A 55125-nucleotide genomic window follows, 5' to 3' on the forward strand; every position below is an offset into this window, starting at 1 on the left:
GCGATGCGCGCATCTTCGAACACCAGATCCTGCACCTGTCGCGCGAGCGCCCGGTGACCTTCGCCCCGATCTCGCAGGGCGAGCGGATCGAGCAGATCGCGTCGGAGTTGCTCGACCGGCTGCCGCAACGGTTTGCACTGGCCGGGCTCAGCATGGGCGGCATCGTGGCGATGGAGGTTATTCGTCGCGCGCCCACGCGGGTGACACGCCTGTGCCTGATGAGCACCGACGCTCATTCCGACACGCCCCAGATCGCCTCGGCGCGCGAGCCGCTGATCGTGGCCGCCCGGGCCGGCCGCCTGGGCGAGGCGCTGCAACAGGCGGTGCGTCCCGAGGCGTTGGCCCCGGGCGCGCGCCGGGTCGATGTGCTGGAACTGGTCCAGACCATGGGCGCGGATCTGGGCGCCGAAATCTTCGTGCGCCAGATGCGGGCCCTGCAGCGGCGACCGGATCAGCAGGTGACTCTGCGCAAGATCAAGGTGCCCGCGATGATCCTGTGCGGGCGGCACGACCGGCTGACCCCGGTTCAGCGGCACGAGTTCATGGCACAACTGATCCCCAACGCCCGGCTGGAGATCCTGGAGGATGCTGGACATCTGCCACCGGTCGAGCAACCCGAAGCGGTGACGCACCAGCTTCGCCAGTGGTTCGCGCAACCCCTGGTCCTGGACAACGCCTGAACCGGCAGGGTGGGCGGACTATCGCGCCGCCGCGTTCTTGTTGGCGGGCTTGCCGCGAGCCGGGCGGGCGGCGTCGGCGGCGTTCATGAAGTCGATCACCAGCGGGCGGATGTTGTCGCGCCAACTGCGTCCGGCGAAGATGCCGTAATGGCCGGCGCCGGGTTCGACATGGCTGGCCTTCTTCGCGTCGGGCAGACCGGTCAGCAGGTCCAGCGCGGCGACACACTGGCCGGGGGCGGATATGTCGTCATTCGCCCCCTCGACCGTCTTGACCGCCACGTCGGTGATCTTGCCGATATCGACCTTGTGGCCGTCGACGACGAATTCGTTTCGGGCGATCTCGCGGTTCTTGAACACGCGCTCGACCGTGGACAGGTAGAATTCGGCCGTCATGTCCATCACGGCGAGGTATTCGTCGTAGAAGCGGTTATGCGCGTCGTGATCCGAGGCGTCGCCGCGCATAACTCGCTGGATCTGGTCCGAGAAGGCCTTGGAGTGGCGCTCGCCGTTCATCGACATGAACGACGCCAGCTGCAGCAACCCCGGATAGACCATGCGGCCGACGCCCTTGTACTTGAAGCCGACCCTCTGGATCATCGTCTCTTCCAGCTGGCCCATGGTGACGCGGCGGCCGAAATCGGTGACCTCGGTGGGGGTGGCGTCGGGGTCGACCGGGCCGCCGATCAGGGTCAGCGAGGTCGGTTGCGCCTTGGGATCCTGCTCGGCCAGGTAGGCGGTTGCCGCCAGGGTCAGCGGGACCGGCTGGCAAACCGCGACGACATGGGTGTCGGGGCCAAGCTCGCGCATGAAATCGACCAGGTAGAGGGTATAGTCCTCGATATCGAACTTGCCCTCGGACACCGGGATGTCGCGGGCATTGTGCCAGTCGGTGATGTAGACCTCGCAATTGACCAGCAGGCTCTTGACCGTCGAACGCAGCAGTGTCGCGTAGTGGCCCGACATCGGCGCGACCAGAAGAACCTTGCGCGGCTGCGTCTTGCGGCCGGCCACTGCGAAATGCACCAGGTCGCCGAACGGCCGCTCGACGACGGTGCGGATATCGACCAGGTGGTCCTTGCCATCCTCGCAGGTGAAGGTGCGGATGCCCCAGTCCGGTTTGGTCACCATGCGCTGGAACGTGCGTTCGGTCACTTCGCCCCAGGCGGACATCCAGCTGAACGCAGGGTTGGGAACCATGCTGAAAATCGGATAGGATGCAAGTGAGTTGGCGGAGGCACCCAGCCATTGGTTCGTGTTGCGGAGAGATTCCATCAGGTCGTAGGTGATCATGTATCGCATGATACGTGCCTCCATAAATCCGTCCGAAGATCCGGACAATTCACCGCTTTGCTCTCCCCGGCACCGCGATTTATTCTGCACAGCAGCGAGAGTAGGAGGATTTCCTTAAAATGACAACTAGCGAAGTCGGCACACCGGAGCTGGACAGCGAGAACCTTGAAAAGCTAAGGAAAAACATGGAGAAGGTGGAAGTCCTCTCGAAACGGCTGATCGAGGTGATGGCGGGCAAGGCCGGTCACAACCCTTCGCTGGACGCTCCGAATCAAGAGCTTTTCGCAAAGGCAGCAACGGCCTATTGGGCCGATGTCATGCAGAACCCCGCCAAGCTGCTGGAACAGCAGGTGGCGTTCTGGGGCAAGTCGGTTATGAACTTCGCCGAGAGCCAGCAGGCGCTGGCCCGCAATTTGGCCGAAGAGGCCGATGACGGACCCAAGGACCGGCGCTTTGCCAACCCGATGTGGGAGTCCAACCCCTATTTCCATTTCATCAAGAAGCAGTATCAGACCAACGCCGCGACGATTGCGCAGGCGGTCGAGTCGGTCGACGATCTGGACCCGACCGAGAAACGGCGCCTGAACTACTTCGCGCAGCAGATCATCGACATGATGGCGCCCACCAATTTCCTGGCCACCAACCCGGATGCACTGCAGAAGGCGGTCGAGACCGAAGGGGAGTCGCTCATCAAGGGGCTTGAGAACCTGGTCAAGGATCTGGAGGCCAACAACGGCGAACTGGTGGTGCGCCTGGCCGACGAAAGCGCGTTCGAGCTGGGCGGCAACATCGCCACCACGCCGGGCGACGTGGTCTATCGCAACCGGATGATGGAGCTGATCCAGTACAAGCCATCCACCGAGACCGTCCACGAGACGCCCATCGTCCTGTTCCCGCCCTGGATCAACAAGTTCTACATCCTCGACCTCAAGGCGCAGAACAGCCTGATCAAGTGGGTGACCGAGCAGGGCTATACCCTGTTCGTGGTCAGCTGGGTCAATCCCGACCGCAGCTATGCCGAGACCGGTCTCGAGGATTACATCCAGGACGGCTATCTGACCGCGATCGACGAGGTGAAGAAGATCTGCGACGTCGAGCAGGTCAACGCGGTGGGCTATTGCATCGCGGGCACCACGCTGAGCCTGGTCCTGTCGCTGCTCAAGCAGCGCGGCGACAAGTCGGTCAAGTCGGCCACCTTCTTCACGGCCCTCACCGATTTCGAAGATCAGGGAGAGTTCACGCCGTTCCTGCAGGACGATTTCATCGACGGGATCGAGGCCGAGGTGGCCAAGCAGGGCGTTCTGCGCTCCTACATCATGGCGCGCACGTTCTCCTATCTGCGGTCCAACGACCTGATCTATACGCCCGCGATCCGCAGCTACATGATGGGCGAGACGCCGCCGGCCTTCGACCTGCTCTACTGGAACGGGGACGGCGCCAACCTGCCGGCGAAGATGGTGACGCAATACCTGCGCGGGCTGTGCCAGCGCAACGAGTTCACCACCGACGGGTTCGAGCTGATGGGGCACACGCTGCATGTGCGGGACGTGGATGTGCCGCTGATGTCGATCACCTGCGAGACGGATCACATCGCGGCCTGGAAGGATTGCTATCGAGGGGTGCAGCAGATGGGATCGCGCTCCAAGACCTTTGTGGTGTCCGAATCCGGGCATATCGCCGGCATCGTCAACCCGCCCAGCAAGAAGAAATACGGCCACTATACCAATAGCGACCTGTCGCTAGACGCGGCCGACTGGCTGGCCGGGGCGGATTACACCGAAGGTTCGTGGTGGCCGCGCTGGGAGTCCTGGCTGCGCAAGCGCTCGGGCAAGCAGGTTCCGGCCCGCGATACCGGCGATTCGGACCACTGCAGACTGGCCCCGGCGCCGGGTGAGTATGTGAAGGTCAAGGCAAGTGCCTGATTTTCCGCCGAAAAGAATTTTTTCTGCGACGCAGCACGAAAAATCTTGAAATGCTGCGACGCAGCATGCATATTGTCCGTGAGCCGGAAAGGCCGGGGTGGGCCCGGCGCAGGCAAAAAGGATTAGGACAATGGCAAAGACTCAAGACTTCAACGCCGTCATGAAAGACATCATGGGCGCATTCCCCGTTGACACCAGCGCAATGGAAGACGCGTTCAAGACCACTGCAAGCCTGAACGAGAAGCTGTCGGGCGTTGCTCTGGACGCCGCCGAGAAATCGGCCGAGATCTCGAACAAGTGGACCAAGGACACCCTGGCCAAGCTGACCGAGATGTCGAAAGCCAAGGCAGAGCCCGCCGACTACGCGAAGGCCTATACCGACTTCGCAAGCGCGTCGGCCGAAGTTGCCGCCGAGAACATGGCTGCCTTCGCCGAGGTCGCCAAGAAGGTGCAGATGGAAACCGTCGAGCTGCTGATGGCCGCTGGCAAGAACATCTCGGAAGATGCGACTGCCGCCGTCAAGAAGGCGACCAGCGACGTGACCGCTGCCACCAAGAAGGCCGCAGCCGCGAAGTAAGAAGACCAGCGAAACTGCACCCATTCCTCCCAAATGGTGCAATCGCGAAGGGCAGGTCGACAGGCCTGCCCTTTTTTCGTGGCAAGTGCTTTCCCTTCCCTTTTCTTCTGCGCTCGCATAGTCTGTGCTGCAACGCATCATCCTTGGGGAGGGAAGACGGTGGCGACAGAAGAAAAGCCATTGCTGATCAAGCGCTATGCCAGCCGGCGACTCTATAACACCGAGACCAGCGACTACGTCACGCTCGAGGATATCGCGGGCTTCATCCGCGACGGTCGCGAGGTGCAGATTGTCGATCTGAAATCCGGTGACGACCTGACCCGCCAGTATCTCCTCCAGATCATCGCCGAACACGAAAGCCGGGGCGAGAATGTCTTGCCGGTAAACGTGCTCAACGACCTGGTGCGCAGCTACATGCTGCCGGGCGGGGGGCTGATGCCGCAATTCCTGCAGAGTTCGTTCGACATGCTGCGCGAGAGCCAGTCGAAGATGGTCGAGAACATGAACGCGATGAACCCGATGTCCAAGATGCCCGGTTTCGAGGCAATGCAGGCGCAGCAAAAGGCGTTCCTGAAGGCGATGACCGGCGGGATGTCGGGCCAGTGGTCCGGGCCGGGCGAGGACGACAAGGCCGGCGACGAGAAATCGGGCGAGGATCTGGACGCCATCAAGAAACAGCTGTCGGAGTTGCAGGAGAAGCTCTCCAAGCTCAGCTGACGGCCTGATCCGTCAGTTCCCAAGCCCGGCAAGGCGCAGCCCGTCGAGCCAGCGTTCCTGATCCGCGTCATGGCGCACGGGCACGATCTGGCGCACCTGTTCCAATGTCAGCCCCGGCATCCGGTCCAGCAACCGGTCCAGCGAGGCCCGGGCCTCGTCCATCTGCCCCAGCATGCCCAGCGCCGCGGTCTCCTGCCGCATCAGCGATGCAAAGCCCGGGTTGTCGCGCAGCCCGGCCCGGGCATTCTCTGCGCAAATGGCGTATTCGCCAGCAATATAGGCGCCGATCCCGACGCCACCCCGCCAGAACGCCTTGAGCGGGTCACGCGGACTGAGGGCGATGGCCCGCTCATAGGCGGCAATCGCGGCCTCATACTGACCCGAGACGCCATGATAGGTGGCCAGGTTGCCGTGTCCGATCGCCAGGTTGGGGTTCAGGGCGATGGCGCGCGCCAGACTCGTCTCCCACTCGTCGAAATCCCGCGCAAAGCCTGCGGCCATCGCCAGAATGGCATGTGCATTGGCATTCTGATCGTCCAGGCCAACGGCCATTTCCGCAGCGGCTCGGGCCGAGAGCAGGGCATCGGTCGTGTCGGTCCGCCAGAGATGCAAGACTGCCAGCAGGTCACACAACGCCAGCGCGGCATTTGCATCGCTGTTTTCCGGCTCGGCCGAAAGCGCCTCGGTCAGAAGCGCGCGGGCCACGTCATTGTCGGTCCTGTTGTATTTCCCCAGGTGCCAGCGCGCCTGCAGCAATCGCTCCCAGGCGGTCAGGCTTTCCGGGCGCTGGGCCCGGGCGCGGCGGGTTTCGGCGACAAGTGTTTCCGGCGCGACCGCACCCACGATGGCCTGGGTGATCTCGTCCTGAACGGCAAAGATGTCGTCCATGACCCGGTCGAACCGCGACGCCCAGATATGGGCACCGGTGGCCCCGTCGATCAGCTGCGCCGTCACCCGCACCCGGTCGCCGGCCCGGCGCACGCTGCCCTCCAGCAGGTATCGCACGCCCAGTTCCGCGCAGAGCGCATCGACCCGCATCGGCTGGCCCTTGTAGGCAAAGCTGGTGTTGCGGGCGATGACGAAGAAATCCCGAAAATGCGACAAGGCGGTGATGATGTCCTCGGCAATCCCGTCCGAGAAATACTCCTGCTCGGGGTCGGGCGACATGTTGTCGAAGGCCAGAACGGCGATCGAGGCCTTGCCCGAGGGCGCGGCATCCGCGTCGGGCCGGGGCCGCAGATCGTCGCCCGCCGGCCAGCGGAACACGCGCACCGGCGATTCGATGTTGCGCAGGGCTTGGTGCCCGTCGTCGGAGAATTCCGCTTCGATCCGGTTGCCGATGCTCTCGCGCACCAGCCCGGACAGGCAGATGCCGCCGGGTTCCGCCAGCGCCTCGAGCCGGGCCGCGATGTTCACCCCGTCGCCATAGATGTCGCCGCCCGACATGACGATGTCCCCGAGGTTGATGCCGATGCGCAGTTGCAAGGGCATGTCCCGGTCCTCGGCGATCGCCGTCTGGAGCGCGATGGCGCAGGAGACCGCGTCCACGACGCTGTTGAACTCCGCCAAGGCGCCGTCGCCGGTCAGCTTGACCACGCGGCCGCGGTGCCGGTTCATCGCCGGTTCGAAATGTTTTCGCCGCAGCCGGGTCAGGTGGGCCAGTGTGGCGCTTTCTTCGCGCGCCATGTGACCGGAATAGCCGACGACATCGGCCGCCAGGATGGCAACAAGGCGTCGCACGTGTCCGGTCCTCCCCCTGAGACACTTGCCATAACAGCAGAGGTTGCGGGGATTTCCAACTGCGGAACGCGGATCAGGCGGCTGCCGCGCCTTTTGTCTGGGCCATCGCGTCAAGGATCGCGTCGGCGATCATGTCCAACTCGGGCCGGCGCAGCCGTACGGGCAGGCGCACGTCGCAGGCCCGCATCAGCATCGCCCGGGTGCACGGAAGCTCCGGCACCTCCTCCAGGAACCGCCAGTTCCAGAAGGCGCGGGCGTTGTCCGCGCTCAGGCCGAAGACCTGCACCTTGATGCCGCGCACCTCGGCCGCGGCGGCAAAGCGGGCGGTTTCGGCGTCGGTCAGGCCCATAAGGTTGAACTGGATCGAATCCGGTGCGCGCGCCTCACCGGGCAGCGGATCCGGCACCTCGATATGCGGCGACGCAGAGATTCTGGCGGCGACATGGTCGTGGTTGGTGTGCCCGTCGCGCACCCGGCGCGCAAGTTCCGGCAGTTGCGGGCGGATCACGGCGGCGCTCAGGTTGCTCATGCGCAGATTGTAGAGCGGCAGCTTGTTCTGCCATGCGGCAAAGGCGTCCTGCAGGACGGGGTGCTTCTTCCAGTTATGCTCATAGGCGCCCGACATGATCACCGCGCGGGCCGCCAGGTCGGCGTCGTCGGTGATCAGGATGCCGCCTTCGCCGGCGTTGATCATCTTGTAGGACTGGAACGAGAAGCAGCCCACGCGCCCGATGGTGCCGATCTTGCGCCCGGCCCAGGTGGTGCCCAGCGAGTGCGCCGCATCCTCGATCACCGGGATGTCGTGGGCATCACACAGCGCCATGATCGCGTCCATGTCACTGGTATGGCCGCGCATGTGGCTGATGATGACGGCCTGAACCTCGTCCAGCCGGGCCTCGAAATCGGCCAGGTCGACGCGATAATCCTCGCCCACCTCGCACAGCACCGGGATGCAGTCGGCGTGAATCACCGAGGAGGGAACCGCCGCGAAGGTGAAGCCGGGGATCAGAACGCGCGCATCGCGCGGCAGGCCCAACGCCTTGAGCGAAAGAAACAGCGCCGCCGAGCAGGACGAGACCGCCAGCGCATAGCGGCTGCCCATCATCTCTGCGAACTCGGATTCGAGCAGCGTCACCGGCGCGTTGTCGGGCGCGGTATAGCGGAACAGGTCGCCGGAGGTCAGCAAGGCGTCGATTGCCTCGCGGGCGGCTTCGGGGATGGGCTCGGCGTCGTGGACGTTGGGCGGCAGCATCATATTTCGTTTTCCTTAAGTCGCACTTTCGGAAAGGTAAAACAATCACCGCCCCGTGCCAAGCGGCGCCTTGGGCCATCGGCAAGATTTCACATGATCGTTTCAATCGGCCGGTCAGACGCCCAGCCGGTCGCGCAGCGCGTACCAGGTCATCGCCAGGACCAGCAGCGGCGAGCGCAGGGCCGGGCCACCGGGGAAGGGCAGGGACGGGAACCGGGCCATTGTGTCGAACCCTTCGGCCTGCCCCTGGATCGCAAGGGCCATCAGTTTCCCGGCATGGGTCGCGGTGCCGACTCCGTGGCCGGAATAGCCCGAGGCCGACAGGATGTTCGGCGCCACACGCGCCAGGTAGGGCATCCGCCGCATGGTGATCGCCAGCGTGCCGCCCCAGGCGTGGTCGATGCGCACGTCGCGCAGATGCGGGAAGATCTCGGTCATCGGCTTGCGCACCTTGGCGGCGATGTCCCTGGGAAAGCGATAGCCATAGCTTTCGCCGCCGCCGAACAGCAGCCGCCCGTCGCGGCTGAGCCGGAAATAGTTCACCACGAATTTGGTGTCCGCAACGGCCACATCGCGGGCCAGTACCTGCGTCACGGCATCGCCCAGCGGCTCGGTTGCGGCGATGAAGTTGTTGATCGGCATCACCCGCGCGGCCACCTGGCGATTGAGCCCGCCCAGATAGCCGTTGCAGGCGAGGATCACATGCCCGGCGCGGATGCGGCCCCGGTCTGTGCGCACAAGCGCCGGCTGGCGCTCCTCGATATGGTGGACATGGGTGTCCTCGAATATGCGGACGCCGGCCTTGACCGCAGCCCGGGCCAGCCCCAGCGCAAAATTCAGCGGGTGCAGATGCGCAGCCCCCCGATCCAGAACGCCCCCTTTGTAGGCCGGTGAGGGGCAGATGGCGTGCCCGGCCTCCTCATCCAGCAGATCGGCCTGGTCATAGCCGTAGCGCTCGGCCAGGTGGCCGGCATGCGCGTGAAGCTCGCGGCGCTCGGCATCGCTGAACCCCAGCACGGCGATTCCCGGTTTCAGGTCGCAGTCGATGTCGTGCCGGGCGATCAGGTCCTTGACCAGCGCCTTGGCCTCCTCGGCCAGCGTCCACAGCTTCGCCGCGTCCTCGTCGCCCACCAGCCGTTCCAGTTCCTCCTGGCCCATGCGCTGGGCGCTGCCCAATTGCCCGCCATTGCGGCCCGACGCGCCGAATCCGACGCGGTGGGCCTCGACGAGCGCGACGTCGAAGCCCGCTTCGGCCAGGTGCAGCGCCGCAGACAGACCGGTATATCCGCCGCCGACGACGCAGACATCGGCGCGGGTTTCGCCGCGCAGCGCGTCGAAGCGATCAATCGGGTTGGCGGTCGCCGCATACCAGCTGTCGGGAAAGGTGCCGCGCCGGTCGTTGGAAAACAGCAGGTTCATCCAGGCCCCCAGGCTCGTCCTCGGTGACCGGCGCCGGCCGGCGCGGTCACCCGGGGACTCAGACGTTCAGCAGAAGATGCTCGCGTTCCCAGGGCGAGATCACCTGCAGGAACTCCTCGTATTCCGCGCGTTTGACGATGCCGTAGACGCGGGCGAATTCCGGTCCCAGAACGTCGTGCAGCGCCTTGGCCTCGTCGAACAGGTCCAGCGCCTCGCCCATCACCTGCGGGATGTCGCCATCACCGGCATAGGCGTCGCCGTGGAACTGGCGGCTGGGGCGCGTCTCTTCCATCAGGCCGAGATAGCCGCAGGCCAGCGAGACGGCGATGCCCAGGTAGGGATTGCAGTCCATCCCGGCGATGCGGTTCTCGATGCGCCGGCTTTCCGGCCCGCTGAGCGGCACGCGAATACCCGTGGTGCGATTGTCGCGGCCCCATTCCAGGTTGATCGGCGCGGCGTGGTCCTTGACGTAGCGGCGATAGGAATTGACGTAGGGCGCCATCACCGCCAGCCCCGCGGGCAGATGCGTCTGCAACCCGGCCAGGAAGTGATAGAAGGCGTCGGTCTCGCCGCCCTGCGGACCCGAGAAGATGTTCTTGCCGGTCTCCTTCTCGATGATCGAGTGGTGGATGTGCATGGCAGAACCGGGTTCGTCCTCGATCGGTTTGGCCATGAAGGTCGCAAAGCAGTTGTGCCGGATCGCGGCCTCGCGGATCAGGCGCTTGAAATAGAACACCTCGTCGGCCAGCTTGACCGGATCGCCGTGGCGCAGGTTGATTTCCAGCTGCCCGGCCCCGCCTTCCTGGGTGATCCCGTCGATCTCGAATCCCTGCGCCTCGGCAAAGTCGTAGATGTCGTCGATCACCGGTCCGAACTCGTCCACCGCGGTCATGGAATAGGCCTGCCGCGCGGCCGCCGGCCGGCCCGACCGGCCCATCATCGGCTCGATCTCCTTGGCCGGGTCCAGGTTGCGGGCGACCAGGAAGAACTCCATCTCGGGGGCCACGATCGGCTTCCAGCCCTTGTCGTGATAAAGCTGCACGACCCTTTTGAGCACGTTGCGCGGGCTGAAGGGAATCGGGGCGCCCTCGCGGTCGAAGGCGTCGTGGATCACCTGCAGGGTCCAGTCGCCGGTCCAGGGTGCGGCGCTGGCAGTGGCCATGTCGGGTTTCAGGATCATGTCCCGCTCGATGAACCCGTCCTCGCCGGCGGCCTCGCCCCAATCGCCGGTGATGGTCTGGTAGAAGATGCTGTCGGGCAGGTGGAAATAGGTCTGGCGCGCGAATTTCGACGCCGGAACCGCCTTGCCGCGCGCGATGCCGGGCAGGTCGGAAATGATGCACTCTACCTCGTCCAGTCGGCGCCCTTCCAGGTAGTCGCGGGCGGCTTGGGGCAGGTTCTCGGTCCAGTCGGCCATCAGGCCCTCGCTTTCTTGAAGAAACCGGCCATCCGTTCGGCGATGACCGCATTGTCCACCGGACCGTCCAGCCCGGCGCTTGCGGCGTCCAGCTGCGCGTCGGGCACGACGCCGCGACCGCGGGTGCGGATCAGACCGGCGATGAAGTCGGTGTCATATTCCGGATGCGGCTGGATCGTCCAGATCCGGTCGCCATAGGCAACCACGGCATAGCGGCAAAAGCCGTTTCCGGCCAGAACCGTGGCGCCATCGGGCAACGCGACAACCTGATCCTGGTGCCAGGCGTTCAGGGTGACGGGCTGTCCGTCCAGGTCGTATTCGGTCCGACCGATGGACCAGCCGCCATCGAATTTCTCGACCTTGCCACCCAGGGCCTGCGCGATGATCTGGTGGCCGAAGCAGACCCCGATCAGCGGCCGTCCCTCGGCCTTGATCTGGCGGATCAGATCCTCCAGCGGGGCAATCCAGGGCAGGTTGTCATAGGCGCCGTGACGCGAGCCGGTGATCAGCCATCCGTCGGCGACATCGGCCCCGTCGGGAAAGACGCCGTCCACGACCGGATAGGTTTCGAACGTAAAGCCGTGCCCGTCCAGGAGGCGTGCGAACATCCGGTCGTAATCCCCGGTCGTCTCGATCAGGGCGTCCGGGGCGTGACCGGTTTGCAGGATGCCGATTTTCATGGTTCACCAATTTGATCAAATTCAAGTCTACCGAAACCGCGCCGGCCGGGCAAGGGGGGCTCAGACCGCCTCGAGATAGCTCAGCCAATGGGTGTCCGGATCACGGGCGGCGAAGCGCGCGATCTCCTGGCGCTTGGTCAGCGCCATGTTGGAGACAAGCGCCGCAGGCAGGATCCGGGCCAGCATGGGGTCCGTGGCGAAGGCCTCGACGGCCGCGGCCAGATCCGGGTGCAATTGCGGCAGATCCGCGATCTCGTAGGCGTTGCCGGTGATCGGGTCCGGCGGGGTCAGGCCGTCCTCGATCCCGATCAGGGCGGCGCCCAGAACGCTGGCCAGCATCAGGTAGGGGTTGATGTCGCCGCCGGCGACACGGTGTTCGATCCGGCGGGCCGCCGGCGCGCCGCCCGGTACGCGGATGGCGGCGGTCCGGTTCTCATAGGCCCAGCAGGCCCCGGTCGGCGCATGCGCCTCGGGCACCAGCCGCTCATAGGAATTGCCATGCGGTGCGAAGATCAGCGTCGATCCGGGCATCGCGGCAAGGCAGCCGGCCACAGCCTGGCGCAGCAGGTCGGTGCCGCGTGGGCCGCCATCGTTGAAGACGTTTCGCCCCTCGGCGTCGACGACCGAGAAATGCACATGCATTCCGTTGCCCGCATCCTGCGAATAGGGTTTGGCCATGAATGTGGCGGCAAAGCCGTGCTTGCGGGCCAATCCACGCACCAAGCCCTTGAACAGCCACGTGTCGTCGGCACAGCGCATGGCGTCCTGATGGTCGAGATTGATTTCGAACTGGCCCACGCCGCTTTCGGAAATCGCGGTCTGGGCCGGGATGCCCATCGCCTCGCAGCCGCGATAGAGGTCGGTGAAATAGGCGTCGAAGGCGTCCATTTCGGCCATCGACAGGACCGCCTCGTTGATCAGCCGGCGGCGGGTCAGCGGGTTGACCGGCGGGCGCGGCGCCTCGCCGCCGGCATCGAGCAGGGTGAATTCCAGCTCGGTCGCCGCCACCACGCGCCAGCCCCGTGCCGCATAGCGGTCCAGCACCGATGCCAGCGCGTGGCGGGGGTCGCCCGCGAACGGGCGCCCGTCATCGTGGAACATCTCCATCGGAACCAGCGCGGTCGCGCCGTCGATCCAGGGCACCGGCATCGCGCCGCGATCCGTCGGCCGCAACACCCCGTCGGCATCGCCGCTGTCGAAGAGCAGCGGGCTGCCGGCGATATCGGCCCCCCACAGATCGACGTTGAGCGCCGAAAACGGCATCCGCACCGCGCCCCTGTCCAGCTTGGGTCCATAGGCGCCCGGCACGCGCTTGCCGCGCATCTGCCCGTTCAGATCGCAGGCGGCGATGCGAAAGGTCTGTAGCTGGCTGAGATCCATGACGGCGCTCCGGTTGTCGAACGCCATCGGTTTAACGCGGGCGGCGGGGGCTTGTCACGACTTTTGATCAAATTATCCACGCCCGTGTCAGAACGCTGCGGCGACTCGTCAGCGGATCAGGTTCATGCGCAGGCGCATCCGGCTGCGTTGGGTCTCGGGCAGGTGCCGGTTGAGGTGCTTGTTCACCCGGCCGAAGCTCCAGATGATGAGCAGCGAGAAGATGATGAAATACATCGCCAGGATCGGGTAGGGCACGAAGGGGTTGAAGGTCTTGTCGGCGAAATAGTTGGCGTAGTAGAGCGCGTCGCCCCGCTGCTGCCAGGCGGGAAAGCCCGAGAAGAACACCAGCGTGGTGGCGTGGAACAGAAAGATCGCCTCGTTGGTATAGGCGGGCCAGGCCAGCCGCAGCATGGTGGGCCAGACGATGCGGCGAAAGCGCGGCCAGCCCGACATGCCATAGGCGTCGGCGGCCTCGACATCGCCCTTGGGGATCGAGCGCAGGGCGCCATAAAAGATCTCGGCCGAATAGGCGGCGGTATTGAGGAACAGCACGATCAGCGCGCCCAGCCAGGCGGCGGTGAAGGCGTCGAACAGGGGCGAGACGGATTTCAGGCTGAGAAACAGGAAATAGGCAAAGAAGAACTGGATGAAGAGCGGCGAGCCGCGGAACACGAAGATGAACCATTCCGAGGGCTTGCGGAACAGCTTGCGCGGCGATGCCTTGCCCACCGCCAGCGCAGTGGCCAGGAAGAAGCCGGTGGCCAGCGCCATCACCCCGAAATAGACGTTCCAGATCATCCCCGAGCCGATCAGGGTGAAATGCTCGCACAGGGTGAAATTCTCCTTCGGCAGCAGCCGCTCGCCGATGCCCAGCGAGCGCAGGGCATAGTCCTGGACCGTCTGCCAGCAACTCATGTCCGGCCTCCTGCCCAAAGAGATCGCTTGCGTGAATGCACGGACATCGCGCGCGGCATCTGGCCGAGGGTGAGAGGTGCGGTCGTCATGCCGCCGCCTTTCGTTGCGCTTCGCCGCCTGTCGTGGCCTGGCCGTGGCTGAGTTTCTGCATCAGCCGCTCCAGCAGCACTTCGGAGATGCGCGTCAGGCCAAGATAGAAGACCAGCAGCGCCATGAAATACCACATGCGCCAGTCGCCGTGGGGATAGTCGGTGAAGCGCGGATTTGCCGTCGCGCCCAACTCGCGGGCCCAATAGACGATATCCTCGACCCCCAGCAGGAACAGGAGCGGTGTGGCCTTGGTCAGCACCATCCACAGGTTGCTGAGGCCCGGCAGGGCATAGACCCACATCTGCGGCACGAGGATCCGCCAGTAGGTCTGCCGGCGGGACATGCCATAAGCCTCGGCGGTCTCCAGCTGGGCATGCGGCACGGCACGCATCGCCCCGAACAGGACATTCGCGGCGAATGCGCCGAACACGATGGAAAAGGTCAGGACCGCCAGAAAGAACCCATAGGTCTCGTGCACCCATTGCGGCGAGTCGCCCAGCGGCAGCTTGGCGGCCTGGCACACGACGAAATCGTTGCCCTGCCGGATCGGTTCGTCCCAGTCGGGGCACTTGATCTTGTGGCGGACCCATTCGAACGCCTGGTCCAGCGCGATCACGAAGAACAGGAAGAAGGCGATGTCGGGAACGCCGCGTACGATGGCGACATATCCCTTGCCCAGCCAGCTGATCGGCCAGAAATGAGACCGCGCCGCCGAGGCGCCGATAAATCCGAACAGAAGCGCCGAAGGCGCGGTGATGGCAAGCAGAAGCAGCACGGTGCCGACCGAGTAGTACAGGTTGGCGTGCTTGCCCGTGGTCAGGTAGCAAGCCAGCCAGCGGAACGAGCTCAGCGTCTCGGGATCGGTGCAGAAGGAAAAGATGACAGGCCTCGTGCGGCTGACCGGCGCGCCCGCATCTGGGCGCGCCGGAAGGACCGGATCAGAAGGTCGAGGAGACCTCCCACTTGGAGATCATCTCGTTCAGGCTGCCGTCGTCCTTCATCGACTGGATCGCGGCGTCGAGCTTTTCGCGCAGTTCGCCATCCGATTCGCGAACACCCAGACCGACGCCACCGCCCAGCGGCACGTCCTCGCCCACGAAGCGCAGGTCGGCATCCTCTTCGGCGATCGGCGCAAGGAAGGACTTGTCGGCCAGCACCGCGTCGGCTTCGCCGTTCTTCACTGCGGCGATGGTTTCCTCGGGCGTGGCGAATTCCACCAGCGTGGCGCCGGACTCCGCGATGTAACCGGCCTGGATCGTCCCGGTCTGCGCGGCGACTACGCCGCCGGTCACGTCAACGTCATCCGACATGCCCAGATAGGCGGACGGATCCGGCGGCGTGTAGTTCTGTGTGAAGTCGATGACCTCGTCGCGCTCGTCGGTGATCGACATGCCGGCGATGATCACGTCGTAGTTGCCCGACACCAGGTTGGGAATGATCGAATCCCAATCATTGGTCACCCACTCGCAGGTCAATTCGGCCCGCTTGCACAGCTCGTCGCCCAGCTCGCGCTCGAACCCGTCGACCTCGCCGGCGTCGTTGATGAAGTTCCACGGCGCATAGGCGCCCTCGGTTCCCAGCCGCACGGTCTGCGCGCTGGCGATGCCCGCGCTGAGCGCCAATGCCGCAGCGGTCAGAATCAGTCTTTTCATTTGTTTACTCCCCATTTTTGAGCGTGTTGAATTATGCGGCCTGCGTCGCGGAAAGAAAGCCCCGCAAACGCTCGGATTTCGGGCTGCTGAAAACCGCGTCGGGCGGGCCTTCCTCTTCGACCATGCCCTGATGCAGGAAAACGACGTGTTTCGAGATGTCGGCGGCCATCTTCATGTCATGCGTCACGATGATCATGGTCCGGCCTTCGGCGGCCAGATCCTTGATGACCCGGATCACTTCCTGCTCCAGCTCCGGGTCCAGCGCCGATGTCGGTTCGTCGAACAGAAGCGCCTCGGGCTCCATGCACAGGCCACGGGCGATGGCGGCGCGCTGTTGCTGACCGCCGCTGAGCTGGGCGGGATAGACATCGCACTTGTCGCCGATGCCGACCTTGTCGAGATAGCCGCGCGCGGCCTCCTCGACCTCGGCCCGGTCCCGGCCCAGCACGGTCACCGGCGCCTCCATCACGTTCTGCAGGATGGTCATGTGCGCCCACAGATTGAATTGCTGGAACACCATGCTGAGATTCGTGCGGATGCGCAGCACCTGCCTGGAATCCGCCGGGTGGCGGTGCGATCCGCTGCCGGTCCAGTGCACAGGCTCACCCTTGAAGATGATCTCGCCCTGCTGGCTGTCCTCCAGCAGGTTGCAGCAGCGCAGCAGGGTGGACTTGCCCGATCCCGACGATCCGATGAGCGACACCACGTCGCCGCGATGCGCGGTGATGTCCACGCCCTTGAGGACTTCGAGCTGTCCAAAGCTCTTGTGCAGGTTCTGGATCTCGATGACGGGGGCGGTTTCTGTCACTTCTGGGTCCGTGCTGGTTCGATCGCTAGTGCGTTACTAGGTCGCAAAATTCTGCGCAATGCAACGTGCAAAACGGAGAATTCTAGCCGCAAACCGCCGAAATGCCTAAGGTTGACCCAGCGTTTCGGACGGTGATGGCGGCGTCGGTACGGCCAAATATCTCTCCGCAGGCAAGTCGACCAGACCGGTCAGGTGCAATTGCGCGCGGTCGGCACCCGACAGGTCCGAGATCGCGGCGCGGATCGCCGCGGCGATCGGAGCGGGTTCGCGATGCGCCGCGGTGATATAGGGCAGCGTCGGGGTCGGCACCGTGCGCTCGACCTCGCGCAGTTGGCGGGCGGCGGTGTCCCCGGTTTCCTGCAGCAGTTCCCAGGTCAGCGCATCCAGCCCAGCAAGATCGGCCCGGCCTTCTGCCACGGCGCGGGCGGATTCCGCATGCGCCCCGGTCTGCACCAGCGCCGCGGGGCGCAGCCCTGCACTTGCGAAATGCATCATCGGCGCGGCCCAGCCCGATTGCGACAGGGCCTCGTTGAAGGCGAATGTGCCGGTCAGTAATGCTTGTAGCGACCGGTAATCGTCCGCCCGGGCGACCAGAACCGAGCAGTAGTGCCCCGGTGGGCAGCCGGGCAGCGCGGGATCCGGCGTGCCGACAAGCGCCACCTTGCCATGCAGCCGGGCGCGATAGGGAAACCCGCAGGTCTGCGCCAGCAGCAGGTCGGGGTGTGTCCAGACTTCCCACGGATCGGCGTCCCGCGTCAGTCGGGCCGGGCCCTCGCCCAGGTGATGCCGGATGGCCGCCCAGTAGCGGTCAATGGCCGGGCTCAGTGCCGGCAGATCATACATGGCGAGGCTGGCGATCACCGGAGCGGCCCCGCGCGGTGCAGGCGGCGTCTCAATTCCTGGCCGCGGCCTGACGGGCGCGGGCCGAATCGACATCGCTGACGCCCAGCAGGCTGGCTACCAGCCGCAGAAGGGCATCCTCCTCGGCATCCCGGCTGCCATCGGCCAGTGCGACCGACCAGGCCGCCTCGACCACGGCGCGGCGGTCCTCGTAGGGAACCGCGTCCTTGATCGCGCGGGTGAACCGCACGGTGTCGGGCGCCTCGGCCTCCAGCGCCTCGCCCTCGCCGCGCAGGGCCGCGGCCTCGAAGGGGCTGAGGCCATAGCGGGTGGCGCAGATCCGGTCGATCCGCTCGCGCTCGGACATCGCATAGTCGTTGTCGGACCGGGCGATGCGCACCAGCAGCGCGGTCAACGCCAGCCGCGCGTCCCCGTCATCCAGGGGGGCGGGCTGCGGTTCGGTGAGGCGGTTCAGGAAATCTCGGAACATGGGGTTTTCTAGGGTGTTCAGGCCAGGCGTTCCAGCACGCGCTTGCGCGCGTTCTGGCTGTCGTTGAAACTCAGACCCATGGCGATGCGGGCCTCCTCGACGATCTTGATCTCGCCCTCGGCCTGCTCTCCATCGGCCAGCACCACCTCCCACAGCGCCTCCAGCGCGGCCAGCCGTTCCTCCAGCCCGGTGGTCTCGCGGATCAGCTTGCCGAAAGTATCGGTCTCGGGGGCGGCCGTGTGCAGCTTCTCGCAGGTCGCGCGCACCTTGGCGGCCTCGATCGCGTTGTGCTGATAGAGCCGTGCCAGGATGCGGTCGATCAGGCTTATCTCCTCCAGCTTGTAGTCGCGGTCCGACTGCGCCACCCGCACCAGAAGCGCCCCCAGCGCCAGTTCGGCGTCCGGATCGGGCAGTTGCGTCGGGGTCTCGGGCCGAAAGGCTTGGAAGAACTTCTTGAGCATGGAGCAGAAATTATCCGATTACCCGCAGCGCGCCAAGCCAAGAAGATGGCCACCGGCCAGCTTGCGCCGCCGCCGTGTTAGCGGGCCACGGTCAGACCAGCCGCGACGTCTCCTTCGCGGCCCGCACGAAATCCGCGAACAGCGGATGCGGCTCGAACGGTTTGGATTTCAATTCGGGGTGGAACTGCACGCCGATGAACCAGGGGTGGTCGGTCCATTCCACGATTTCCGGCAGCCGACCGTCGGGCGACATGCCGGAAAAGCACAGCCCGGCCTTTTCCAGCTTGTCGCGATACTTGATGTCGACCTCGTAGCGGTGGCGGTGGCGCTCCTCGATGGCCGTTGCGCCATAGACCTCGGCCACTTTCGAGCCATCGGTCAGCACCGCGTCATAGGCGCCCAGGCGCATGGTGCCGCCCTTGTCGTCATCGACCTTGCGTTCGACCCGGTGGCTGCCCTGCACCCATTCCTTGAGGTGATAGACCACCGGCTCGAACCGCTTGCGCCCGGCCTCGTGGTCGAATTCCTCGGATCCCGCCTGCGCGATGCCGGCGACGTTGCGGGCGGCCTCGATGACCGCCATCTGCATGCCCAGGCAGATGCCGAGGTAAGGCACCTTGTGCTCGCGGGCGTATTGCGCCGCCTTGATCTTGCCCTCGGTGCCGCGCTCGCCGAAGCCGCCGGGCACCAGGATGGCGTGGAAGCCCTCGAGATGCGGCGCGGGATCCTCGCTGTCGAAGATTTCGGCGTCGACCCACTCGATCCGGACCTTGACGCGGTTGGCCATCCCGCCGTGCGTCAGCGCCTCGGCGATGGACTTATAGGCGTCTTCGAGCTGCGTGTACTTGCCGACGATGGCGACCTTCACCTCGCCCTCGGCATTGTGGATGCGGTCGGACACGTCCTCCCACTTGCTCATCTCGGGCTTGGGCGCCGGGCTGATCTGGAACGCGTCCAGAACCGCCTGGTCCAGCCCCTCGCGGTGATAGGCCAGCGGCGCGTCGTAGATCGTTCCGAGATCCTGCGCCGCGATCACCGCATCCGGGCGCACGTTGCAGAACAGCGCCAGCTTCTCGCGCTCCTTGGCCGGGATCGGCCCTTCGGAGCGGCAGACCAGAATATCCGGCGCCAGCCCGATCGAGCGCAGTTCCTTGACCGAGTGCTGTGTGGGTTTGGTCTTCAACTCGCCGCTGGCCTTGATGAAGGGCAGGAGGGTGAGATGCATGAAAATGCACTGCCCGCGCGGCTTGTCCTGGCTGAACTGGCGGATCGCCTCGAAGAACGGCAGCCCCTCGATGTCGCCCACGGTGCCGCCGATCTCGCAGAGCATGAAATCGACCTCGTCCTCACCGATGGCGATGAAATCCTTGATCTCGTTGGTGACGTGGGGGATCACCTGGATGGTCTTGCCCAGATAGTCGCCCCGGCGTTCCTTCTCCAGCACGTTGGAATAGATCCGGCCCGAACTGACCGAGTCGGTCTTGCGGGCGGCGACGCCGGTAAAGCGTTCGTAATGGCCCAGGTCCAGATCGGTTTCGGCGCCGTCATCGGTGACGAAAACCTCGCCATGCTCAAACGGTGACATCGTGCCGGGATCGACGTTCAGATAGGGGTCGAGCTTGCGCAGCCGTACCGAAAATCCGCGCGCCTGCAGCAGCGCCCCGAGGGCCGCCGAGGCCAGCCCCTTGCCGAGGGAAGAAACCACGCCGCCGGTGATGAAGATGAATCGCGCCATGTCTGTTCGGCTGCCCCCCGTGAGTGGTCTGAATCTGTTGCCCGGCGGTTCCCAAAAAACCGCAGCATCACGGGACTCCATTGTTAGGGGATTCGCACCCCATGCGCAAGGGAACCGCAAGATGCTGTTGCGGCCCGTGGCAGGTATTCAAGGTATTGTGGGTTAGTCGGCCCGCGGCACCAGCGGCCCGGTGTCCCCTTCGGCCGGGGGCAACAGGTCGTCGCCCGCAGGCACGGCCGGCGCATCGTCTTCCTGCTGCGCAGGCACGCCCAACCGGTCGATAACCGAGGTTCCCGAGGCCTTTTGCGCCGCGATGATGGTCAGCGTGATCGAGGTCACGATGAAGGCCGCCGCCAGGATCCAGGTCAGCTTGCCCAGAGCCGTGGCCGCAGCCCGGCCGCTGATCGCCCCGCCGCCGCCGCCCATGCCCAGACCGCCACCTTCGGACCGCTGCAGCAACACAACGGCGATCAGCCCGAGGGCCAGCAGAAGGTGGATGATGAGGACTACGTTTTCCATCGTGGATCCTTGCGGGGCTAGGCGTGTATCCGGGCGGTATGTAGGGAAGTTTGGGGTGAGGGGCAAGGGAGGAGTTGGCCGCATTCCGCAGGGGCGCCTGAGGCGACAAAGGCACTGGACAGCGCCCCGCCTGCCGCCGCAATCTGGGCCCATGCCGCATGACGATCCGGATCACCCTCACAGCGTGCTGCCGCCCGAACCCGCGCTTCGGGTCAAGGCGCTCGAAACGGTGCTTGCCCGCCGGGGTCTGGTGGATCCGGCGGCGCTGGACGAGATCATCGACACCTATCAGAACCGGATCGGCCCGCAGATCGGCGCAAGCGTCGTGGCGCGCGCCTGGTGCGAGCCCGACTTCAAGGCCGCGCTGTTGGCCGACGCCACGCCGGTTCTGGCCGAGATGGGGCATTATGGCCGTCAGGGGGAACATGTGGTGGTCGTCGAGAACACGCCCGATCGGCACAACATGGTCGTCTGCACCCTGTGCAGCTGCTACCCGTGGCCGCTTCTGGGCATCCCGCCGGGGTGGTACAAATCCGACGCCTACCGCGCCCGCGCAGTGCGCGAGCCGCGCCGGGTTCTGGCCGATTTCGGCGTCGCCTTGCCCAAGGGCACATCGATCCGCGTGTGGGATTCCACCGCCGAGGTCCGGTATCTGGTGCTGCCCATGCGCCCGCCGGGGTCCGACGGGCTGGACGCCGGGGCGCTGGCCGCCCTCGTAACCCGCGACAGCATGATCGGTACCGGCCTGCCGTCCGCGCCCGAGGCCACATGACGCGCGTGCACGACATGGGCGGCCGGTTCGGGGACGGCCCGGTGATCCCCGAAGGCGAGGGCGCGCCGGTCTTCGCCGAGGACTGGCACGCGCGCGCCCTGGCCGTCACACTGGCCGCCGGTGCGTTGGGGCAATGGAACATCGACATGTCCCGCCACGCGCGGGAAACTCTGTCGCCCGGCGACTATGCGCGGTTTTCCTATTATGAGAAATGGATCTCGGCCCTGGCGGATCTGCTGGTGCGGCAGGGAGTCCTGACCCTGGACGAGTTGCGCGGAGGCGATGCCTCCGATCCGCATCCGCTGGCGGACCGGCGGCTGGGCGCCGAAGCCGTGGCCCGGGTGCTGGCCTCGGGCGGACCGGCCGACCGCCCCGCAGACGCTCCGCCCGCATTCGCGCCGGGGCAGACGGTGCGCACGGTGCGGCCGGCGGGGAACCGGATGGTCGATGGCGGTCACACCCGCCTGCCGTCCTATGCCGGCGGCGCGCGGGGTCGGATCCTGCGCGTACACGGCCATCACGTCCTGCCCGACAGCAACGCGCACGGGCTGGGCGAGGCGCCACAGCCTCTCTATGCCGTGGTGTTCGCCGCCTCCGAGCTCTGGGCCATGCCCGAACACCCGGACGACGAGGTGGTTCTGGACCTCTGGCAAAGCTATCTGGAGCCGGAATGACCAGCGCCCCCGATCCGGTCTTCGAACAGCCGTGGCACGCGCAGGTCTTTGCGATGACCGTGCATCTGAACGAGACCGGGCTGTTCACCTGGCCCGAGTGGACGGTGCGGTTCTCGGCAGTGTTGCAACGCCACGGGCTGGCCCGTGACCTGGACGGCGGCGACGACTACTTCTTGGCCTGGCTCGATACGCTCGAATCCCTGTTGAGTGACACGGCCGGCACCGAACCGGGCGAAATCGACGCGCTGCGCGATGCCTGGCGGCGCGCCTATCTGGACACGCCGCACGGAACGCCCGTGCGCCTGCCGCAGCGCGACCCGTCCGGACCGTGACCGCCTGCGCCGCGCGGTCGCGCGGCCTGCGTCGAATTTGCGGTTTTCCTGCGCCGAGGGCGCCGTTATACCGGCGCGGGTTTCACCTGACGCAATAAAGGACCGAACATGGCCAACGTGGTGGTAGTCGGCGCCCAGTGGGGCGACGAGGGCAAGGGCAAGATCGTCGACTGGCTGAGCGAGCGGGCCGACGTGATCGCGCGCTTTCAGGGCGGGCACAATGCCGGTCACACGCTGGTCATTGACGGCGAGGTCTTCAAGCTGAACGCGTTGCCCTCGGGCGTGGTGCGCGGCGGCAAGCTGAGCGTGATCGGCAACGGCGTCGTGCTCGACCCCTGGCACCTGGTCGGCGAGATTGCCTCGATCCGGGAGCAGGGCGTGCAAATCACGCCCGAGACCCTGATGATTGCCGAGAACACGCCGCTGATCCTGCCCATCCACGGCGAACTGGACCGGGCGCGCGAGGAAGCGGCCAGCAAGGGCACCAAGATCGGCACGACCGGGCGCGGCATCGGGCCGGCCTATGAGGACAAGGTCGGCCGGCGGTCGGTCCGTGTCGCCGACCTGGCCGATGACGCAACGCTCGAGGCGCGGGTGGACCGCGCCCTGCAGCATCACGATCCGCTGCGCCGCGGGCTGGGGATCGAGCCGGTGGACCGCGATGCGCTGATCGCGCAGCTCAAGGAGATCGCGCCGCAGATCCTGCCCTTTGCCGCGCCGGTCTGGAAAGTGATGAACGAAAAGCGCAAAGCCGGGAAACGCATCCTGTTCGAGGGGGCGCAGGGCGCGCTTCTGGATATCGACTTCGGCACCTATCCCTTCGTGACTTCGTCGAACGTGATCGCCGGTCAGGCGGCGACCGGCGTGGGTATCGGGCCCGGCTCGGTCGACTACGTGCTGGGGATCGTCAAGGCCTATACCACGCGGGTCGGCGAAGGCCCGTTCCCGACCGAGCTGGACGATGCCGATGGCCGGCGTCTGGGCGAGCGCGGGCACGAGTTCGGCACCGTCACCGGGCGCAAGCGGCGCTGCGGCTGGTTCGATGCGGTGCTGGTGCGCCAGACCTGCGCCACCAGCGGCGTCAACGGCATCTCGCTGACCAAGCTGGACGTGCTGGACGGGTTCGACACGCTCAAGGTCTGCGTAGGCTACGAGCTGGACGGCCGGCGGCTGAACTACCTGCCGACCGCGGCGGACCAGCAGGCGCGGTGCAAACCGGTCTACGAGGAACTGCCCGGCTGGAGTGAGTCCACCGAGGGCGCGCGCAGCTGGGCCGACCTGCCGGCCAACGCGATCAAATACGTGCGCCGCGTCGAAGAGTTGATCGAATGTCCCGTGGCGCTACTTTCCACCTCGCCCGAGAGAGAGGACACCATCCTTGTCACCGATCCGTTTGCCGACTGATGGCTAGACCGCGACTCAGCTACAAGGCGCGTCGGCGCTGGACGCTGGTGATCCTGCTGATCGGGATGCCGGCCTATATCGTCGCGGTGGTCACCGTGCTGAACTGGCTTGACCGGCCGCCGCTCTGGCTTGAATTCCTGGTCTATGTGGCGCTGGGCCTGCTTTGGATCCTGCCGTTCAAGTACGTGTTCCGCGGGGTCGGGCAGGCCGATCCCGACGCCGACCGCGACTGACTCCGCGGGCAATTGCCCGCGGCTTCCTGGCGAGCCGCCGGACGTCAGCGCCGCCACTGAAACATGGCATCGGCGAGGGCGCGATACTCGCCGGCCATTTCCTGCGTGATCGAGAAAGGGGTTGGGAAAGGGCGGGTCAGGTGTGCCTCGACCTGTCCGGGCAACCGGTGCAGGCGCGCTCGATGTTTTTGCGCCAGATTCTGCATGCGCAGGTTGCCGGGCAAGCATAGCAGGTGCAGCTCGCGGATGCCGCGATTCTGGGCGACCGTCAGCACCCGGTGCATAAGCCGGTCGCCGATGCCGCGGCCCTGCCAGCGTGGCTCGACGCTGAAGGCCGCTTCGGCCCGTTTCGGCCAGGCGTTGGGAAGCGGCCGCAATTCGGCCACTGCGCGCAGACAGCCATCGGGAAATGCCCCGTAAACCAGCGCCTCGGCCGTGAAAACGCTGTCGGCGTAAAGGCTTGCGCGATAGGGGCTGATACCGGCTCCGAACCGGGCGTGGAGGCTATGTCGGTCCAGCCGCTGGAAATGCGCCGCGAGGCGCCGCTGATCCGTGCTTAGCAATCGGCGAACTATGGTGCTGGACATCGGTCGATCCACATGCGGCGTTGGTGGTTGGCAGTATAGCCGGGTGATTTGTCGAGAATGCTGCGATGCGGCATTGGAGGGCCGATTCCAGCAAATTTTTTTAAGTTGCACGTTGCCGAGGCTCACGGTGCCAGTTTGGTGAGCAGACGAAAAAAGGGCCGGCGACGGCGCCGGCCCTTTGCATGTCAATCGGGTTGGGGGGTCAACCGGCCGCGCGCTTGTCAGGGTGAAAGCTGATATCGCCCGATGCGGTGAACTGACCGCCGCCGGTCTTTTCGATCTTGCCGTCACGCAGAAGTTGCCCGAACGAACGCAGTCCGTCCTCGCGGTTGAACTCCTGGTTGTCGAGCTGGCGCACCTTGTTCATCAGCTGCGGGCGCGAGAACTGCTCATGCCCTTCGACAAAGGACAGGTAGGCCGCCGCGGCTTCCAGCAGCTCCGGCAGATCCACGGCGCCATGATCAGCGGCGAAGGCGGCGAAACCGCCGTCCACGGCAGGCTCGGCGCCGGTGTTGCTGATGCGACGGGGGCGCACGGGGCCGCGCGGCGCCGCCTCGTTCGGCAGATCCACGCGCTGTTCGGCCACCAGTTTCAGGGGCGCAGGGCGGTCGGCCGCGGCACGGCGGCGCATGCCGCCACCCGCCGCCGCCGGGCGGCGCGGGCGCACGACCGAGGCGAGATCCTCGCGATAAGGGTCGTCGTCCTCGACCGCGCGGGTGCCGACGGTTCCACCGGCCGATCGCTCCGCCTCGGCGGCGGCAACGGCCGCGCGCAGATGCGAATAGGCCTCGCGGTTGGACGAGGCGTTGGGGTCGCCCAGCTTCTCGTCGGCTGCGGCCATGAGGCGCGACAGGTCATCCTCGGTGTCTTCCATCCGGCGGGGGTCGCCGTGATCATCGGCGTCATCGGCGTCATCGGCGTCATCGGCGTCATCGGCGTCGGGAGTCTCGACACCTGCGTCGATCACGGCCTCCGCCTCGACCTCTTCCCCGGGATCCGCACCGGTCTCCGTTGCCGGAGTTGCAGCCTCCTCCTCGGCGGAGTCCATTTCGTCGTCATCCGCCCGCAGTTCGGCCTCGACCTCGGCCAGTTGGGCCATCAGGTCGGCTTCGTCCTCGGGCGACAGGGCGCTGTCGTCGGAATTTGCTGCGGCGACATCCAGATCGGCGCGCGTGACGTCGACACCGTGCCGAGGCGCGTCGCGGTCCAGGACGTCCTCCTCGCCCAGGATATTGGCGAAATCCTCGTCGCTCTCGAACATGTCGTCGCCGTCGTCGACCTCACCGAAGATCGACTCGTCACCGGACAGTCCGGCGATGTCGTCGTCATACGCGTCCAGGATCTCGTCATCCGACTCGGGTTCGGCAGGCGTGGCCCCGTCGAGGGCGGACAGATCGGCCACCTCGTCCCAGCTGTCGCCATCGTCCTCGTCCCACGCGTCGTCCCAGGCCGTTTCGGCATCCTGGTCGTCCGCGTCGTCCTGAGCTTCGGCGGCCTCGGCGGCCGGTGCGACGCCCGTGACCGCATCGGCCATCACGTCCTCGGCGGGCTCGTCCAGCGCGTGCTCATCTTCGGAGTATTCGTCCTCTTCATAGATCTCGACCGGGGCAGAGGCTTCGGTGCGCGACACCACGGCGCGGATGCGCTCCAGCTTGGCGGCGATGCTCTCGGCCTCGGGCACGAATTCCGGTTCGGCCAGGAGCTCTGCTTCGAACTCCTCGGTCTCCTCTTCGTCGGCCGCGGGTGCATCCTGCGCGAATTCGGCGGCAGGCGCCTCGGGGGCGAAAGCACCGGTCATGGCGCCTTCGGAGAAGTCGGCGGCGGCAGGCTCGGGCCAGGCGGCCACGGTTGCCTCGGGGGCGGGGTATTCGGCCATCGCCGGTTCTGGCGCCGGCGGCTCCGCGGTCTGGGATTCGGCGGCCAATGGCGCCTCGGCGACCGGTTGCGGCTCCGGCGCAGCCTGGGGTTCGGGTGCGACCTCGGGTTCGGGCTGCGGTGTGGCCTGTTCAGCCGCCTCCGGCGTAGCGGGGGCTTCGGGGCTTGGCGTTTCGGTCTCGGGCGGCGTCGACACGGCGTCCGTGCCGATCGCGGCTGCCCCTGCGCCATCACCGGCGCGCAGCACGATGCCGCCGGAATCGCGGCGGGCCTCGACCTGGCGGGAAATCTCGCGCTGTGCAATCCGGGCGAGCATGTCGGCATCGGGTTGTGGGGGTTCGGCGCCGAAATACCGGTCATCCGCGGCCAGGTCCCGGAAATACTCGGCGATCGCCTTCATCGTCCCGAACGAGTCATCGAACCCTTCGAGGGTGCACGAAAATGTCCCGTAAGAGACGGTCAACACCTTGTTGTTCTGTACCATTGGGTGCTCGTCCTCTACTTATCAGTGGCAACCCGTTTACCATCCCCGTAAAGTCAATTTCGGCCCGAATCTGTGCCCCTGACCGTATCATTTTGTGGCCGGATTGTGGCCGGTTTCCGAATTGGTGACAATTTCGACATGATTGCCCCCATTGTTCAAGTCGATCATCCGGTCACGCTGGTGGGCGGCGGCGAGGTCCGGCCCGGCGCCGTGACCGAGGCGCTGGACCGCGCGCCCAGCCTGGTCGCGGTGGACAGCGGCGCCCGGGCGGCGCTGGCCGAGGGGCATCAGCCGGAAGCCGTGATCGGCGATTTCGACTCGCTCGATCCCCGGACAAGGGCGCTGATCTCCCCGGACCGGCTGTTTCCGATCCGCGAACAGGAGACCACCGATTTCGACAAGGCCCTGCGTCACATCCGTGCCCCGCTCGTGCTGGGTGTCGGGTTCCTGGGGGGGCGGGTCGATCACCAGTTGTCGGCGTTCAACACCTTGGTTCGGCATGCGGATCGCCCCTGCCTGCTCTTGGGCGCGCATGAGTTGGCCTTTCACCTGCCGCCCGAGATCGCGCTGACGCTGCCGGTGGGCAGCACCGTGTCATTGTTTCCGCTTGCCGGGGTAACGGGCGCTTCCGAAGGTCTGAAATGGCCGCTTCAGGACATCCCGTTCGCGCCGGACGGGCGGGTCGGAACCTCGAACCAGGTCACCGGTCCGGTCCGGTTGCGGATGGACGGGCCGGGGATGCTGGCGCTGGTGTCGCCCGCCGCTCTGGCGGAGGTCATGCGTGCGTTTCTGGAAGCGGGACACGCGCGATGGCCCTCTCGCGTAGGATGACGTAAAGGCCGGCGGCCACGGTGACGCAGATGCCGAAGGCGGCCAGCCCGTCGGGCAGATCCCGGAAGATCAGCCAGCCGATGACCGTGGCAAAGGGGATTTCCAGGTATTGCATCGGCGCCACCGTGGCCGAAGGCGCAAACCGCAGCGACCACGTCATCAGCAGATGCGCGCCGGTGCCCAGGATGCCGATGGCCAGGAGCAGCCAGAGCGTCTGGTTCGGGAGCGTGGCCGGAACCAGGGGCCGGGGCGACAGGGCTTCCGCGACAAGCAGCAGCGGCACGAGCACCGCTGTCGCCATCACGCCCGACACCGCCTGCAGGCCGATCGGGTCGATCGCCTTGGCCATCTGCCTTGTGACCAGCATGAACAGCGCGAAGATCACCGCGACCCCCAGCGGCAGCAGCGCAGGCCAGCCAACCTCGGCAAAGCTGGGCTGGACTACCATCAACGTGCCGGCGAAACCCACGATACAGGCCCCCAGGCGACGGGGGCCGACCTCTTCCTGCAGCACCAGCTTGCCCAGCAGCAGCATGATGAAGGGCATTACGAAGGCGATGGCGATGGCATCGGCCAGCGGCAGGTATAGCAGCGCCGTGAACATCATCCCGATGCCCAGGATGTGCAGACCCGTGCGCAGCGCCGCCAGCCCCAGGATCCGGCCACGCATGCGCCAGGGCCGGCCGGTCAATATCACGATCGGGATCAAAAGCGCCGCCTGGATGGCGAACCGGACCACAAGCAGGACCGAGACCGGCAGGCTTTGGCCCAGCAGCTTGGCAATGGCGTCGCCCAGCGGCGCCAGCACGCAAAAGCCGAGCATCAGCATGATGCCGAGAAGAGGGCGATCCTGGGTCATGCGCGAACGCTAGCCCGTTTCCGCCGGACATGGAATTGGAGCTTGCCCCGGATCAAGTCCGGCGCGCCATCAGCAGTTCGGCACGTTCACCGCCAGCCCGCCAAGCGAAGTTTCCTTGTAGCGTTCATGCATGTCGGCGCCGGTCTGGCGCATGGTCTCGATCACCGAGTCGAGCGGCACGAAATGCTGGCCGTCGCCGCGCAGGGCCAGGCTGGCCGCGCTGACCGCCTTGATCGCGCCCAGCCCGTTGCGCTCGATACAGGGCACCTGGACCAGGCCCTTTACCGGGTCGCAAGTCATGCCCAGGTGATGTTCGAGCGCGATCTCGGCGGCGTTTTCCACCTGTTCGGGCGTGCCGCTCATCACCGCGCAAAGGCCGGCGGCGGCCATTGCGGCGGCGCTGCCGACTTCGGCCTGACACCCGGCCTCGGCGCCCGAGATCGAGGCGTTGTACTTGACCAGCCCGCCGATGGCGGCGGCGGTCAGCAGGAAATCCTCGACATGGCGCTCGGACGATCCCGGTACATGGTCGAGATAGTAGCGCAGCACCGCCGGCAGCACCCCCGCCGCGCCATTGGTGGGGGCGGTCACCACCTGGCCGCCGGCGGCGTTCTCCTCGTTCACCGCCATGGCATAGACGCTCATCCAGTCGTTGATCGTGTGCGGCGCGCTCTGGTTCAGGCCGCGTTCGGCAATCAGCGCGTCATGGATACCCTTGGCCCGGCGGCGCACCTTCAGCCCGCCCGGCAGGATGCCGTCGGTGGTCAACCCGCGCTCGATACAGTCGTTCATCACCTGCCACAGCCGCGCGGTTCCCTTTGCGAAGGAGGTCTCGCAGCCGCGGGCGATCTCGTTGGCGCGTTTCATGCCGGCGATGGTCTTGCCGCTGTCGCGCGCCATCTGAAGCATCTCGGCGGCGGATTTGAACGGGTAGGGGACCGGGTCGCCCTCGTCGGTGTCCTTTCCGGCGGCCAGTTCCTCCTCGGTCAGGACGAAGCCGCCGCCCACCGAGTAGTAGACCTGGGACAGGATCACGTCGCCCTGCGCGTCGGTGGCATAGAGCGTCATACCGTTGGCGTGACCGGGCAGCGCGCGGTCGTAGTCGAAGACCAGGTCGGAGCCGGGATCGAATTTCAGCTCGGGCAGGCCATCGGGTCGGAGCGTGTGCGTCTCGGTGATGTCCGCCAGCGCGGCATCGGCCTTGTCGCGGTCATAGGTTTCCGGCGCAAAGCCCGCTAGCCCCAGGATGGTGGCCCGGTCGGTGGCGTGACCCACGCCGGTGAAGGCCAGGGAGCCGTGCAGCGAGGCGCGCAGGCCGGCCGCGTCGAATGGCGAGACGCGCAGCAGGTCGAGGAACCGCGCGGCGGCCACCATCGGCCCCATCGTGTGGGACGAGGACGGGCCGACGCCCACTTTGAACATGTCGAAGACGGAGAGGAACATTCAGGTTGCAGAGCCTTCTGGTGGGGTAGGGTGGACAGGGGCGGTGAAGGGCCGGGGACCCAGCCCCTCGGCGGTGATGGCGGCACGTGTGGGCGGCCGCGCCTCCAGCGCGACGAAGATGCGCTGCAGTTGCGGCGTGTCGGCCAGGGCGAACCAGTCGCGGTTGCCGGCCTTGGGGTAAAGCGCCATCCAGCGCAGCAGGCAGGCCAGGTACCAGGTCAGGACCGAGGGCGCGTCCGGCGACAGCCAGTCCGGCCCGTTGGCCGCCTCGGCGTCGAGCAGGGCGAGATGGATGCGCAGCCGCTTGTGCAGCGCGCCAGCATCGGCTGCGTAGCGGTCGGGGTAGAACAGGACCCTCAAATAAGCGTGCAGGGTGTTCGAGGTGAAGAACAGCCAGCTCAGGAACCGCCCGCGCTGCGGGCTGTCGGGGCGTGGCGCCAGCCGCCCGTGCCGGTCGGCAAGCCACAGCAGGATCGCCGCGGTCTCGAAGATCGGACCCTGCGGCGTTTCCAGCGCGGGGATCAGCCCGGCGGGATTGATGGCGCGATAGGCGGCGCCGTCCTGCGCACGGGCGGCGCGGTCGACCAGCACGGTCTCATAGGGCTGGCCGAGCTCCTCCAGCACCAGCCGGACGATCAGCGAGGCGTTGTCGGGGGCGAAATGAAGGCGCAGGGCGTCGCTCATGTCGCTCTCCATAGTCGGGTTCGCCAGATTCGCAGCGCATGAATGCGACCTGTCCTATCGGAAACGCGCAAAGCGGGTCAAACCGGCCGGTCACGGGGGCAGGGCGGACCGCGCCGCAATTCACCTCTCGCCCCTCGGGGTCATCTCGCCTATAACGCGCAAAAGCACCTGGAGAGCTGCCATGACCGGAGAATTGTCGCCCATCGACAAGGCCAAGTTCGTCGCCGCCAAGCGCGCGGCCGAGTTCGTCGAGGACGGGATGCGCGTGGGGCTGGGGACCGGATCGACGGCCGCCTGGCTGGTGCGCTGTCTGGGCGAGATGGTGCGCGAGGACGGGCTCAGGATCCGCGGTGTTCCGACCTCGACCCGAACCGGCCAGCTGGCCCGCGAGGCGGGGATCGAGGTGATCACGCTCGACGAGGCGCGCTGGCTCGATGTGACCATAGACGGCGCGGACGAGTTCGACAGCGACCTCAACCTGATCAAGGGCGGCGGCGGCGCGCTGTTGCAGGAGAAGATCGTCGCCACGGCCAGCGACCAGATGGTGGTGATCGCCGACGCGGGCAAGGAGGTCGGCACGCTGGGCGCCTTCGCCCTGCCGGTCGAGGTGATCCCCTTCGGCGCGTCCTGCACCCGGACGCTGATCGAGGAGACACTGGTTTCGATGGATGTTCTCGGACGCCAGGTCTCGCTGCGCATGAACGGCGACGCGCCGTTCATGACCGACGAGGGCAACCATATCCTGGATCTGCACCTCAAGCGCATCGGCAATGTCCGGCAGCTGAGCCTGGTGCTGAACCAGATCCCCGGGGTGGTCGAGAACGGGCTGTTCATCGACATCTGCGATACGGTGGTGATCGGCTATGGCGACGGCCGGGTCGAGGTGCGGGACATCAACGAGGGCACGGTCGAAAAAGGCCGGCTGGATTTCGTCGAAAGCGACAACCTGTTCTCGGATCTTGCCGACTGAGCATCGCGCTCACGTATAGCCCGCAACCGGTGCCTTCGGGGCCAGGATCGGCCGGCGCGTGGCCAGGCTGCGCCGGGCCTCCTCGTTGCGTCCCAGCTTGAGCAGCGCGTTGACCCAGGCCAGTTCCAGCAGGTCACGCTGGGCCCGGCTGCCGCCCAGACGTTCGGTCGCGGCCATCACCGGCGTCAACTCGTCGATCGCGGCCGCCCAGTCTCCCCGCGCCATTGCCATCCAGCCCCGCGCAACCGGGCGCACCAGGTCGCCCGCGAAGCCGCGCGCGGTCTCGGCGATCCGCGCCAGGCGCGCGCCGTCGCCGGCCATCGCATGCGCCAGCGCGGCATGGATATCGGCGAAGCTCTGCCCGGTGTCGGGAAAATACTGCGCTGCATAGTCGCTGAGTGCCGCCCAATGGGCCGGATCCACGGTCAGACCGGCGATCTCGGCCCGGTACAGGATCGCGGCGGTATCGGTCAGGACGTTGATCGGCAGGCCATGCCCGGTGCCGGGCGCGACATGCGCCGCGACGGTGGCCCAGAGCGCCTGCGCGTCGCCGGCATGAAGCGCCCAGAGGGCCGAATGCCAGCTGAGATGCCCATGCAGGACCCCGCGCGCGTCATAGCCGGTGAGCCACTCGTCGAGATAGGCGCGGCCTGCCTCGGCCTCTCCGGCCTCATACTGGGCGTGGGACTTGAAATGCGCCGCGTTGGCATTGCGCGGGTTCAACTCCAGCGCACGCTCCATCAGGTCCTGCGACGCGCCGACCCGACCGGTCTCGCAGAGCGAGATCGCGTGCATGGACATCATCCACCAATCGTCGCCGTAGTGCGGCAGCAGCGCGGATGTATAGGCCAGCAACTCGGCCTCCCGGCCAACTTCGCCGGAAAATCCGATCAGTCCGAAAACGCTGGCGCACAGCTGCGCGGCCAGGGCGTCGCGGGGGTGGTCGCGCACATGCGTCCGCACCAGCGCGCGGGCCTCGGCCGGGCGGCCGTGGATCGCATGGTCCAGCGCGGCGATGTGGGCGCGCTCGCGGTCGTCGGCGCCGCCGGGACGCGATGCCAGATCGGCGGCGTGTGCGACGGCGTCGCGGGCGCCCGGCATGCCGCCGCCCATCATGCGGGCCCGCGCCAGCGCGGCGTGGCCCAGCGCAAAGCCGGGATCGGCCTCGACCGCGCGCCCGAATGCCTCGACCGCACCGTATTCGGCGCCCAGGAACAGGTGCAGGCCACGATCATAGGCCTCGGTGGCCGACGTCGAGTCCGTGCTCAGCGCGTTGCCGTAGCTGTCCTGTCGTGTCATTGATGCCCCCTCCGTTCCGGCCGGCCAAGCCTAGCAGCATCCCGGCCCTCCGCAAACCGTGCCGCCGCGACCCTCTGGTCATTGGCGGCGGTCTATGGAATACCCCTGCGGTGAGATGCAGACGGAGACGGGGATGAGCGATTTCGACTATGACCTGTTCGTCATCGGCGGTGGCTCGGGCGGGGTGCGCGCGGCGCGCGTCGCAGCGGGCGACACCGGCGCCAGGGTCGCGCTGGCCGAAGAGGACCGGTATGGTGGAACCTGCGTTATCCGCGGTTGCGTGCCGAAGAAGCTGATGGTGTTCGCCAGCGAATACCCCGCGATGATCGAGGATGCGCGCGCCTATGGCTGGGACGTGGCACAGGACGGGTTCGACTGGGACGCCTTCAAGACCAGGCTGCAATCCGAACTGGACCGGCTGGAAGGGGTCTATCGAGGTCTCCTGAAGAAGAACGGCGTCGAGAGCTTCGACCAGCGCGCGCGAATCGCCGATCCGCACACCGTGGAACTGGCCGACGGCACCAAAAAGACCGCCAAGCATATCCTGGTGGCCACCGGCGGCTGGCCGGTCGTGCCGGAGTTTCCCGGCCACGAGCTGGCGATCACTTCGAACGAGATGTTCCACCTGGACAAGCTGCCCGAAAGCCTGCTGATCGTCGGCGGCGGCTATATTGCCTGCGAATTCGCCGGGATCATGAACGGGCTCGGCGTTCAGGTGACCCAGTTCTATCGTGGCGCGCAGATCCTGCGCGGCTTCGACGACGAGGCGCGCGGGCTGATCTGCGAGGAGATGTGCCAGAACGGCGTGGACGTGCATCTGGGCACCAATGTGCTGGAGATGTCGCGCGACGGCGACAAGATCCGCGTCAAGGCGACCAACGGCACCGAACGGCTGTTCGACAAGGTGATGTACGCCACCGGGCGCACACCCAACACCGCCGACATGGGGCTGGAGGAGGCCGGTGTCGCGCTGGGCCGCAAGGGCGAGATACAGGTGGACGAATACAGCCAGACCGGCGTGCCGTCGATCTATGCCATCGGCGACGTGACCGACCGGGTGAACCTGACTCCGGTGGCGATCCGCGAGGGCATGGCCTTTGTCGAGACGGTGTTCCGGGGCAACCCGACGCCGGTGGATCACAACCTGATCCCCACCGCGATCTTCACCCAGCCCGAGATGGGCACCGTCGGCCTGAGCGAGGAGGACGCCGCCGAGCAGGAGCCGATCGAGATTTATGCCACCTCGTTCAGGCCGATGCAGCAGGCATTCGCAGGGCGCGCGCAGAGGGTGCTGATGAAGCTCATCGTCTCCAAGGCCAGCCGCAAGGTGCTGGGCTGTCACATCGTGGCACCTGGCGCGGGCGAGATGATCCAGTTGGCCGGGATCGCGGTCAAGATGGGCGCGACCAAGGAGGATTTCGACCGGACCGTGGCGGTGCATCCCACGATGTCCGAGGAGCTGGTGACACTGCGACAACCAGTACGCAGTGCTTGAATTGCATCCGATCGCACACAGGTTATGACTGACGAAAAGGACGCCGCGGTTGCGCGGCATCAGACAAGGGAAAGATAGCACATGGCGGGCAACAACGGTGGCCCCTGGGGCGGCGGCGGCGGCTCCTCAGGCGGCGGCGGAGGAGGAAACCGGGGCAACAATGGCGGTCAGCGCCCGCCCGAGGGCGACGGCCCGCAGATCCCCGAGATCGACGAGCTGGTCAAGAAGGGCCAGGAGCAGCTGCGGGTCCTGATGGGCGGACGCGGCGGCGGGCGAGGCGGCGACGGCGGGCGTGGACCCGGCGGTGGCGGCCCCCGTTTCACGCGCGGAACCATCGGGCTGGGCCTAGTGGTGGCGGCGGTGCTCTGGGGTGCGGCCAGCTTCTATACCGTGAAACCCGAAGAACAATCGGTCGAACTGTTCCTGGGCGAGTTTTTGGCCGTCGGCAATCCCGGCCTGAACTTCGCCCCCTGGCCGCTCGTGACCGCCGAGGTCATCCCGGTCACGCGCGAACAGATCGAGGATATCGGCACCGGAGGGCGCGGGCTTGAGGCCGGGCTGATGCTGACCGGCGACGAGAACATCGTCGATATCGACTTCCAGGTGGTCTGGAACATCTCGGATCCGGCGACATACCTGTTCAACCTGCGCGACCCGCGCCCGACCATCCGCGCGGTGGCGGAATCGGCGATGCGCGAGATCATCGCCCAGTCCGAACTGGCACCGATCCTCAACCGCGATCGCGGCATCATCGAATCCAGCGCCCAGGATCTGATCCAGTCGACGCTGAACAGCTATGACAGCGGCGTCAACATCGTGCGCGTGAACTTCGACAAGGCCGACCCGCCCGAGCCGGTGATCGCGGCCTTCCGCGAGGTGCAGGCCGCCGAGCAGGAGCGCGACCGGTTGCAGAACGTGGCCGACGCCTATGCCAACCGCGTTCTGGCCGAGGCCCGCGGTGAAGCTGCGCAGGTCCTGGAAGAGGCCGAGGGCTATCGCGCCCAGGTGATCAACGAGGCGCAGGGTGAGGCCAGCCGCTTCACGGCCGTGCTCGAGGAATACGCCAAGGCGCCCGAGGTCACGCGCAAGCGTCTCTACCTCGAAACGATGGAACAGGTGCTGGGCGACGTGGACAAGATCATCCTGGACGAGTCGATGGGCGACGGTCAGGGCGTCGTGCCCTACCTGCCGCTCAACGAATTGCGCCGCGGTCAAAGCAGCAACGAGGGGTCGAACTGATGAAGAAATCCACCTTTCTCCTTCCCATCGCCGTGATCCTCGTCGCGCTGGGCCTGTCCTCGATCTTCATCGTCGACGAGCGCGAAAAGGCGCTGGTGCTTCAGTTCGGCCGCGTCGTCGCGGTCAAGGAGGACCCGGGACTGGCCTTCAAGATCCCGCTTATCCACGAGGTCGTCCGCTATGACGACCGCATCCTGAGCCGGGACATCGAGCCGCTGGAAGTGACGCCGCTCGACGATCGCCGCCTCGTTGTGGACGCCTTCGCGCGGTACCGGATCGTCGATGTGAACCAGTTCCGTCAGGCCGTCGGCGTGGGTGGAATCGCCACCGCCGAAAGCCGCCTGGACTCGCTGCTGCGGGCCCGGACCCGTGAGGTTCTGGGGTCGGTCAGCTCCAACGACATCCTCAGTTCCGACCGGGCAGCGCTCATGCTGCGGATCCGCAATGGCGCGATCGCGCAGGCGCGGGCGCTGGGCATCGAGATCATCGACGTCCGCCTCAAGCGCACCGACCTGCCGTCGGAGAACCTGGACGCGACCTTCGAGCGGATGCGCGCCGAGCGTGAGCGCGAGGCGACCGACGAACGCGCCCGTGGTAACGAGGCGGCGCAGCGGGTGCGCGCGCAGGCCGACCGGACGGTGGTCGAACTGGTGTCCGAGGCGCGGCGCGAGGCCGAGATCATCCGAGGCGAGGCCGATGCCGAGCGTAACGCGGTCTTTGCCGAGGCGTTCGGCAAGGATCCCGAGTTCTTCGAGTTCTACCGCTCGCTGACCGCCTATTCCCGGGCGCTCAAGGGAGAGAACAGCTCGATGGTCATCAGCCCGAATTCGGAGTTCTTCAACTATCTCAAATCCGCCGAGGGCGCCGGACGGAGCGCAGTGTCGTCGCAACCGCAGCAGCGCACCCAGCGGATGCAGGACAGCACCGCGACGGATGCGCCGGTCTCGGAATGATCGCCACCGGACTTCTGGCCCTCGGGCTGGTTCTGATTATCGAGGGGCTGGCCTATGCGCTGGCCCCTTCGCTTATCGAACGCATGCTCGAGGTGTTGCGCAGCCTGCCCGAGTCGGCGCGCCGCCAGATCGGGTTGCTGGCGATGGTCTCGGGGCTGTTGCTGGTCTGGGCGGCGCACCAGATGGGCGGCTGAGACCGGGACCACCATCATTTCCCTGCGATCATGCGTTGCGGGAGAGGGTAAACTGACTACATTGTCTTTCAGGCCCGGGCGCGCGGAACATGCGCCAGGGTCCACCACAGCGACAAGGAGGCCCCGCAGTGCAGGCAAAGGCACGTATCGCAACACCGGCGCAGGACGTATCCCACCACCGATTCAGGCTGGCGTGGCTGACGCTGCTGAGCGCGCTCTTCATCCTGGCGCAGGCCCTGGTCGCACAGGCCCGGCCCGAAAGCCTGGCGCCCCTGGCCGAACGGGTCAGCCCGGCGGTGGTCAACATCACCACATCAACCCTGGTCGAGGGCCGTACCGGACCGCAGGGGATCGTGCCCGAGGGCTCGCCCTTCGAGGACTTCTTTCGCGAGTTTCAGGACCGCAACGGTAGCCCCGAGCAGCCGCGGCGCTCGTCCGCCCTGGGATCGGGATTCGTGATCTCCGAAGACGGCTATATCGTCACCAACAACCACGTGATCGACGGTGCCGACGAGATCCGGATCGAGTTCTTTCCCGGCGACGGTCAGCCCACCGAACTGCCGGCCGAGGTGATCGGGACCGATCCCAAGACCGACATCGCGCTGTTGAAGGTCGAGGCGGAAAGGCCGCTGAAATTCGTCAGTTTCGGCGACAGCGACTCGGCGCGCGTCGGCGACTGGGTGATCGCGATGGGCAACCCGCTGGGCCAGGGGTTCTCGCTGTCCGTGGGCATCGTCTCGGCCCGGAACCGGGCGCTGAGCGGATCCTATGACGATTACATCCAGACCGACGCGGCCATCAACCGGGGCAATTCCGGCGGGCCGCTGTTCAACATGGACGGCCAGGTGGTCGGCGTGAACACCGCGATCCTCAGCCCCAATGGCGGCTCGATCGGCATCGGGTTCTCGATGGCGGCCAATGTCGTGACCAAGGTTGTCGACCAATTGCGCGAGTACGGCGAGACCCGCCGCGGCTGGCTGGGCGTGCGGATCCAGGATGTCACCCCCGACGTCGCCGAGGCGATGGGGCTGGAGAAGGCCGAAGGCGCCCTGATCACGGATGTGCCGGACGGCCCCGCGAAAGAGGCGGGCCTGCTGTCGGGCGACGTGATCGTCACCTTCGACGGCGCCGAGGTCACCGACACCCGCGCGCTGGTGCGCCAGGTCGGCGAAACCACCGTCGGCAAGGCGGTCCGGGTCGTCGTCTACCGCGACGGCAGCACCAAGACCATTCTGGTGACCTTGGGCCGGCGCGAGGATGCCGAGCGGGCCGAGAACGGCGATGCGGACGACAGCGACGAAAGCCCGGCGCCCGAGGCGACCGAGCAGAGTGTGCTTGGCCTGACGCTCAGCGCGCTGACCGACGAGACGCGCCAGCAGTTGGGGCTGGACGCCGCGGCCAACGGCCTTCTGGTCAAGGAGGTCGATGAAACCTCCGAAGCCTTCGAAAAGGGCCTGCGCCCCGGCGATCTGATCACCGAAGCGGGCCAGCAGGACGTGACGACACTGGCCGATCTGGACACCCGTATCGCAGAGGCGAAAGAGGCGGGGCGCAAGTCGCTGCTTCTCCTGGTGCGCCGCGAGGGTGAGCCACGCTTCGTGGCGCTCAGCCTCTCGGAGTGAGGCGGGCCGCCCGGCGCGGTGCAAGTAAAAAAAAAGATCGCGGCCGGGTCCAGGACCCGGCCGCACTCATCAGGGAGGATGATATCCGGTCCGAACGCGGGGACGTCCGGCCGGTGGCCACCGACACCGGCTTGGGATCTGGGACGGATCCACGCAATGCTGGCAACCAGGATCAGGTTGGCAGATTCGCGCGCCGACGTCTGTGAACAGGGTCACAACAGTTGGGTCCACGCAGGATGGCGGCCCCGGTCAGATCTGATCGGGATCGGCCAGCGCGTCCAGCGCGTCGAAATCCAGGATGACCAACCCGCCGCGCGTGGCGTTGATGACGCCCTGGCGCTTCCAGGCCGAGATCGTCTTGGACACCGCCTCACGCGTGGCGCCGACATATTCCGCCAGTTCGCTCTGGCTGAGCTTGATCGAGGCGCGGTCACCGCGCAGCGGGGCGATGTGCAGCAGCTTGCGCGCCAGCCGGGTCGGCACCGGCAGGAACACCTGCTCGTTGATCTGCCCACCCATCCAGCGCATCCGCTGTCCGGCGAGGCGGATCAGGTCCACCGCCAGTTCCGGATCGCGGCGGATCTGGCGCATCACGTCGGAATTCTGGATCTTCAGCACGCGGCAATGCTCGATCGCCGTCACAGTCGCGGTGCGTGGCCCCGGATCGAACAGGGCGATCTCGCCGAAGATGGCGCCGGGGCCCATCATGTCGAGCGAAAGCTTGCGGCCGTTGAGCGAGATGATCGAAAATTCCATCGTGCCCTGGAGGATCGCATAGAGCGCGTCGCCGGTGTCGCCATGTTCGAACAGCACGTCGCCCGGACCCAGCCGGGCTTCGATCGCTTCCAACTGCAGAACATCCTTGAGACGTTTCGATGCCTGCGACAGGAATCCGGTATTGGGTAGAACCGACATGGACAGCGCCTCCCTGACCTACGGTCTAGGCCCGCTGGCCAAAAAACTCAACATAAACGCGCCTTGGGACGGCGCGCTGCCCGGGCATCGCGCCGGGACCGCGCGGGTTCCAGTTCGGTCCCGTCCCGGGCGGAAACAGAGGTTCTTGGCGCGGCGCAAAAGCGCGCTATCCTCACCCCTTGATTGAATTGTGCAGTTTTTGATGACCGTTTGACGACAGGAGATAGATCGCTGTGCCACGAATTGTTCGCAAGCCCATTGCCCTGACCCTTGCCGCCCTGTTCTCCGCCGCAGCGCTGGGTGCACAGCCGGCCCAGGCCGACGATCACGAGGTCGCCCTGGCGGTCTACCTGACCGGATACAGCTATTGGGACAACACCCCGCCCGGCTCCACCGCCATCGCCCGTCCGGTGGTCAATTCCGAAGCCGGCGGCGAGGGCACGTATGAACGACCGATCACCATCGCCGTGGGACATGCCATCGAGAACGGCACGCAGACGCTGCAGTTTCCCGAGGGTACGCGGTTCTACCTCAGGCGGTTCAAGAAATACGCAATCGTCGAGGATGTCTGCGGCGACGGAGACCGCCCGCAGGACGGCCCGTGCTATGTCGGATACCGGGGGCACCCGTGGTTGGATCTCTATATCGGGGGATCGCAAAGCAGCCAGGAAACCGCAGTCAAATGCGCGCGCCACCTGACCGGACTGCAGATGATCATCCTCAACCCCGACCGCGGCTATGAGGTGGTTCCCGGCGCCATGATCGAAAGCGGCTGCCGGGCGTTCTGATGTGTGCGCGTGGCGCTCAGCCGTCCGACTTGCCGCGCGATCCGTCGCCGGAGGCCGAGGTATCGGTTTCGATCAGGTATTTCTGCAGCAGGCTCATCTGCATCATCAGAAACGCCATGAGCGCGATGGGAAAGGCGAATGTCTCGATCTTGACCCAGAGATCGGTGGACAGGGTGCGCCAGACCACCTCGTTGGCCACCGCCAGAACGGCGAAACAACCCGTCAGGCGCCGGGTGAGGATCATCCAGCCCTCCCGGCGCATGGGGAGCATGTCGCTCAGGATATAAGCCAGATAGGACTGCCCGCGCAGCAGGCCCAGCCCCAGAAGGCCGGCGAAGGTGCCATAAACAAGCGTGGTCTTCATCTTGAAGAAACGCTCGTCGTTGAACCAGGCGGTCAGCGCGCCGAAGAAGATGACCACGAAGGCGGTGAAGATCTGCAGCTTGCTCAGCTTGCCGGTCAGCCACCACAGGATGCCCATCGCCGCCAGCAGGATCGGGATGAAGGCGATGGCCGCGACGATGAACCCGGTATACTCGGTGCCGCCCAGCGTGAACATGTCGTCCTTGATCCGGATGTAGATCAGGAAAAAGGCGATGGTCGGGCCCAGTTCGAGGATCTGCTTCAGGATCGGGTTGATGTCTCTGGACATGGTCGGGCGGTCTCCGGTTCTGCTCATCCGCCCACCTCAACTATCACGGCACCCAGCGCAATCAAGCTCATCAATGCGATGCGGCGGGGGCCGACGGTTTCTTTCAACACCAGCCACCCGATCAGCGCCGCGAAAACGGTGGAGGTCTCGCGCAGCACAGCGGCCTCGCCGACCTTGTCCAGCCTTGTGGCCAGCATCACCGAACCGAAGGACAGGAAGGCGATCAGCCCGCCGGCGACCCCGCGCAGCATCAGCGGGGCAATGGCGGGGCGCGCGGCCATGTTGCGCCAGCGCAGCGCGGCGATCACCGGCATGAACGCGCCGTCGATCATGAAGAACCACGCCAGGAAGGTGAACGGATCGGCTGTGGCGCGAATGCCATAGGCGTCGAACGTTGTATAGAGCGCCACGAAAATTCCCGTCGCCACCGCCAGGCCCAGCGCCAGCGGCAGCGTCTGGCGGTCGGCCTGCAGGTGGCGCAGGTTGTAGACCGCCAGCCCGTAGATCCCCGACAGCAGCACCGCGACCCCCATCCACTGCACCGGCGTGAAGATCTCTCCGAAGAGCAGGTAGGCGCCGATCACCGTGAAGAGCGGGCCGGTTCCGCGTACCACCGGATAGACCACGGTATAGGAGCCCTTGGTGTAGGCCTGCGCCTGCAGCAGCTTGTAGCCCACATGGATCACCCAGACCGTGGCGAATATCGGCCACATATGCGGCTCGGGCCAGGGCACCACGAAGAGCGCGAAGGGCGCGGCCATCAGGCCATAGCTTGCGTCGATGGCGCCGCGCGACAGCCAGGGATCGTGGCGGCCCTTCTGCAACGCGCCGAACACCGCGTGCAGGATCGCCGCCATCACCGCCAGCGCCAGTGCCAACTGGTGGCCCGCTTCGGTGCCTTCGAGGGAGATCAGCCATTCGCTCAAACGCGGCGCTTTCTGCAGGGCGGGGGCAGGGGGCTGTCTGCCCCCTCTTGCCCCGGACGGGGTCCGGGGCAATTCACCCCCGAAGGTATTTTCGGCCAGATGAAGTTGCGGATCAGGACGGGTCGAGCCCGGTGAGTGCCGCGGCGAATTCCTCCGGGTCGAAGGGCGAGAGGTCGTCGATCTGCTCACCGACACCAATGGCGTGGATCGGCAGGCCGAACCGGTCGGCCAGTGCCACCAGCACGCCACCTTTGGCGGTGCCGTCCAGCTTGGTCATCACCAGGCCCGAGACATCGGCAAGCTTGCGGAAGGTCTCGACCTGGCTCAGCGCGTTCTGCCCGGTCGTCGCATCGAGCACCAGCAGCGTGTTGTGCGGGGCGCTTTCGTCCTTCTTGCGGATCACGCGGACGATCTTGGCCAGTTCCTCCATCAGGTCGGCGCGGTTCTGCAGCCGTCCTGCGGTGTCGATCATCAGCAGGTCGGCGCCCTCGGCCTGGGCGCGGGTCAGCGCATCGAAGGCGAGGCTGGCGGGGTCCGAGCCCTCGGGCGCGGTCAGCACCGGAACGCCGGCCCGGTCGCCCCAGATCTGCAACTGTTCGACGGCGGCCGCGCGGAACGTGTCGCCGGCGGCGATCACCACGGACTTGCCGGCGGATTTGAACTGGCTGGCCAGCTTGCCGATCGTCGTGGTCTTGCCCGATCCGTTCACGCCCACGACCAGCACCACCTGCGGGCGCTTGGGATAGATCGGCATGGGGCGCGCCACCGGCTCCATCACGCGGGCGATCTCGGTGGCCAGCGCCGCCTTGATCTCGCCGGTCGAGAGCCTTTTGCCGAATCGGCCCTCGGCCAGGTTGGCGGTGACGCGCAGCGCGGTTTCGACGCCCATGTCCGAGGCGATCAGCAGTTCCTCGATCTGTTCGAGCATGTCGTCGTCGAGAGTGCGGCGCACAACCGCCGGCGCCTCGCCGCGCGAGAACAGCCGGCCGAGCAGACCCTTGCCCTGCGGGTCGGGCACGGGATCGGCGGGCGGCGGATCCTCGGGCGGCGGCGGCACGGGGTCGGGATCCGTGGGCATCGGCGTGGGCGGCTCGGCCGGCGGCGGCACCGGGTCGGGTTCGGGCTGGGGCCGGGGATCGGGGATCCGGGGCGAGGGTTCGGGCTCGGCGGCGGCCGGCACCGGCGCGGGCCGGGCGGCGGGTCCGGCCTTTGGCGCGGTCTCTTCGGCGCCGCCCTCCTCGACGATGGCGTCGAGCCCCTGTTCGAGCTTCGAGGAGGACTTGAAGAGCCGGTCCTTGAGTTTGGAGAAGAACGCCATGATCGCACACTCCGCAGCGGTGATCCTTTCACCTAATGCGGAATGCCGCCAGTTGCAAAGGGTCAGGCCAAGGCGACTAGAAGCCCCGCCTGCGCGCCCCAGTAGAGCGGCCAGACCAGGTAGGGCGTCACCCGGCGGGCCGGGTGACCGGCGGACAGGAGGAACGTCTCGGTCGCCAGGATCAGGTCCGAGCAGATGAAGGCCAGCGCTGCGGGCCAGGCCCAGATCATGGCGCCTGCCTGCGGCAGGGCCACGACGGCCACGCCCATTCCCAGGATGATGGGGATATAGGCCAGCACCGGCGCCTTCAGGTCGCCCGCGCGCGGCGCCAGCAGGGCCGCCATGCCAAGGCCGAGGGCCGCCAGACCGGCAACGGTGGGCCAGGCTGCGGCGATCCGGGCGGTATCCGCGCCGGGATGAGTCAGGAAGAGCGCGGCATAGGCCATGTGCCCCAGCGCAAAGGCCCCGATCCCGGCCTGAAACCCGGCATCGGTCTCGCGCGCGAGCAGCGCGTCGCCCAGCGCGCAGAGCGCGAGTGCAAGGATCAGCAGCACCGGCCCGCCGGCCAAAGCCGCCACCAGCGCCAGCAGGGCGACCGAGGCGGTCTTGGCCAGGCTGCGCAAGCGGCTGGCGGCACAGGTCGTCATCGGCAGGTAGATCAGCGCGCTCAGGGCGGCGAGCCAGAACAGGGCGTGGGTCATCGCAGCAGGAAACCGGGGCGGCGGAACTAAGGCAAGGGGATGCGTTTGACTTCGCCGCGTGCTGACGCAATGTAACCCGAGGCAACAAAAAGGAGCATGGCGTGATCTGGTTCTGGCTGGCAAGCCTGTCGCCGGTCGTCACCATCGCCCTGGCCGCGCTGGCCGGCGGGATATGGCCGGTGGTCGCGCTGCTACATGTTACCGGTTTCGTCCTGCTGATGGATCGCCTGCCCGCACCGCGCGGCCGACCGGCGCGGGCGGACGATCCGCTGCCGGCGGTTCAGGCGCTGGCGCATCTTGCGCTTCTGCCGCTGGTGATCTGGTCGCTGGCGCAGGGCGGTGCCGGCAACCCCGGACTGCTGGCGCTGGGCCTGTCGGCGGGGCTCTATTTCGGGCAGGTCTCGAATTCCAACGCCCATGAGCTGATCCACCGGCCGATACGCTGGCAGCGCGGGCTGGGGGTGGCGGTCTTTGTCTCGCTGCTGTTCGGGCACCACGCCTCGGCCCACCTGCTGGTGCATCATGTGCATGTCGCCACCGAACGCGACCCCAACTCGGCCCGCCGGGGCGAGGGGTTCTGGCACTTCTGGCCGCGCGCCTGGATCGGGTCGTTCCGTGCCGGGCTGCGGGCGGAGCGCAGGCGGCACGGCGATTGGACCAATCCCTATGTCCTCTACCTGGCCGGGGCGGCGGCCTGGGGGCTGATCGCGCTGGTGCTGGGCGGATGGGGTGGCGTTGTGGTGCTGGTGCTGCTGGCCTTGCACGCGCAGATGCAGCTTTTGCTGGCGGACTACGTTCAGCACTACGGGTTGCGGCGGGCCACCGGGGCCGACGGCCGGCCGGAACCGGTGGCCGCGCGACACGCCTGGAACGCGCCGCAATGGTATTCCTCGGCGATGATGCTGAACGCCCCGCGCCATTCCGATCACCATCTGCATCCGATGCGGGCCTATGGCGATCTGCGGCTCGATCCCGAACATCCGGTGCTGCCGCGCTCGATGCCGGCAATGGCGGCGCTGGCGCTGGTGCCGCCGCTGTGGCGGCGGGTGATGGACGGGCATCTGCGGCAGCTGGCCGAGCGCACCTGAACCGGTGGCGATGCCCGGGGGGATCTGCCAAACTCGTGGTATGAGACGTGCCCTGCTGATTCTGCTGCTTGCGATCGGGCCGCCCGCCTGGGCCGCGGAGGCGATGACCGCCGAGGAATTCGACGACTATACCCGCGGCAAGACCCTGTTCTACGGGCTCGGCGGATCGGCCTATGGGGCGGAACGCTATCTCGACAACCGGCGGGTGGTCTGGTCCTTCCTGGATGGCGATTGCAAGCACGGCGTCTGGTACGAGCGGGACGGGCAGATCTGTTTTCTCTACGAGGACCGGCTTGACCCGCAATGCTGGACCTTTTCGCAAGGCCCTTCGGGGCTGATCGCGCGGTTCCAGAACGATCCGGAGGCCACCGAGCTTTACGAGGCCGAGGATATCGGCGAGGAGATGCTCTGTTACGGGCCGGATGTCGGGGTTTGATCTAGGCGGATGGCTGTCAAAGGCGGCTGTTCGTGGGTTCCCGGTTGTTCAGGTGAGCCGATTGCCTTTCGCCTGACCGAGATTCAGAAAAGCGAACCCTGTTCCGGCTTGTCCCCGCCGCTCTTCTTGCCGGTCTGCCGACCGCCGGTCGCTACCGTCAGCCGGCCATCGGCGAATTCGATTTCCAGCGCCGCGATGCGTTCGGCCGCGGCGCGTTCGGTCACGACACCGCCATCGCCGCGCACCACGGCATAGCCGCGCGCCAGCGTCGCCTTGTAGCTGAGCGTCTCGCGCAGCCGGTCGGCGGCCGCCAGGTCCTGGCGCAGGCGATCGACGCGCAGTTTCTGCGCGGCCTGCAACCGGTCGGACAACTGGGTCAGCCTGTCCCGGCGGGCGCCGATCTCGCGCCGGATCGGGTGCAGCGACAGGCGCGAGGCGAGGTTGCGGCAGCGGTCCCGCCGGGTCTCGACCAGCGCGCGCAGGGTGGCGGGGCGCAGATGGGCGGACAGGCGCGACAGCTGCAATTCACGCTTGCGCACACCCTGCGTCAGGGCCACGGGCAGCCGGTCCGACATCCGGTCCAGCCGTTGGCGCGGTGTGTCCAGCAGGCTGTCGGGACGGGGCAGGGCGCGGGCCAGGTCGTTGAGGCGCTGGGCGCGGCGAGCCACCGCGTCGCCGGCCGCCCGAGACAGGCGCGCGCCCTGCTCGCCGGTCCAGGCCAGCAGGTCCAGCCGCACCGGCACCGCCAGTTCGGCGGCCGCCGTGGGCGTCGGTGCGCGCTTGTCCGAGACGAAGTCGATCAGCGTGGTGTCGGTCTCGTGCCCCACCGCTGAGATCAGGGGAATGTCACTGGCCGCCGCGGCGCGGGCGACGACCTCCTCGTTGAAGCCCCACATATCCTCGATCGAACCGCCGCCGCGCGCGACGATGATCAGGTCGGGTCGCGGCAGCGCGCCGCCGGGCGTCATCCGGTTGAACCCGTCAATGGCGGCCGCCACCTCGGGCGCGCAGTTCGACCCCTGAACCGCCACCGGCCAGATCAGCACCTTGCGGGGAAACCTTTCGCGCAGCCGGTGCAGGATGTCGCGGATCACCGCCCCCTGCGGCGAGGTCACAACGCCGATGATGCGCGGCAGATAGGGCAGCGCCCGCTTGCGCTCGGGCGCGAACAGGCCTTCGGCCTCGAGCTGCTTCTTGCGCTTTTCCAGCAGCGCCATCAGCGCGCCCTGGCCCGCGACCGAAACCTCGTCGACATTGAGATTGTACTTGGATTGCGCGCCGAAGGCAGTGAGGCGGCCGGTCACGACCACTTCCAACCCCTCCTCGGGCACCACGGACAGACCGGCGATCTGGCCCTTCCAGGTGGTGCAGGCCAGAACGTTCCGGTCGTCTTTCACGTCATAGTAGAGATGGCCCGACCGCGCCTTGAAGACGCGCCCGACCTCGCCGCGGACGCGAATCCGGCCGAACGTGCCCTCAAGGGTGCGTTTCACCGCCCCGGAGACTTCGGAGACGGAGAATTCGGGCAGGTTCTGCCCCGGATGCGGGTCGTCGATCAGGTCGGACATGACCCATGATTGCCCGATCCGGGGCAGGAAGAAAAGGTCACGCGGCGCGCGCCTCGTGCCGGCCCTCGGCGATCTCTTCGATCAGCTTGTCGCAGAAGGCCGGCAGGTCGTCGGGCTGGCGGCTGGTGACCAGGCCCTGATCGGTGACGACCTCGGCATCGCGCCATTTGCCGCCGGCGTTTTCCACATCGGTGCGGATCGAGTGATACGAGGTCACGTCGCGGTCCTTGACGATCCCGGTCTCGACCAGGAGCCACGGGGCGTGGCAGATCGCGCCTATGGGTTTGCCGGCACTCCAGAAGGCCTTGACCAGGTTCAGCGCGGCGTCATCGACGCGCAGCAGGTCGGGGTTGATCTGGCCGCCGGGCAGCACCAGCGCGTCGTAATCGGCGGCCGAGGCCGAGTCCAGCGTGCGATCGACCGGGACAGAATCGCCCCAGTCGGTGCCGGACCAGCCCCGGATCTCGCCGGCTTCGGGGGCCACCACGTGGACCTCGGCCCCGGCATCGCGCAATGCCTTCAGCGGGTGTTCCAGTTCGGACTGCTCGAACCCGTGGGTGGACAGGATCGCGACCTTGCGGTTTTCCAGATTGGCCATGGGAAACCTCCTTTGTGTTTCTGTGTGGCGTTCCAGGCCCAACGTCGCGGCTGCGGTCCTGTTCCATGGTTGCCTGCATTCGCCGCGCGCAATAAGCAGGCGGCGGCGACGGCAAGGAGAGAGCCATGAACATCCTGATCCTCGGCGGCGGCGGGCGCGAACACGCGCTGGCCTGGGCGGTGATGCAGAACCCCAAGTGCGACAAGCTGATCGTGGCGCCCGGCAATGCCGGGATCGCGCAGATCGCCGAATGCGCGCGGCTGGATATCGAGGATGGCGGGGCGGTGGCCGAGTTTGCCGGGGAAAACGCCATCGATTTCGTGATCATCGGCCCGGAGGCGCCGCTGGCCGCCGGCGTCGCCGACCGGCTGCGCGAGGCGGGGTTCCTGGTCTTCGGCCCTTCGGCGGCGGCGGCGCGGCTGGAGGCCTCGAAGAGCTTTACCAAGGAGATCTGCGACGCGGCGGGTGCGCCCACGGCGGCCTATGCGCGGTTCACCGAGGCCGGGCCGGCCAGGGATTACATTCGCGCGCAGGGCGCGCCCATCGTGGTCAAGGCCGACGGTCTGGCCGCCGGCAAGGGCGTGATCGTGGCGATGGATGAGGCAGAGGCGCTTGCGGCGGTCGATGAGATGTTCGGCGGTGCCTTCGGCGGGGCCGGGGCCGAGGTGGTGATCGAGGAGTTCATGGCGGGCGAGGAGGCCTCGCTCTTCGTGCTGGTCGATGGCGAGGAGGTGCTGACCATCGGCACCGCGCAGGACCACAAGCGCGTGGGCGAGGGCGATACCGGTCCGAATACCGGCGGCATGGGGGCCTATGCCCCCGCGCCCGTGCTGAGCGCCGAGGTCGAGGCGCGGGCGATGGAAGGGATCGTGCGCCCGACCATGGCCGAGATGGCGCGGCGCGGCACGCCGTTCCAGGGCGTGCTCTATGCTGGGCTGATGATCCAGGACGGAAAGCCGCGCCTGGTGGAATACAACGTGCGCTTCGGCGATCCGGAGTGCCAGGTGCTCATGATGCGGCTGGGCGCGCAGGCGATGGACCTGATGCACGCCGCCGCTGAGGGGCGGCTGGGCGCGGCGCGCGTGAACTGGGCGGATGATCACGCGCTGACCGTGGTGATGGCGGCGCGGGGCTATCCCGGCGCCTATGAGAAGGGCAGCGCGATCGGCGGTCTGGACGATCTGCCCGAGGATGCCGGCCACATGGTCTTTCACGCGGGCACCGCGGTCGAAAGCGGCCGGGTCGTGGCGTCCGGCGGTCGGGTCCTGAACGTCACTGCGCGTGGCGCGAGCCTGCGCGAGGCGCGCGACCGGGCCTATGCAATGGTCGAGGGCATCGACTGGCCGGAGGGGTTCTGGCGCAGCGATATCGGCTGGCGCGCGCTCTGATCCAAGTGGTGTGAGATTGCCGGGCTGCGCCCGTCTCGATGCGTTGGCAGGGGGCTGTCTGCCCCCTCTTGGCGCTGCGCGCCAATTCACCCCCGAAGGTATTTCCGGCAAGAGGAAGGTGTCTAGCAGGTCAGCCGGGCGTTGATGCTGTCCGGGCCGGTGTAGGGGCCGAGGGTGCGGGTTTCGATGCTGCCCCCGATCAATGTGCTGGCGACGATGCGGTGCCAGGTTCCGTCGGCGGTGATGATTTCCGGGCCGTGGCCGCAGTCGCGGATGCCGCCGGGGATGTGATCCCAGCCGATCCGGTGGTTGGTCAGGCCGGGCAGGCTGGCGATCTCGGTCAGGCGGCCATCGCGAAAGCGCCAGATGCGCAGGGTTTTCGCCAGGTGCGGGCGGTCGATATAGGCGATCTCGATATGGCCGTCGCCGTCCAGGTCGGCCGCGCCGACCGGGGCCAGCCATCGGTTGCGCGTGCCGATATAGGGTGTCGCCGCGATCAGGCCGCCGCCATCGTAGAGCGCCAGCCGTGCGCCCAGGTCGCGATGCGACTCGACGACCATCGCCTCGTCCCGGCCGTCGCCGTCCACATCGACGCGCCGCGGTGCTATGTCTTCGAAGACCCGGCTGTCGGGCAGGCGGATCGTGTAGGGCGACGGCGTTTGCGCGTAGTGCAGCACCAGGGCGCCGTATTCGACCTCATCCCCAAGCACACCATGCGGATAGCGCGTCGTGGGCGCGGCATAGGCCGCCCGTACCAGAGTTCCGGCTTGCCAGGGCTCGTCGGCCGGGACAGATGCGGCCGCAAGCGCAATCGCAATCGTTGCGACCGCGCGGCCGGGGCGGTTCATCAGATCTGTTTTTCCGGCATTTGCACGACAAGGCCGTCGAGCGCGTCGGTGACCTTGAGCTGGCAGGTCAGGCGCGAGCGGTCGGGGTCGGGCTCGTAGGCGAAGTCGAGCATGTCCTCTTCCATGTCGTCGCGGGCGGGCAGTTTCTCGACCCAGTCGGGATGAACATAGACATGGCAGGTGGAGCAGGCGCAGGCGCCGCCGCAATCGGCCTCGATGCCGGGGATGTTGTTGTCGCGCGCGCCTTCCATCACGGTCAGCCCGTTGGCGACCTCGACCGTGTGTTCGGTTCCGTTGTGCTCGATATAGGTGATCTTGGCCATGGTCCGTGGGATCCTCCTGCAGTCGTCGGCGCATCCTTAGACAAGCCATCCCGGCAATTCCAGCCCGTTTTGTGCCGGTAGCGCGCGGGGTTGGACATGGTGGATTTTTGTTCCATATTTGTTCCATGCACGTTGCTTCGATCCCTGCCGGTCCCGGCGGCGGCTGGCCGCGGCCGCCCGCCTGCCTGCCTGCCGCCCGCCTGGCGGTGCCGCCCGAGGGCGCGCGGGTGGCCGTGGCGGGGCTGGTGATCCTGCGGCAGCGGCCCGGCACCGCCAAGGGGGTGATCTTCGTCACGCTCGAGGACGAGACCGGGGTGGTCAACGTGATCGTCTGGCGCAAGATCTACGAGCGGTTCCGCCGGGCGGTGATCGCGGGGCGGATGTTGCGGGTCACGGGACGGCTGCAGCGGGCGCATTCGGTGACCCACGTGATCGCCGAAGAGGTCGAGGACATCTCGGGGATGCTGGATGTGCTGGTGCGGGGCTGAACCGCCGGGCGCCGCTCAGCGGCGGAACAGGGTCTGCTGCGCGGTCCGGTCGCGGTGGTCGCCGCGCAGCTCGGCCCGCAGCGCGCGGCCCGCCTGCACGCCCGGGCGGGATCCCAGGGCCTCGAGCCAGCGCGCCATGTGGGGCTTGTCGTCGAGCGTCTGCTGCTGGCCTTCCCACAGGCTGGCCCAGGGCCAGGTCGCCATGTCGGCGATGGAGTAGAAGTCACCCGCCACGAATTCGGTTTCCGCCAGCCGCCGGTCGAGCACGCCATAGAGCCGCGCAACCTCGGCACGATAGCGGTCCTTGGCATAGGGCAGGTCCTGCGGCGGGTCGAGATGGGGCGCGTATTTCAGGAAGTGATGCGCCTGGCCCGCCATCGGGCCGACCCCGCCCATCTGCCACATCAGCCATTGCTCGACGGCGATCCTGTCGCGCTCGTTTCGACCCATGAACCGCCCGGTCTTGCGCGCGAGATAGAGCAGGATCGCGCCGCTTTCGAACAGCGAAACCGGCGCGCCATCCGGCCCGTCGGGATCGACGATGGCGGGCATCCGGTTGTTGGGCGAGATCTTCAGGAACGCCGGATCGAACTGGTCGCCCCGGCCGATATCGACCAGGTGCAGGTCGTAGGGCAGGGCCATCTCCTCGAGGGCGATGGCCACCTTCCAGCCGTTGGGCGTGGGCCAGAAATGAAAGGCGATGGGTTCAGCCATGCGATCTCTCCGCGGTTGGGCGCCGATCATCGGGGATTTTCGGCAAAGGGCAAGGGCCGGCCGGACCCGGCTCTTGACGCAGGCACCGGGGCGACGTAAACGCCACAGGGACGACCGTGGCGATTTGTTACCGGATTGCGGGCCACGCTAAACAACACCGCTAAAAGGTCAGGATGAAAGCCCCCTTTCGCTTGACCGCGTTGGGGCTTTTTTCGTGTCCGGGGGGCGGGCCATGACGAGGAACGGCAGATGAGCAAGGATTGGAACAAGCGCACGCAGGCGGTGCATGGCGGCACCCGCCGCAGCCAGTGGGGCGAGGTGAGCGAGGCGATTTTCCTGACCCAGGGCTTTGTCTATGACGACGCCGAACAGGCCGAGGCGCGGTTCATCGAAAGCGGCCCGGACGAGTTCATCTATGCCCGCTATGGCAACCCCACGGTGCGGATGTTCGAAGAGCGCATCGCCGCGCTGGAAGGGGCCGAGGACGCCTTTGCCACCGCCAGCGGAATGGCCGCGGTCAGCGGTGCGCTGACCGCCATGCTCAAGGCCGGGGATCACGTGGTCTCGGCCCGGGCGCTGTTCGGCTCGTGCCTCTATATCCTGGAGAACGTGCTGTCGCGGTTCGGGGTCGAGGTGACCTTTGTGGACGGCACCGACCTGGATCAGTGGCGTGCGGCGATGCGCCCGGACACGCGGGCGGTGTTCTTTGAATCGATGTCGAACCCGACCCTGGAGGTAATCGATATCGAGGCGGTTTCGGCCATCGCGCATGAGGTCGGGGCCACGGTCATCGTCGACAATGTGTTTTCGACGCCGGTCTATTCGCGCGCCATCGAACAGGGGGCGGATGTCGTGGTCTATTCCGCGACCAAGCATATCGACGGGCAGGGGCGCGCGCTGGGCGGTATCATCCTGGGTACGCGCGACTTTATCCGCAAGACGGTCGAGCCCTACATGAAACATACCGGCGGCGCGCTCAGCCCGTTCAACGCCTGGATCCTGCTCAAGGGGCTGGAGACGATGGCGCTGCGCGTGAACGCGCAGACGGACAGCGCCGGACGCATCGCGGCGGCGCTGGAGGGGCATCCGGCGCTGGCCCGCACACTCTATCCCGGGCTGGACGGGCATCCGCAGGCGGCGCTGGTGCAGCGGCAGCTTGGCGGGCGGGGCGGCACGGTTCTGTCGCTGGATTTCGCGGGTGGCAAGGACGCGGCCTTCGCCTTTCTCAACGCCATGTCGATCCCGGTGATCTCGAACAACCTTGGCGACGCAAAGTCGATCGCGACGCATCCGGCGACAACCACCCACCAGCGGCTCAGCGAGGATCAGCGCAGCGAACTCGGCATCACGCCCGGGCTGGTGCGCTTCTCGGTGGGGCTTGAGGATACCGATGACCTGATTGCCGATCTGCGCAATGCGCTGGACGCCGCGATGGCGCAGAACATCTGACGGGCTGGACTGGACCGGGATAATCGGCATCCTACCTCTGGACCGGATCGCGCTGAAAAGGATGTGATGATGAACCTTCATGCCGGTGGCCTTGACGACACCCCCGACCGCGATGCCGCGCAGGCGGCACTGGATACGCTGCGGGCGTGGGCCGCCTCGGCCAGCCCGGCCGAAATTGCGCAGCTCGATCCGGCGGTCGCGCGGCTGGTGCCCGATCTGGTGCCGCTGAACTATCCCGCGCTGTCGCGGGACTATCCCCACGATTTCCGGCCCGACGAGGCCTATCGCGCCACGCTGCCCGACCTGCAGAACGGGCCGACCAGCCTGATCCGCGGAGCGCGGCAGCAGATCCAGCATGTCGGCATCTCGAATTTCCGCCTGCCGATCCGCTTTCATCGCAAGGATGGCAAGGACCTGACGCTGGAAACCTCAGTGACCGGTACCGTCAGCCTTGAGGCCGGCAAGAAGGGCATCAACATGAGCCGCATCATGCGGTCCTTCTACAAGCATGCCGAGCGCACGTTCAGTTTCGAGGTGATCGAGGCGGCGCTGGACGACTACATGACCGATCTCGACAGTTTCGACGCACGGATCCAGATGCGGTTCTCATATCCCGACCGGATCGAGAGCCTGCGGTCGGGGCTGACCGGCTACCAGTATTACGACATCGCTCTGGAACTGGTGGAGAAGGGCGGGGTGCGCCAGAAGATCATGCATCTGGACTATGTCTATTCCTCGACCTGCCCCTGTTCGCTGGAGTTGAGCGAACATGCCCGGGCGCAGCGCGGCCAGTTGGCAACGCCGCATTCGCAGCGGTCGGTGGCGCGGATCTCGGTGCAGGTGAATTGCGACACCGATTGCCTGTGGTTCGAGGATCTGATCGCGCTGTGCCGCCGGGCGGTGCCGACCGAAACCCAGGTCATGGTCAAGCGCGAGGACGAACAGGCCTTTGCCGAGCTGAATGCGGCCAACCCGATCTTTGTCGAGGACGCGGCACGGCTCTTCTGCGAGCAGTTGCAGGCCGATCACCATATCGGTGATTTCCGCGTGGTGGCCAGCCACCAGGAAAGCCTGCACAGCCACGATGCCGTATCGATTCTCACCCAGGGCGAGACCTTTGCCGCCGACAGCCTCGATCCCCGGCTGTTTGCAAGCCTGTTCCACGTGGGTTGAGCCGCGCGCTTTGCGCGGTTGACGTTGCGTGACCTGTCCGGGCCGCCGGTGTTTTGCACGTATGACCCGAATTCTCCGTTGTAGGCGGGAAATTGCCGCACCGCAGCAGAAAGGTGCTGCAACTGCGGAAACAATCAACATATGTTGACCGTGAGACGCATCGTTCATTCCGGCGGACTCCCCGCTCGTGGATGGATGCACCGAAAGGGCCCGCCATGCGCGCCGCAGATCCCTGTCGCCCGAACGTGACCGCCATGTCGGCGGCGGGCACCGGCGTTGCATGGCCCTTCCGTCCCCCGTGGTCCGAATTCAGAGGAGCTGTTCCACAATGACCCCCATCACCAACCCGCTCGATTATCAGGCGGCGGCCCTGCGGTTTGCAGGCTACGCCTGGTCCAACCAGATCCGGATCGCCCAGATCCTGACCCGATCGGCCATCGAGGCGCCGATGCTGCAGGTGCACGCGCTGCATCGCGCGGCGGCCCAGCCCTATGGCTCGAAACCGGCCGGCAAGTCGACCCGCAAGGCCGCTGCGCCCAAGGCCAAGACGGCGGCCAGCCCGGTCAAACCGGCCGCCGCGCCCGCTACTGCGGCCAAGCCGGCCGCCAAGCCTACTGCTGCGGCCAAACCAGCGGCCAAGAAGCCGGCTGCAACGGTCAAACCGGCCGAGACGCCCAAGCCGGCGGCGAAACCGGCAGCGGCCCGAAAGAGCCCGGCGCGCAAACGCCCCGCAGCCAAGCGCACGCCGGTCGCAGCGGCCACGAAACCCGCGGCCAAGGTCAATCCGGCGCCTTCAGCCGCGCCCAAGGCGGCCGAGCAGCCCAAGGCGCATGAGCCCAAGGCCAGCTCAGCCAAGGCCCCGGCGCAGAGCACGCCCCCCGCCGCGAAGGCGGAGGCACCGGCGGCCAAGCCGGCGGCTGCACCGGCAACCAAGCCGGCCGACGTCAGCCAGGCGCCGAAACCGGCCGTCCCGGACGCGCCGAAGTCTGCGGGCGCCGCGCCCAAGCCCGAGGCCACGTCCGCCGCGCCGTCGCCGCGCCGGTCGCGCGCGCCGTCGATGCCCCCGGCCATGCCCGAAAGCAAGGCCAAGCTGGACAGCTGAGCCGCGACGAGGGCGCTTGACAGCCGGCGGGGGGCAGGCCAACGCTGCCCCGCATGTTGGACCTGCGCCCCGTCGGATATGTCATCGGCCTGCTGGTCGCGCTTCTCGGCGCGACC

General features: G+C 66.8%; 57 protein-coding genes and 1 riboswitch (2 of these 58 only partly in view). Of the genes, 25 read left to right on the forward strand and 32 right to left on the reverse strand.

The genetic code is table 11. The features are described 5' to 3' along the window. Window positions 1–680: the 3' portion of an alpha/beta fold hydrolase gene (locus BMX57_RS03835; protein ID WP_092363093.1), read on the forward strand. Its footprint begins 37 nt before the window's first position; the window shows 680 of its 717 coding nt (coding positions 38–717); its start codon lies beyond the left edge, outside the window; its stop codon occupies window positions 678–680. An 18-nt stretch (window positions 681–698) separates the two neighbouring features. On the opposite strand, the gene phaZ is transcribed toward BMX57_RS03835, so the two are convergent. Next, on the reverse strand, window positions 699–1979 hold the full coding sequence (gene phaZ, locus BMX57_RS03840; RefSeq protein ID WP_092363095.1) for a polyhydroxyalkanoate depolymerase: 1281 nt from the start codon (window positions 1977–1979) through the stop codon (window positions 699–701). A gap of 110 nt (window positions 1980–2089) precedes the next feature. Between phaZ and phaC the strand changes: the two genes are divergently transcribed. From phaC to phaR, 3 genes are all read left to right on the forward strand, one after another. Next, the gene (phaC, locus tag BMX57_RS03845; protein WP_092362689.1) at window positions 2090–3892 is read left to right on the forward strand and encodes a class I poly(R)-hydroxyalkanoic acid synthase; all 1803 of its coding nucleotides are present in this window, start codon (window positions 2090–2092) and stop codon (window positions 3890–3892) included. Window positions 3893–4022: 130 nt separating this feature from the next. Continuing rightward, a complete protein-coding gene (locus BMX57_RS03850) occupies window positions 4023–4469 on the forward strand; it encodes a phasin family protein (protein ID WP_092362691.1) in 447 nt (148 codons plus the stop codon). 159 nt (window positions 4470–4628) lie between these two features. Beyond that, window positions 4629–5186 carry a polyhydroxyalkanoate synthesis repressor PhaR gene (gene phaR, locus BMX57_RS03855; protein ID WP_092362693.1) on the forward strand — a complete coding sequence of 186 codons (558 nt, stop codon included), beginning with the start codon at window positions 4629–4631 and terminating at the stop codon, window positions 5184–5186. 12 nt (window positions 5187–5198) lie between these two features. Here the strand turns inward: phaR and BMX57_RS03860 are convergent, their stop codons facing one another. The 15 genes from BMX57_RS03860 to secG all read right to left on the reverse strand — a co-directional run bounded on the left by BMX57_RS03860 (window position 5199) and on the right by secG (window position 20584). Continuing rightward, entirely contained in the window at window positions 5199–6926 is a 1728-nt protein-coding gene (locus tag BMX57_RS03860) for an adenylate/guanylate cyclase domain-containing protein (protein ID WP_092362695.1), read from the reverse strand. A 73-nt stretch (window positions 6927–6999) separates the two neighbouring features. Then, on the reverse strand, window positions 7000–8181 hold the full coding sequence (locus BMX57_RS03865; RefSeq protein ID WP_092362697.1) for a DegT/DnrJ/EryC1/StrS family aminotransferase: 1182 nt from the start codon (window positions 8179–8181) through the stop codon (window positions 7000–7002). A gap of 111 nt (window positions 8182–8292) precedes the next feature. Further along, window positions 8293–9597 (reverse strand): NAD(P)/FAD-dependent oxidoreductase, encoded by a 1305-nt coding sequence (locus BMX57_RS03870; RefSeq protein ID WP_092362698.1) that lies wholly within the window; start codon window positions 9595–9597, stop codon window positions 8293–8295. A gap of 58 nt (window positions 9598–9655) precedes the next feature. Next, window positions 9656–11014: a glutamine synthetase family protein gene (locus BMX57_RS03875; RefSeq protein WP_092362699.1), complete on the reverse strand. Its 1359-nt coding sequence runs from the start codon at window positions 11012–11014 to the stop codon at window positions 9656–9658. Continuing rightward, window positions 11014–11694, reverse strand: coding sequence for a type 1 glutamine amidotransferase (locus BMX57_RS03880; RefSeq protein WP_092362701.1), 681 nt, complete (start codon window positions 11692–11694; stop codon window positions 11014–11016). Before BMX57_RS03880 ends, BMX57_RS03875 begins: the two co-directional genes overlap by 1 nt. Window positions 11695–11754: 60 nt before the next feature. Next, window positions 11755–13074, reverse strand: a complete 1320-nt coding sequence (locus tag BMX57_RS03885; protein WP_092362703.1) for a glutamine synthetase family protein — start codon at window positions 13072–13074, stop codon at window positions 11755–11757. 108 nt (window positions 13075–13182) lie between these two features. After that, on the reverse strand, window positions 13183–13989 hold the full coding sequence (locus tag BMX57_RS03890) for an ABC transporter permease (RefSeq protein WP_092362705.1): 807 nt from the start codon (window positions 13987–13989) through the stop codon (window positions 13183–13185). A gap of 85 nt (window positions 13990–14074) precedes the next feature. Then, a complete protein-coding gene (locus BMX57_RS03895) occupies window positions 14075–14959 on the reverse strand; it encodes an ABC transporter permease (protein ID WP_092362707.1) in 885 nt (294 codons plus the stop codon). A gap of 58 nt (window positions 14960–15017) precedes the next feature. Continuing rightward, window positions 15018–15731, reverse strand: coding sequence for a transporter substrate-binding domain-containing protein (locus tag BMX57_RS03900; protein ID WP_092362709.1), 714 nt, complete (start codon window positions 15729–15731; stop codon window positions 15018–15020). 31 nt (window positions 15732–15762) lie between these two features. Continuing rightward, window positions 15763–16539: an ABC transporter ATP-binding protein gene (locus BMX57_RS03905; RefSeq protein WP_092362711.1), complete on the reverse strand. Its 777-nt coding sequence runs from the start codon at window positions 16537–16539 to the stop codon at window positions 15763–15765. A 105-nt stretch (window positions 16540–16644) separates the two neighbouring features. Next, window positions 16645–17400 carry a phosphate/phosphite/phosphonate ABC transporter substrate-binding protein gene (locus BMX57_RS03910; protein ID WP_092362713.1) on the reverse strand — a complete coding sequence of 252 codons (756 nt, stop codon included), beginning with the start codon at window positions 17398–17400 and terminating at the stop codon, window positions 16645–16647. A 31-nt stretch (window positions 17401–17431) separates the two neighbouring features. Next, on the reverse strand, window positions 17432–17869 hold the full coding sequence (locus BMX57_RS03915; protein ID WP_092362715.1) for a tellurite resistance TerB family protein: 438 nt from the start codon (window positions 17867–17869) through the stop codon (window positions 17432–17434). Window positions 17870–17886: 17 nt separating this feature from the next. Next, on the reverse strand, window positions 17887–18330 hold the full coding sequence (locus BMX57_RS03920; protein WP_092362717.1) for a tellurite resistance TerB family protein: 444 nt from the start codon (window positions 18328–18330) through the stop codon (window positions 17887–17889). 91 nt (window positions 18331–18421) lie between these two features. Then, window positions 18422–20065 (reverse strand): CTP synthase, encoded by a 1644-nt coding sequence (locus BMX57_RS03925; RefSeq protein ID WP_092362718.1) that lies wholly within the window; start codon window positions 20063–20065, stop codon window positions 18422–18424. Window positions 20066–20227: 162 nt separating this feature from the next. After that, window positions 20228–20584, reverse strand: a complete 357-nt coding sequence (gene secG, locus BMX57_RS03930) for a preprotein translocase subunit SecG (RefSeq protein ID WP_092362720.1) — start codon at window positions 20582–20584, stop codon at window positions 20228–20230. A 151-nt stretch (window positions 20585–20735) separates the two neighbouring features. On the opposite strand from secG, the gene nthA reads away from it, so the two are divergent. The 5 genes from nthA (at window position 20736) to BMX57_RS03955 (ending at window position 23999) form a co-directional block, all read left to right on the forward strand. Further along, entirely contained in the window at window positions 20736–21356 is a 621-nt protein-coding gene (gene nthA / locus BMX57_RS03935; protein ID WP_092362722.1) for a nitrile hydratase subunit alpha, read from the forward strand. Beyond that, the gene (gene nthB, locus BMX57_RS03940) at window positions 21353–22030 is read left to right on the forward strand and encodes a nitrile hydratase subunit beta (protein WP_092362724.1); all 678 of its coding nucleotides are present in this window, start codon (window positions 21353–21355) and stop codon (window positions 22028–22030) included. Before nthA ends, nthB begins: the two co-directional genes overlap by 4 nt. Continuing rightward, window positions 22027–22362 (forward strand): nitrile hydratase accessory protein, encoded by a 336-nt coding sequence (locus BMX57_RS03945; protein WP_092362726.1) that lies wholly within the window; start codon window positions 22027–22029, stop codon window positions 22360–22362. Before nthB ends, BMX57_RS03945 begins: the two co-directional genes overlap by 4 nt. Window positions 22363–22470: 108 nt before the next feature. Continuing rightward, window positions 22471–23766 (forward strand): adenylosuccinate synthase, encoded by a 1296-nt coding sequence (locus BMX57_RS03950; RefSeq protein WP_092362728.1) that lies wholly within the window; start codon window positions 22471–22473, stop codon window positions 23764–23766. Continuing rightward, window positions 23766–23999 carry a DUF2842 domain-containing protein gene (locus BMX57_RS03955; protein WP_092362730.1) on the forward strand — a complete coding sequence of 78 codons (234 nt, stop codon included), beginning with the start codon at window positions 23766–23768 and terminating at the stop codon, window positions 23997–23999. The genes BMX57_RS03950 and BMX57_RS03955 overlap by 1 nt, the downstream gene beginning before the upstream one ends. A gap of 44 nt (window positions 24000–24043) precedes the next feature. Here the strand turns inward: BMX57_RS03955 and BMX57_RS03960 are convergent, their stop codons facing one another. Together BMX57_RS03960 and BMX57_RS03965 are read right to left on the reverse strand one after the other, a co-directional pair. Further along, the gene (locus BMX57_RS03960) at window positions 24044–24712 is read right to left on the reverse strand and encodes a GNAT family N-acetyltransferase (RefSeq protein ID WP_177175378.1); all 669 of its coding nucleotides are present in this window, start codon (window positions 24710–24712) and stop codon (window positions 24044–24046) included. A 76-nt stretch (window positions 24713–24788) separates the two neighbouring features. Beyond that, the gene (locus tag BMX57_RS03965) at window positions 24789–26945 is read right to left on the reverse strand and encodes a hypothetical protein (protein WP_092362734.1); all 2157 of its coding nucleotides are present in this window, start codon (window positions 26943–26945) and stop codon (window positions 24789–24791) included. Window positions 26946–27083: 138 nt separating this feature from the next. Here BMX57_RS03965 and BMX57_RS03970 point away from each other — a divergent pair, with 138 nt between their 5' ends. Next, a complete protein-coding gene (locus BMX57_RS03970; RefSeq protein WP_092362736.1) occupies window positions 27084–27776 on the forward strand; it encodes a thiamine diphosphokinase in 693 nt (230 codons plus the stop codon). Here BMX57_RS03970 and BMX57_RS03975 read toward each other — a convergent pair. The 3 genes from BMX57_RS03975 to BMX57_RS03985 form a co-directional block, all read right to left on the reverse strand. Next, window positions 27721–28635: a DMT family transporter gene (locus BMX57_RS03975; RefSeq protein WP_092362738.1), complete on the reverse strand. Its 915-nt coding sequence runs from the start codon at window positions 28633–28635 to the stop codon at window positions 27721–27723. The genes BMX57_RS03970 and BMX57_RS03975 overlap by 56 nt on opposite strands. Before the next feature lie 69 nt (window positions 28636–28704). After that, window positions 28705–30078: an L-serine ammonia-lyase gene (locus tag BMX57_RS03980; protein ID WP_092362740.1), complete on the reverse strand. Its 1374-nt coding sequence runs from the start codon at window positions 30076–30078 to the stop codon at window positions 28705–28707. Then, window positions 30079–30762, reverse strand: a complete 684-nt coding sequence (locus BMX57_RS03985) for a glutathione S-transferase family protein (protein ID WP_092363097.1) — start codon at window positions 30760–30762, stop codon at window positions 30079–30081. A gap of 181 nt (window positions 30763–30943) precedes the next feature. Here BMX57_RS03985 and rpiA point away from each other — a divergent pair, with 181 nt between their 5' ends. After that, window positions 30944–31732 (forward strand): ribose-5-phosphate isomerase RpiA, encoded by a 789-nt coding sequence (gene rpiA, locus BMX57_RS03990; RefSeq protein ID WP_092362742.1) that lies wholly within the window; start codon window positions 30944–30946, stop codon window positions 31730–31732. Window positions 31733–31741: 9 nt separating this feature from the next. Here rpiA and BMX57_RS03995 read toward each other — a convergent pair whose 3' ends face one another. Further along, window positions 31742–33031 (reverse strand): tetratricopeptide repeat protein, encoded by a 1290-nt coding sequence (locus BMX57_RS03995; protein WP_092362744.1) that lies wholly within the window; start codon window positions 33029–33031, stop codon window positions 31742–31744. Window positions 33032–33164: 133 nt separating this feature from the next. Between BMX57_RS03995 and gor the strand changes: the two genes are divergently transcribed. The 5 genes from gor (at window position 33165) to BMX57_RS04020 (ending at window position 38534) form a co-directional block, all read left to right on the forward strand. Then, complete coding sequence (gene gor, locus BMX57_RS04000; protein WP_092362746.1) at window positions 33165–34526, forward strand: glutathione-disulfide reductase; 1362 nt, start codon at window positions 33165–33167, stop codon at window positions 34524–34526. Between the two features lie 81 nt (window positions 34527–34607). After that, entirely contained in the window at window positions 34608–35765 is a 1158-nt protein-coding gene (hflK, locus tag BMX57_RS04005; protein WP_092362748.1) for an FtsH protease activity modulator HflK, read from the forward strand. Then, entirely contained in the window at window positions 35765–36718 is a 954-nt protein-coding gene (hflC, locus tag BMX57_RS04010) for a protease modulator HflC (protein ID WP_092362750.1), read from the forward strand. The genes hflK and hflC overlap by 1 nt, the downstream gene beginning before the upstream one ends. Then, window positions 36715–36912 carry a DUF2065 domain-containing protein gene (locus BMX57_RS04015; RefSeq protein ID WP_092362752.1) on the forward strand — a complete coding sequence of 66 codons (198 nt, stop codon included), beginning with the start codon at window positions 36715–36717 and terminating at the stop codon, window positions 36910–36912. The genes hflC and BMX57_RS04015 overlap by 4 nt, the downstream gene beginning before the upstream one ends. A gap of 89 nt (window positions 36913–37001) precedes the next feature. Beyond that, entirely contained in the window at window positions 37002–38534 is a 1533-nt protein-coding gene (locus BMX57_RS04020) for a Do family serine endopeptidase (RefSeq protein ID WP_092362754.1), read from the forward strand. 249 nt (window positions 38535–38783) lie between these two features. Here the strand turns inward: BMX57_RS04020 and BMX57_RS04025 are convergent, their stop codons facing one another. Further along, a complete protein-coding gene (locus tag BMX57_RS04025; RefSeq protein ID WP_092362756.1) occupies window positions 38784–39449 on the reverse strand; it encodes a Crp/Fnr family transcriptional regulator in 666 nt (221 codons plus the stop codon). A 233-nt stretch (window positions 39450–39682) separates the two neighbouring features. Between BMX57_RS04025 and BMX57_RS04030 the strand changes: the two genes are divergently transcribed. Then, entirely contained in the window at window positions 39683–40237 is a 555-nt protein-coding gene (locus BMX57_RS04030) for a hypothetical protein (RefSeq protein ID WP_229724182.1), read from the forward strand. Window positions 40238–40253: 16 nt separating this feature from the next. Here the strand turns inward: BMX57_RS04030 and BMX57_RS04035 are convergent, their stop codons facing one another. The 4 genes from BMX57_RS04035 to BMX57_RS04050 form a co-directional block, all read right to left on the reverse strand. Next, window positions 40254–40916, reverse strand: coding sequence for an inner membrane-spanning protein YciB (locus BMX57_RS04035; protein ID WP_244892193.1), 663 nt, complete (start codon window positions 40914–40916; stop codon window positions 40254–40256). Then, complete coding sequence (locus BMX57_RS04040; protein WP_092362760.1) at window positions 40913–41815, reverse strand: EamA family transporter; 903 nt, start codon at window positions 41813–41815, stop codon at window positions 40913–40915. Before BMX57_RS04040 ends, BMX57_RS04035 begins: the two co-directional genes overlap by 4 nt. A gap of 112 nt (window positions 41816–41927) precedes the next feature. Continuing rightward, on the reverse strand, window positions 41928–43133 hold the full coding sequence (ftsY, locus tag BMX57_RS04045; protein ID WP_092362762.1) for a signal recognition particle-docking protein FtsY: 1206 nt from the start codon (window positions 43131–43133) through the stop codon (window positions 41928–41930). Window positions 43134–43195: 62 nt separating this feature from the next. Beyond that, window positions 43196–43834 carry a lysoplasmalogenase family protein gene (locus BMX57_RS04050; RefSeq protein ID WP_092362764.1) on the reverse strand — a complete coding sequence of 213 codons (639 nt, stop codon included), beginning with the start codon at window positions 43832–43834 and terminating at the stop codon, window positions 43196–43198. A gap of 101 nt (window positions 43835–43935) precedes the next feature. Between BMX57_RS04050 and BMX57_RS04055 the strand changes: the two genes are divergently transcribed. After that, window positions 43936–44922 (forward strand): alkane 1-monooxygenase, encoded by a 987-nt coding sequence (locus tag BMX57_RS04055; RefSeq protein ID WP_092362766.1) that lies wholly within the window; start codon window positions 43936–43938, stop codon window positions 44920–44922. A gap of 40 nt (window positions 44923–44962) precedes the next feature. Then, window positions 44963–45358 (forward strand): hypothetical protein, encoded by a 396-nt coding sequence (locus tag BMX57_RS04060; protein WP_092362768.1) that lies wholly within the window; start codon window positions 44963–44965, stop codon window positions 45356–45358. Window positions 45359–45441: 83 nt separating this feature from the next. Here BMX57_RS04060 and xseA read toward each other — a convergent pair whose 3' ends face one another. Both xseA and BMX57_RS04070 read right to left on the reverse strand, forming a co-directional pair. After that, a complete protein-coding gene (gene xseA / locus BMX57_RS04065; protein WP_092362770.1) occupies window positions 45442–46926 on the reverse strand; it encodes an exodeoxyribonuclease VII large subunit in 1485 nt (494 codons plus the stop codon). Window positions 46927–46963: 37 nt separating this feature from the next. Beyond that, complete coding sequence (locus BMX57_RS04070; protein ID WP_092362772.1) at window positions 46964–47524, reverse strand: type 1 glutamine amidotransferase domain-containing protein; 561 nt, start codon at window positions 47522–47524, stop codon at window positions 46964–46966. A 125-nt stretch (window positions 47525–47649) separates the two neighbouring features. Here BMX57_RS04070 and purD point away from each other — a divergent pair, with 125 nt between their 5' ends. Then, window positions 47650–48912, forward strand: a complete 1263-nt coding sequence (purD, locus tag BMX57_RS04075; RefSeq protein ID WP_092362774.1) for a phosphoribosylamine--glycine ligase — start codon at window positions 47650–47652, stop codon at window positions 48910–48912. A gap of 122 nt (window positions 48913–49034) precedes the next feature. Here purD and BMX57_RS04080 read toward each other — a convergent pair whose 3' ends face one another. Then, entirely contained in the window at window positions 49035–49760 is a 726-nt protein-coding gene (locus BMX57_RS04080; RefSeq protein ID WP_092362776.1) for an FG-GAP repeat domain-containing protein, read from the reverse strand. After that, window positions 49760–50083, reverse strand: a complete 324-nt coding sequence (locus tag BMX57_RS04085) for a 2Fe-2S iron-sulfur cluster-binding protein (RefSeq protein ID WP_092362778.1) — start codon at window positions 50081–50083, stop codon at window positions 49760–49762. Before BMX57_RS04085 ends, BMX57_RS04080 begins: the two co-directional genes overlap by 1 nt. A 125-nt stretch (window positions 50084–50208) precedes the next feature. Between BMX57_RS04085 and BMX57_RS04090 the strand changes: the two genes are divergently transcribed. After that, a complete protein-coding gene (locus tag BMX57_RS04090; RefSeq protein ID WP_092362780.1) occupies window positions 50209–50571 on the forward strand; it encodes an OB-fold nucleic acid binding domain-containing protein in 363 nt (120 codons plus the stop codon). A gap of 15 nt (window positions 50572–50586) precedes the next feature. On the opposite strand, the gene BMX57_RS04095 is transcribed toward BMX57_RS04090, so the two are convergent. Further along, a complete protein-coding gene (locus BMX57_RS04095) occupies window positions 50587–51285 on the reverse strand; it encodes a glutathione S-transferase N-terminal domain-containing protein (protein WP_092362782.1) in 699 nt (232 codons plus the stop codon). A 106-nt stretch (window positions 51286–51391) separates the two neighbouring features. Next, window positions 51392–51469, forward strand: a riboswitch (SAM riboswitch). Window positions 51470–51534: 65 nt separating this feature from the next. Between BMX57_RS04095 and metZ the strand changes: the two genes are divergently transcribed. From metZ to BMX57_RS04115, 4 genes are all read left to right on the forward strand, one after another. Next, window positions 51535–52734, forward strand: a complete 1200-nt coding sequence (gene metZ / locus BMX57_RS04100; protein WP_092362784.1) for an O-succinylhomoserine sulfhydrylase — start codon at window positions 51535–51537, stop codon at window positions 52732–52734. Window positions 52735–52803: 69 nt separating this feature from the next. Then, entirely contained in the window at window positions 52804–53907 is a 1104-nt protein-coding gene (gene folE2, locus BMX57_RS04105) for a GTP cyclohydrolase FolE2 (protein WP_092363101.1), read from the forward strand. A 328-nt stretch (window positions 53908–54235) separates the two neighbouring features. Further along, on the forward strand, window positions 54236–55009 hold the full coding sequence (locus tag BMX57_RS04110) for a hypothetical protein (RefSeq protein WP_092362786.1): 774 nt from the start codon (window positions 54236–54238) through the stop codon (window positions 55007–55009). Between the two features lie 53 nt (window positions 55010–55062). Further along, window positions 55063–55125 carry the beginning of a TrkH family potassium uptake protein gene (locus BMX57_RS04115; protein WP_092362788.1) on the forward strand. It continues 1386 nt past the right edge of the window, so only the first 63 of its 1449 coding nucleotides appear in the window; its start codon is at window positions 55063–55065; the stop codon falls past the right edge of the window.

The organism is Cribrihabitans marinus (assembly GCF_900109035.1).
Lineage (GTDB): Bacteria > Pseudomonadota > Alphaproteobacteria > Rhodobacterales > Rhodobacteraceae > Cribrihabitans > Cribrihabitans marinus.

Excerpts from the sequence above, each read along its gene's own strand:
- BMX57_RS04070 (WP_092362772.1), bottom strand. The coding sequence starts at position 47,524 with ATGGCCAATCTGGAAAACCGCAAGGTCGCGATCCTGTCCACCCACGGG.
- BMX57_RS04090 (WP_092362780.1), top strand. The coding sequence starts at position 50,209 with ATGCACGTTGCTTCGATCCCTGCCGGTCCCGGCGGCGGCTGGCCGCGG.
- rpiA (WP_092362742.1), top strand. The coding sequence starts at position 30,944 with ATGACCGGAGAATTGTCGCCCATCGACAAGGCCAAGTTCGTCGCCGCC.
- BMX57_RS03915 (WP_092362715.1), bottom strand. The coding sequence starts at position 17,869 with ATGTTCCGAGATTTCCTGAACCGCCTCACCGAACCGCAGCCCGCCCCC.
- metZ (WP_092362784.1), top strand. The coding sequence starts at position 51,535 with ATGAGCAAGGATTGGAACAAGCGCACGCAGGCGGTGCATGGCGGCACC.
- BMX57_RS04020 (WP_092362754.1), top strand. The coding sequence starts at position 37,002 with ATGCGCCAGGGTCCACCACAGCGACAAGGAGGCCCCGCAGTGCAGGCA.
- BMX57_RS04060 (WP_092362768.1), top strand. The coding sequence starts at position 44,963 with ATGAGACGTGCCCTGCTGATTCTGCTGCTTGCGATCGGGCCGCCCGCC.
- BMX57_RS04110 (WP_092362786.1), top strand. The coding sequence starts at position 54,236 with ATGACCCCCATCACCAACCCGCTCGATTATCAGGCGGCGGCCCTGCGG.
- hflC (WP_092362750.1), top strand. The coding sequence starts at position 35,765 with ATGAAGAAATCCACCTTTCTCCTTCCCATCGCCGTGATCCTCGTCGCG.
- BMX57_RS03995 (WP_092362744.1), bottom strand. The coding sequence starts at position 33,031 with ATGACACGACAGGACAGCTACGGCAACGCGCTGAGCACGGACTCGACG.
- gor (WP_092362746.1), top strand. The coding sequence starts at position 33,165 with ATGAGCGATTTCGACTATGACCTGTTCGTCATCGGCGGTGGCTCGGGC.
- BMX57_RS03970 (WP_092362736.1), top strand. The coding sequence starts at position 27,084 with ATGATTGCCCCCATTGTTCAAGTCGATCATCCGGTCACGCTGGTGGGC.
- hflK (WP_092362748.1), top strand. The coding sequence starts at position 34,608 with ATGGCGGGCAACAACGGTGGCCCCTGGGGCGGCGGCGGCGGCTCCTCA.
- ftsY (WP_092362762.1), bottom strand. The coding sequence starts at position 43,133 with ATGGCGTTCTTCTCCAAACTCAAGGACCGGCTCTTCAAGTCCTCCTCG.
- BMX57_RS03945 (WP_092362726.1), top strand. The coding sequence starts at position 22,027 with ATGACCAGCGCCCCCGATCCGGTCTTCGAACAGCCGTGGCACGCGCAG.
- phaZ (WP_092363095.1), bottom strand. The coding sequence starts at position 1,979 with ATGCGATACATGATCACCTACGACCTGATGGAATCTCTCCGCAACACG.
- BMX57_RS03870 (WP_092362698.1), bottom strand. The coding sequence starts at position 9,597 with ATGAACCTGCTGTTTTCCAACGACCGGCGCGGCACCTTTCCCGACAGC.
- BMX57_RS03880 (WP_092362701.1), bottom strand. The coding sequence starts at position 11,694 with ATGAAAATCGGCATCCTGCAAACCGGTCACGCCCCGGACGCCCTGATC.
- nthB (WP_092362724.1), top strand. The coding sequence starts at position 21,353 with ATGACGCGCGTGCACGACATGGGCGGCCGGTTCGGGGACGGCCCGGTG.
- nthA (WP_092362722.1), top strand. The coding sequence starts at position 20,736 with ATGCCGCATGACGATCCGGATCACCCTCACAGCGTGCTGCCGCCCGAA.
- BMX57_RS04035 (WP_244892193.1), bottom strand. The coding sequence starts at position 40,916 with ATGAGCAGAACCGGAGACCGCCCGACCATGTCCAGAGACATCAACCCG.
- BMX57_RS03900 (WP_092362709.1), bottom strand. The coding sequence starts at position 15,731 with ATGAAAAGACTGATTCTGACCGCTGCGGCATTGGCGCTCAGCGCGGGC.
- BMX57_RS04080 (WP_092362776.1), bottom strand. The coding sequence starts at position 49,760 with ATGAACCGCCCCGGCCGCGCGGTCGCAACGATTGCGATTGCGCTTGCG.
- BMX57_RS03980 (WP_092362740.1), bottom strand. The coding sequence starts at position 30,078 with ATGTTCCTCTCCGTCTTCGACATGTTCAAAGTGGGCGTCGGCCCGTCC.
- BMX57_RS03965 (WP_092362734.1), bottom strand. The coding sequence starts at position 26,945 with ATGGTACAGAACAACAAGGTGTTGACCGTCTCTTACGGGACATTTTCG.
- BMX57_RS03865 (WP_092362697.1), bottom strand. The coding sequence starts at position 8,181 with ATGATGCTGCCGCCCAACGTCCACGACGCCGAGCCCATCCCCGAAGCC.
- BMX57_RS03955 (WP_092362730.1), top strand. The coding sequence starts at position 23,766 with ATGGCTAGACCGCGACTCAGCTACAAGGCGCGTCGGCGCTGGACGCTG.
- BMX57_RS03890 (WP_092362705.1), bottom strand. The coding sequence starts at position 13,989 with ATGAGTTGCTGGCAGACGGTCCAGGACTATGCCCTGCGCTCGCTGGGC.
- BMX57_RS03985 (WP_092363097.1), bottom strand. The coding sequence starts at position 30,762 with ATGAGCGACGCCCTGCGCCTTCATTTCGCCCCCGACAACGCCTCGCTG.
- BMX57_RS03925 (WP_092362718.1), bottom strand. The coding sequence starts at position 20,065 with ATGGCGCGATTCATCTTCATCACCGGCGGCGTGGTTTCTTCCCTCGGC.
- purD (WP_092362774.1), top strand. The coding sequence starts at position 47,650 with ATGAACATCCTGATCCTCGGCGGCGGCGGGCGCGAACACGCGCTGGCC.
- BMX57_RS04085 (WP_092362778.1), bottom strand. The coding sequence starts at position 50,083 with ATGGCCAAGATCACCTATATCGAGCACAACGGAACCGAACACACGGTC.
- xseA (WP_092362770.1), bottom strand. The coding sequence starts at position 46,926 with ATGTCCGACCTGATCGACGACCCGCATCCGGGGCAGAACCTGCCCGAA.
- BMX57_RS03975 (WP_092362738.1), bottom strand. The coding sequence starts at position 28,635 with ATGACCCAGGATCGCCCTCTTCTCGGCATCATGCTGATGCTCGGCTTT.
- BMX57_RS04095 (WP_092362782.1), bottom strand. The coding sequence starts at position 51,285 with ATGGCTGAACCCATCGCCTTTCATTTCTGGCCCACGCCCAACGGCTGG.
- BMX57_RS04025 (WP_092362756.1), bottom strand. The coding sequence starts at position 39,449 with ATGTCGGTTCTACCCAATACCGGATTCCTGTCGCAGGCATCGAAACGT.
- BMX57_RS03850 (WP_092362691.1), top strand. The coding sequence starts at position 4,023 with ATGGCAAAGACTCAAGACTTCAACGCCGTCATGAAAGACATCATGGGC.
- BMX57_RS04015 (WP_092362752.1), top strand. The coding sequence starts at position 36,715 with ATGATCGCCACCGGACTTCTGGCCCTCGGGCTGGTTCTGATTATCGAG.
- folE2 (WP_092363101.1), top strand. The coding sequence starts at position 52,804 with ATGAACCTTCATGCCGGTGGCCTTGACGACACCCCCGACCGCGATGCC.
- BMX57_RS03920 (WP_092362717.1), bottom strand. The coding sequence starts at position 18,330 with ATGCTCAAGAAGTTCTTCCAAGCCTTTCGGCCCGAGACCCCGACGCAA.
- BMX57_RS04050 (WP_092362764.1), bottom strand. The coding sequence starts at position 43,834 with ATGACCCACGCCCTGTTCTGGCTCGCCGCCCTGAGCGCGCTGATCTAC.
- secG (WP_092362720.1), bottom strand. The coding sequence starts at position 20,584 with ATGGAAAACGTAGTCCTCATCATCCACCTTCTGCTGGCCCTCGGGCTG.
- BMX57_RS03875 (WP_092362699.1), bottom strand. The coding sequence starts at position 11,014 with ATGGCCGACTGGACCGAGAACCTGCCCCAAGCCGCCCGCGACTACCTG.
- BMX57_RS03950 (WP_092362728.1), top strand. The coding sequence starts at position 22,471 with ATGGCCAACGTGGTGGTAGTCGGCGCCCAGTGGGGCGACGAGGGCAAG.
- phaC (WP_092362689.1), top strand. The coding sequence starts at position 2,090 with ATGACAACTAGCGAAGTCGGCACACCGGAGCTGGACAGCGAGAACCTT.
- BMX57_RS03885 (WP_092362703.1), bottom strand. The coding sequence starts at position 13,074 with ATGGATCTCAGCCAGCTACAGACCTTTCGCATCGCCGCCTGCGATCTG.